This is a genomic window from Methylobacterium sp. 285MFTsu5.1 (assembly GCF_000383455.1).
In the GTDB taxonomy this organism is placed as follows: domain Bacteria; phylum Pseudomonadota; class Alphaproteobacteria; order Rhizobiales; family Beijerinckiaceae; genus Methylobacterium.
The window spans coordinates 1-57351 of the sequence record NZ_KB911298.1 but is presented as its reverse complement, the minus strand read 5'-3'; the positions used below and the strand labels follow the sequence as shown (position 1 = coordinate 57351).

Below are 57351 nucleotides of genomic sequence, written 5' to 3'. Positions count from 1 at the left end.
CAGCTTGCCGCCGCGGCCGTCCCACGCCGCGGCGTCGTCGGCCGGCTCGGTCCTCTCGGTGATGTTGGGCCAGAGATCGGCGTACTTGGCGTTGAAGGTCTTCCAGCCCGCCATCGCCGGTTCGGTGTCGGCCCTGATGGCATCGGCCGGGCATTCGGGCTCGCAGACGCCGCAATCGATGCACTCGTCCGGTTTGATCACCAGCATGGTCTCGCCGACGTAGAAGCAGTCGACCGGGCAGACCTCGACGCAGTCGGTGTACTTGCAGCGGATGCAGTTCTCGGTGACGACATAGGTCATGACTTCGCACCTCGGCGCAGGGGTCAGAGCAGCGCGGGGAGATCCTGGCCCTCGAGATCGATCGCCAGTCCCTTCATCGCCTCGGCGCTGACCTCGCCGCCCATCGCGCGCAGGCTCTCCTCGCGGATCAGCGACATCAGGCCCCGGCGCAGGCCCAGGAACTCGGACGACAGGGTCAGGGCCGGCTGGCGCGGGCGGGGCAGGGGCACCACGACCTCGGCCTTGATGCTCCCAGGTCGGGCGGTCATCACGTAGACGCGGTCGGAGAGGAAGATCGCCTCGTCGATGTCGTGGGTCACGAACAGCACCGAGATCTTCAGGCGCTGCCACATGTTGGTGAGGATCTGCTGCATGATCAGCCGCGTCTGCGCGTCCAGGGCGCCGAACGGCTCGTCGAGCAGCAGGATGCGCGGGCCGGTGGCGAGCGCGCGCACGATGCTGACACGCTGCTTCATCCCGCCGGACAATCGGTCCGGATAGTGGTTCTCGAACGCCGTGAGCCCGGCGAGGCCGAGCAGCGTCCGCGCCTGACGCTCGCGCTCGCTGCGCCGGACGCCCTTCATCTTCAGGCCGAACTCGACGTTCTCGCGCACCGTCTTCCAGGGAAACAGGGAGTATTGCTGGAAGATCATGCCGCGATCCGCGCTCGGTCCCGCGATCGCCTCGCCGTCGACGGTGACCCGCCCGGACGACGGCTTGAGGAAGCCGGCCAGCGCGTTGAGCAGCGTCGACTTCCCGCAGCCCGAGGGCCCGATGATCGACACGAACTCGCCGGGATGGACGGTGAGCGAGGCGTTCGAGACGGCCTCGACGGACCCCTCCATCGTCTCGTAGCGCAGGCAGAAGTCGCTGACCTCGATCAGGCCCCGGCTCGATTCGGCCATGGCAAGCTCCCGATTGGTGACGCGCGTGAAGGACCGGTCCCGCGAGGGCCGCGCCGGGCGGCCGGCCGAGGCCTAGCGGGCCGCGGCCCAGGGCATGACGAGGCGGCCCACGAGACGGATCGCGAAGCTGGAGCCGAGGCCGAGCAGCCCGATCGTGATCATGCCGAGGGCGATGTCCGGGTACTGGACCAGCGAGTAGGCTTCCCAGGTGAAGTAGCCGATGCCGAATTGGCCGGAGATCATCTCGGCGGCGATCAGCGAGACCCAGGCCACGCCCATGCCGACCGTCAGCCCGGTGAAGATCTGCGGCAGCGAGGCCGGCAGGTAGACTTCGCGGAACACCGCCGCCTCGCGGGCGCCGAGGCAGCGTGCGGCCCGCACCAGGACCGGGTCGACCTGGACCATGCCCTGGAGGGTGTTGATCAGGATCGGGAAGAACGAGCCCAGGAAGGTGATGAAGACGATCGAGCCCTCGTTGGTCGGCCAGAGCATGATCGCCATCGGCACCCAGGCGATCGCCGGGATCGGCCGCAGCACCTCGCAGATCGGGAAGGCGATCTCGCGCAGGAGGCGGTAGCGCCCCATGAGGAGCCCGAGCGGCACGGCGACGCCGCCGGCCAGGAGAAATCCGAAGAGGATCCGGCGGCAGGAGATGAGCACGTGGTCGCCGAAGTTCGGGCTGCGCAGGGCGATCGCCGCGCGGTCCACGACGTCCATCGGCGTCGGGATGTTCAGGAACCGCACGTAGAGGGTCACGCGGTTCGCGGTCAGATACTGCCAGAGCGCGACGAACAGGATCAGGGAGGTGAGCCCGATCAGCGCGGCTCGGAACGCGCCGTGATGCAGCCGCAGCCAGCGGCGGACGCGGCCGGTCGCGGGGCGGGCGGACGCGGCCGGCGGCGGGAGGGGCGCCGCCCGCGGCGGGCGCGACTCGGCGGCGGGCCGGCGAGCGACAGCTTCCATGCGGTTCTAGCCTCCCGTCACAGCGGCCTTCAGGGCCTCGTCGTAGGGCATCACCGTGCCGCCGCCCCGCGCCGCGGCCTCGGCGTCCTGCTTCAGCAGGAACGGCGCGATGCCGCCCTTGCCGTCGACGACGTAGAAGGCCTCCCGGGCGAACAGCTTGATGCCGCGGGCCGTGTCGAAGACGTAGGCGACGTCGACGGCCTGCCCCTTGGACTTCATCTCGTTCAGCGCGCCGAGCGTGCAGGCCGCGCTCGCGTAGGGCTGGATCGCCCCGCCCTTCACCCAGATCTCGCCGGCCTTGCGCGGCTCGGTGACGGGCCTCTTGCAGTACGTGTCCTCGCCGCGCACCTCGTAATTGGCGGTGCTCGCGCGCTGCTGCGCGTAGTCCAGGCCGCGCTCGGCGAAGACCTTGCGCAGCGGCCCGTCGTCGACCCACGGACCGACGTCGAACGTCTTGATCCGGTCGAGCCGCTGCAGGACCTTGACGTCCTCGCGGGCGGCCTCGACCAGCTGCGGCTTGATCGTGGGATCGACGGTCATGATCCCGCCGGGCCCGAGGAAGATGTAGACCACCTCCTTGTCGGTGCCGGTCCAGGCCGCGATCTGCTCGGCGGCGCGCTTCGGATCGGCCTTGACCCAGGCGTCGGCGTCGAGGACGGCCTTCAGGTAGGCCTCGACGATCTCGGGGTAGCGGTCGGCGAAGTCGGAGCGCACGACCACGCCGTGCCAGGTCGGGAGGTTGGTCTCGACGCCATCGAACACTTTGCGCGCGAAGCCGCGGAACGGCAGAAGCTCGGCGAAGGGGACGAAATCCGCGTGCGCGTCGATCTTCCGCTCCTGGAGATTGGTCGAGCCGACCTCCGGGCTCTGGCTGACCAGGCGGAAATAGGTGGCCGGGTAGCCCTTGTCCTGCAGCGCCTTCAGGACCATCCCGTGGGCCGCCGACCCGAAGGGCACGCTGACGACCTTGCCTTTCAGATCCTCGAAGGAGAAGTATTCGGAAGCCTTGTTGACCACGATCCCGTTGCCGGATCCGTGGAGATTGTAGGCGGCGACTGCGATCAGCCGCGATTGGCTCTCGGGATTGTTCTGGAACGTCGCGCCGTTGACGACGAGCGGGTAATCGCCCATCGCGCCGAACTGCAGCTTCCCGGCCATCATGCCGTTCGTGACCGGCGGCCCGGACGTGAAGTTCTGCCAGTCGAGCTGGATGGTCGTGCCGGCGTACTTGCCGGTCTTGGGCAGGTACTTCTCCAGCAGCTTGAGCTGGCGGATCACCACGCCGACCGTCGCGGTGTTGGTCGTCGTGTCCTGCGTGCCGATGCCGACGGTGAGGGTCTCGGCGCGGGCCGGTGCCCCGATCCCGGCGCCCGCCAGCGCGAGGAGCGCGAGAGCGGAGACCGATCTGAGCCCGGGAAATCGTCCAGTCATCGCCCGCTCCAACATTTCGGCCCGATGTCGCGAAGACATCGACGGCATGATCGGGCGCTGCGGCGCGTCCGATCAAATGCCGAGGACGCCTGCGGGTCGATTAGTTGCGCAAAAAAGTCGAGCGGCTCCGGATGTGCTGCAGTTTTGTGCGGGACGCTCGCGTTTTAGGCGCATTCCTCGCCGCCGCGCATCGCCGCCAGGATGTCCGGACGCAGGACGACGATCTGCGTGCGCCGCGTGACGAGGACGCCCTGCTCCGAGAGCCGCTTCAGGCTGATCGTCACCCATTGCCGGGTGGCGCCGACCATGTGGGCGAGGTCGGCGTGCGTGAAGGTCGCCGCGATCACCGTCCCGTCCTCCTCCGCGACGCCGTAGAGGTCGCACAGGTGCAGGAGCAGGTGGGCGAGGCGCTCGGTGATCGAGCGGGTCCCGAGCATCTGGGCCAGGGTCGAGTAGCAGCGGCCCTTGAAGGTCAGGCCGTCGATGACCCCGATCGCGAGGGCCGGGATCTGCGTCACGAGCTGCCGGAGCGCCTTGGCCGGCAGGTGCAGCACGCTGGAATTGCTCGCCGCCATGCCCGACCACTTGTGGAGGCCGGCGCCGAACACGTCGGGACCGCCGACGAAGTTGCCGGGGTACCAGTAGGCCAGCGTGATCTCGCGACCGGACGGCGCGGCGTAGAAGACCCGGATGCGGCCGCTCTCGATGATCCAGATCCCGTCGTTGGGCGTCTCCTGGGTGAACAGGGTCGCGCCGCGGTAGAGCACGCGGCGCCGGCCCTTCTCCAGCACGAGGGCGACCTCGCGCTCGGTCAGCCCGTCGAGGAGAGGGCGCTGCCCGGTTCCGGCCTTGGGCGCGGCCTCGGACAGCAGGAGGGCGCTCGCCTGGGTCTGGAGCCCCGCCGGGGCCTGAGACGGGCGTATCGGCGCCGTGGTCTGCATTGCCGCCTCCAGCAACCTACCTGCCGCGGCGCAGCAAACCCTGTACCAGCTCTAAACTGGCCGCCGGCACCGGCAGCGTCTGGATATCGCGGAGCCGAGCGGACGTGAAGCGGCGCCGCACCCGGAGGATGCGGCGCCGCGACGAGGCCGAGACGGCCGGATCGATCAGGGGCGTCCCTGACAGCGTCCGATCGCCCACTGGATGAGCTTGCGCACGTCGGGATCGGGATCGTTGGCGGCCGCCTCGAGGGCCGAGAGGCCTCGCGGGTCGGCGATCTCGCCGAGGGCTGCGGCCGCCTCCTTGCGCAGGTTGCTGACCTCCGAGGTCAGCGCCCGGCCCAGGATCTCGACGGCCGCCGGCGCCCGGATCCGGCCCAGGGCATTGGCCGCCTTGGTGCGGACCTGCCAGACGGGATCGTCCATCACGGCGATTAGGGGCGCCGTCGCCTCGGGCAGCCGGATCTTGGCGCAGGAGACGGCCGCCTCCTCGCGAACCTGCCAGTGCTCGTCGGACAGGCCGGCGATCAACGTGCCGATGCCCGGACCGCCGGGGCGCAGGAAGACCAGCGCCGCCATCGTGGCGCGCCGGACCGTCGGGTCGGGATCGCCCGCGGTGGCGATCAGCGCCGGCAGCGCTTCCTCGGCCTTGAGGTAGCCGATGACGCCGAGACCTTCGCGGCGCACCTCCGGGGACGGACTCTGGAGCGCCTTCAGTGCGGCCGACAGGGCGTCCGGCAGGACGAGCTCGCGCAGGGCCCGCAGGGCGGAGGCCTGCACGAACGGGTCGGTGTGCGCGGCGCGCTCGATCAGGAGCGGCCCGCAGGCCGGCTCCTTCTTCTCGGCCAGGGTATCGGCGGCGGTGCGGCGCACGGCCTCGTCGTCGTCCTCCAGGGACCGCACGAGGCCCTCGACGACGTCCGCGCCGTCGTGCTCGTCCAGCGCCTTGGCCGCCGCGGCGCGGACGGCCGCGTCCGGATCGCCGAGGCCCTTGAGGAGCAGGACCTTCGCCGCGGGGCCGACGGCCTCGGCGAGCTCCATCATCGCGACGCGCCGGACGCCGGCGTCGGCACTCGCGCAGCGCTCGGCCACGTCGTCGAGATCGTCGTCGAAGGAATCGAACACGGGGCTCATGGTCGGCCTCAGCGCAGCAGGTAGGGAATATTGACCTTGACCGCGTTCGTCGGGCAGTCGACCTCGCAGGGCATGCAGTACCAGCACTCGTCGTACTTCATGTAGGCCTTCTGCCGGGTCTCATCGATCGCGAGGATGTCGAGCGGGCAGACGTCGACGCAGACGCGGCAGCCCTTCTCGGCGATGCACTTGGCGTCGTCGATGACGACCGCGGCGCTGCTGGCCTGATTGATGATCGGCATGGATCGATCTCCGGTACGGGGCGGGATTACTCGGCGGCGGCCGGCGTCTTGATGCGGAGCTGGTGGTAGGCGCCCATCTCCTCGGCGGCGACCGGCACGATGAACGGGTCGACGGCGCGCTTCGCGTGGGCCATCCGGCCCTGGCCGTCCTTGAACAGGACCGTGTGGCAGGCCCACTCGGCGTCGTTCGTCTCGGGATAGTCGACGCGCAGGTGGTAGAAGCCCCAACGGCTCTCGGTGCGGTAGAGCGAGGCGGCCGCCGCCATGTCGGCGCAGTCGAGGATCGTCTGCATCTCGAGCGCCCGGTGCAGCTCGTGCGGGTCGCGGGCGCAGAGCAGGTCGAGGTCCTCGCGGATCTCGGCGAAGCGGCGCTGGCCGAGCTCCATCTTCGCCGTCACCTTCGGCGGCTCGAGATAGTCGTTCACCAAGCGGCGGGTCTTGAACTCCATCTCGTGCGGGGTGAGCCCGTCGACGCGCCGGGTCGGCGCCAGGACCCGTTCGCGCTCGACGGCGATGTCCGCCGGGTCATGGTCGGCGAGGGCGTTGGCCGTGCAGTAGGCGGCGGCGTCGGCCCCGGCGATGCCGCCGTTCACGAAGGCGCCCAGCATGTAGTTGTGCGGCACGCTCGCCATGTCGCCGACCGCGTAGAGGCCGGGGACCGTCGTGCGCGCGAACTCGTCGACGAAGACGCCCGAGGCCGAGTGGCCCGAGCAGAAGCCGATCTCGGAGATGTGCATCTCCACGGGACGCTGGCGGTAATTGGTGCCGCGCCGCTCGTGGAAGCGTCCGCGGGAGGGGCGCTCGTTCGAGTGCAGGATCGTCTCGATCTCGGAGATCGTCTCCTCGCGCAGATGGTCCATCTTGAGGAAGACCGGGCCGTTGCCGCCCTGCAGCTCGCGCCAGAACTCGAGCATCATCTGTCCGGACCAGTAATCGCACTCGATGAAGCGCTCGCCGCGATTGTTGGCCGTGTATCCGCCGAACGGGCCGGTGACGTAGGCGCAGGAGGGGCCGTTATAGTCCTTGATCAGCGGGTTGATCTGGTAGCACTCGAGGTTCGCGAGCTGCGCGCCCGCGTGGTAGGCCATCGCGTAGCCGTCGCCGCAATTCGCCGCGTTCTCGTAGGTCCCGAACAGGTACCCGGAGGCCGGCAGGCCGAGGCGGCCGGCGGCCCCGCAGGCGAGGATCACCGCCTTGGCCTTCACCACCAGGAACTCGGAGGTGCGGGTGTTGACGCCGATCGCTCCGGCGATGCGCCCGTCCGCGCCCTTGAGCAGGCGCGTCGCCATGTACCGGTTGGTCACGCCGACCTGGAGGCGGCGGAGCTGCCGGTAGAGGACCTTCTTGACGTTGTGCCCTTCCGGCATCGGCAGCACGTAGGTCCCCATGTGGTGGACCTTGCGCATGTTGTACTCGCCCGAGCCGTCCTTCTCGAATTTGACCCCGAGCTTGTCGAGGTACTGGATCATCGGGAACGACCCCTGCGCGTAGGCCATCACCGCCTTCTGATTGACGATGCCGTCGTTGGCGACGGTGATCTCCTTCACGTACTGCTCGGGGGTGGCGTAGCCCGGCACGACGGCGTTGTTCAGCCCGTCCATGCCCATGCTGATCGCGCCCGAGCGCTTGACGTTGGCCTTCTCCATCAGGACGACCCGGAGCTTCGGATCGGCCTCCTTGGCCTTGATCGCGGCCATCGGACCGCCGGTGCCGCCGCCGATCACCAGGATGTCGGTCTCGATAATCTCGGTCTTCGTCGCGGATTCGAACGCGTTCATGGCAAGATCTCGCGTCAGGTCAGGGGCGGGGCGTGTGGGATCGCCGGAGGATCGGATCGCGCGGTCAGGCGGCCTGCGCGGCGTCGGGCGGGTCGTCGACGGCCTCGGCGACGAGGGCGCGCAGGTAGGACCAGGGGAAGATCCCGCGGGCGTGGCCGTCGGAGAACGCGATGTGGACGGCGTAGCCGCCCATCGGTTCGACCCGCGCGACGGCGATGTCGGCGGCGGCCTGAGGTAAGCGTCGCTCGACCCGGTCACGGGTGCACCACGCGCAGCGGCAGCGCAGCCGCAGCCGCTCCGCCGACAGCGTCGCGGTCAGCCCGTCGCGCCATTGCAACCGGAGGCCGGTCCCGCCGCGCGCGAGGGTGGCGGCCTCCGGGATCGCCTCGGGATCGAACGGGGGCGGGTTCGGAACCCCGGTCGCGTGGTGTGCCATCCGCTCCTCCTCTGTGCCGGCGTCACAGAAGCCGAGGGGCGGGCGATCCGACAGCAATTAGTTGCTCAGAATCTCAGTCAGGCTGCCGGCCGTGGCGACACCGACCGGCTCGGAGACCGGAGCCGGGCCATCCGCCGCGGCCGCCCGCGGACAGCGACCGCCCGGTGATCCGGACCTACGGCTCGGTCGTCTTCGTCTCGGGCCCGCAGATGCCCCTGAGTGCCGTCCAGGCGGCGCCGGACAGGATCTGGCGTTCGGCCGCCCCAGAGCCCGCCTGGGCGCGGATCGCGGCGGCGCGCTCGCGCGTGAAGGGATGGCTGCGCAGCAGGTCCAGCACGTCACTCTTCCCGTCGTGCTTGTCCTTGGCGATGCGCTCGAGGATGTCGGCGAGCGCCGCGCCGTTGCCGCCCGCGCGGGTCATGAGGTCGACCGCGTAGGCGTCCGCCGCCCGCTCGGCGTCGCGGCTGTAGCCGGCCGAGAGCACCGCGTCGCCCAGCGCGATGATGATGGTCGAGCCGGTCAGGTCCCCCAGGACGAGGCTCAACAGGAACGAGGTGCCCGACGCCCGGATGAGGGAGCGGGTCGGATCGCGTCGGCGGACGTGGCCGAGCTCGTGCGCCAGGACCGCCGCGGCCTCGTCGGCCGAGCGCGCCCGCGCGATGAGGCTCGAGAGCACGATCACGCGGGCGCCCGGCAGGGCGAAGGCGTTGGCCGTGCCGTGCCGGCGCACGCTCACGGCCACCTCGGGAGGCAGCGAGCCCTCCGCCCGACCGGCCGCGACGAGGCGGGCCACGAGCGTGTCGAGCGCGGCGCGGCCGGCCGGTTCCGCGCAGGCCGGCGGGTCGCCGAGGAAGCGCAGGACCTGCGGTTCCGCCACCGCCCCGAGCCGCGACTCGGCCGCGTCCGGCACCAGCGGGGCCAGCAGCCCGGCAATCTGCGGGACGCCGAAGACCGCCACGAGCAGGACCGAGAGACCGGCCGCGAGAGACCAGAGCACGAGCCGCACCGTGCCGCCCGAGCGCTCCCGGCGATGGAGGTCCGGGCAGCGCGCCGCGAGCGCGGCGGCGAGCGTCGCGTCCGAGAACTCCACGCGGACCGGCTCGCCGGCCGGACCGATCCGCATCAGCGGCGGCAGGGAGACGGCGGCGCGCAGGTCGAGCAGGTTCCAGTCCTGGGCGATCCCGGGCCCGGAGACGCGGAAGCGGTCGTCGAGGCGCAGCGCGACGGGATGTGCCCGCGCGCTGACGCCGTCGAAGTAGCGGCCCTCGACCTCGATCGGCGTCGCGTCGATCGCCTGGGAAGCGCGGGTCAAGCGTCAGAAGCCGATCTGGAGCGCGCCTCCGACGTCGAGCGCGTCGGCGAGGCCCTCCTGCAGACCGCTGCCGGCACCGCGGGACGAGGCGAGGACGGCATCCAGGGCTTCGGGATCCGTCACGGTCGTGCTCGTCGCGACCGCCGCCCACAGGCGGGCCTGCACCACGCGCACGTAGAGCACCGCGAAGAGCGGCGCGCCGACCAGGTAGATGACGACGACGAGCCAGTGGAGCATGCTGAGATCGCCCGCCGCCCGTGCGGCGAAGATCAGCAGAGCCGCGACGAGGCCCAGCACGACGAGGAAGCCCAGGAGCGACAGCATGTAGACGATGTACGGCCAGTAGAACTGCCGCGCCTTCAGGCTCGAGATGAGGCGGGCGTGACCGAGGCTGGCGGCCCCCATGAACGCCCTCGTCTCGCGGGCGCGGTAGTACGGGAGCAGGAGCAGTGCCGCGGGCACGCAGATGGCGGCCACGAAGCCCATCGCCTGGAGGAGAATGCCGATCTTCGAGGCCGCGTAGGCGGGGTTGAGGATCGTCTGGCCGGCCTTGCCGCCGGGCTTCGGTACCAGGAGGTCCGTGGGCAGCGAGAAATCCGTCGCGACCAGGAGGGCGATGCCGAGCCCGATCAGCGGCCCCAGCCCGATTACGTACAGCAACAGCCAGGGGCCGAGCACGCTGCGTCCCCGCGCCGTCGAGTGCATCCGGCTGGTCCCGACCAGGGTGTGGTCGATGCGGTAGCGTTCCAGGCTCGCCCGCATGAACGGGAAGGCCAGGCCGAAGGTGACGAGCGTGAGCAGCCACCAGCCGCCCGCGCGGGCTGCGTAGGCGAGGCCCGAGCCGTCCTGCCCGAGGCGGATGCCGCGCCAGAGCGTCCGCATCGCGCGGTAGCGGCGCCCGCGGTAGATCGCGAATTGTCCCAGCAGGAACAGGAACACGAAGGAGATCACCACCGAGAACGGGGCGAGCGCGGGCGCGACGAGCGAGAGCGCGAACAGCGCGACGTAGATCGGCACGAGGATCGCGAGCGCGACGAGGAAGCCGAGGAACAGTTCCTTGCCCGTGCCGGTATACTCGGCGGGCGAGCCGTCGAGCGCGGTGCGCTCCCAGAAGAAGCGGCGCAGATTGGTGACGTACCAGAATCTGTAGATGCCGAAGGTCACGATCGAGAGCAGAAAGCCCTTCAGCGCCAGCCAGGTGAGACCTTTCACCCGCGGGTCGAAGGTCACGGCGGCAACGCGCGTGCCCGGAGCGCCGCTCCGCGTGTCGAACTGGGTGCCGGTTGCCAAATTCATGGATCCGTCGATCGTCCCGCCGCGTTTCGCGGCCAGACACTAGGAAGGAAGGCCTGCGCTGACCAGTTCCGCGCGACCCCAATTCTGTCCCGTCCCCCCAATGTCGTGCAGCGACCGCTCGAAATGCGGGGCGTCGTTAACGCGCGGTCTCCGGTTGCCGGACACGCGTTGCCGGGCGATGCGACCGAGCCGCCTCGACGGCGTGCGCACCGCGCCCGGCCGCAATTGGGCGCGTCCCTAGCCCAGGACGGACAGAGCGGCCGCGAGGTCGGCGACCAGATCGTCCGGGTGCTCGATCCCGATCGACACCCGGATGGTCGCGTCCGTGATCCCGAGCCGGTCGCGCACCGCCTTCGGCACGCCGGAATGGGTCGTGGAGGCCGGGTGGCTGGCGAGCGACTCGGTTCCGCCCAGGCTGACGGCGAGCTTGAACAGCTGGAGGCCGTTGAGAACCCGGAACGCCTCGGCCTCGCCGCCGACGATGTCGAACGAGAACGTCGAGCCCGGCGCCGCGCACTGCTTGGCGTAGACCTGCGCCTGCCGCGATCCCGGCTCGAGATGCGCGAGGTGGTGGAGGCGCGCCACCTTCGGGTGCGCCGCCAGCATCCGGCCGACGATCTCGCCGTTGCGGTTGGCGGCGCTCATCCGCAGCGACAGGGTCTCGAGCGAGCGCCCGAGCATCCAGCAGGAATGCGGGTCGAGACCGGTCCCGATCGCCGAGCGCAGAAGCCGCACCGGCTTCATCCGCGCCGCCGAGCCGAGGGCGGCGCCGGCGATCAGGTCGGAGTGGCCGCCGACATACTTCGTCAGGGAGTAGACCGAGATGTCGGCGCCTTCGCGCAGCGGGTGCTGGAAGAGGGGCCCGAGCAGGGTGTTGTCGCAGACGACGACCGGCGCCTCGCCGCCCTGCCGGGCGCCGATCTCCTCGGCGACCGCCCGGACGAGGCCGAGGTCGACGAGGGTGTTGAGCGGGTTCGAGGGGGTCTCGACCATGACGACGCTGACGCGTCCCGCGCCCGCCGCGCGGTCGGCCGCGGCGCGCACGCTCGCCGGATCGGTGCCGTCGGAGAACCCGAACGGCGCGATGCCGAACCCGGCCAGGGTCTTGGCAATCAGGGTCTCGGTGCCGCCGTACAGGGGTTGCGAGTGCAGGATCGCGTCGCCGGGCCGCGCGAAGGCCAGGATCGTGGTGGCGATCGCCGACATGCCGGAGGAGAAGACCAGCGCGGCCTCGGCCTCCTCGAAGACGGCCAGCCGGTCCTCGACGATCTCGCTGTTCGGGTGATTGAAGCGCGAGTAGACCAACCCCGCCGCCTCGCCGACCGGCGGTTCGCGCCGTCCCGAGACGTAGTCGAAGAAGGCTTTGCCGTGCTCGGCCGAGGTGAACACGAAGGTCGATGTCAGGAAGACCGGCGGCTTCACCGCGCCCTCGGACAGGGCCGGGTCGTAGCCGTAGCCGAGCATCAGCGTCTCGGGACGGAGCGGGCGGTCGCCGAGCGCCTTCCGGTGGTAGCGGTCGTCGGACATGCTGGCCTCGCTCCGACAGGCCCCCAGCCCGGGGCTGGGCAGCCCGGTTGCGCTCTGACTCCGGGGTTCCGGACGCGGGAGCATGGCACAGGCAGGGCCGCTACGGAACGCCGCCGCGGTCCCGACGCGCCGCGGCGGAGGGCGCTGCAAGTCTCAGCCGGACCGCGCCGCGCCGCCCGAATCCAGGCGCTCCAGGACGCGGGCGACGTCGGCCGTCGTCATCTCCCACTCGTTCTGGAAGTTGGCCACGACGCCGCGCATGAAGCGCGGTTGCAGGCGCTCCGCCTCCGCCGCGTCGCCGAGATGATCCACCAGGATCGCGTAGGCGAGCTGCGAGGGCTCGGGACCCTCGTAGCTCCACTCGAAGCCGTTCCGGGAGTAGCACTTGGCCTCGGCCCGATCCGGCAGCGGCGCCCCGTTCACCGTGACGACGATCCCGTCGATCGTCCGGTCCCCGGCATAGACCTTGTCCATCACCGCGCCTCCCGGATCCGGTGGCGCGGGGTGCGGCCGTCGGAGCGGTTGCGCATCACCTCGGGGAAGATCCAGAGGCTGACCACCATGAACGGGCCGAGGAAGGCCACGGCCCAGCGCGGCCCGGTCTGGCCGAGATGGCCCATGTAGAACCAGCCGGCGAGCGCCGCGAGCGCGACGGCGACCGACAGGCCGAACTTGATCGGAAACGGCATGGGATCCCTCCCGGATCGCGCGTGCGGGTCAGAGGACGAAGACGGTGCCGACCTGCTGCAGCAGGCCGAGGGCGCCGCAGAGGGCGGCGAGCACGATCGCCAGGCCCGCGACGCCGTCGCGCCAGCGCTGGGGCCAGACGTTGAACAGGCCGGGCGCGAACAGGATGGCGAAGCCGCCCACGATCACGAGGCTCGACCAGCGGAGTTCGGCGGCTCCGTAGGCGAGCATCCCGCCGGTCAGCGCCGCGAGCAGGAGGACGTTGGCCGCGATCAGCGCGAGGCCGAGGGGGCGCGCCCTCAGGTCGGGGCGGGTCTCCAGCGGGAACATCCCGGCCAGCACGTAGAAGCCGGTGCAGGCGACCCCGGCGAAGAGGGCGAACCACGCGAGCGCGGCGACGTTCGGTTCGATCATGTCCATGGCGGCGTTCCGAGCTGCTCGTCAGTCTAGGCGGCGGGTTGCGCGGCGGGTCACTCGGCGGCCTGCATGGCCCGGGGCTCGGGGGCACCGGGCGTGCGCGCGGTCTTGCGCATGTCGTTCTTCACGTGGCGCGTGTCGTAGCCGTTGAAGAGCGTCCCGATGAGACCGCGGTTCAGGTCCGAGGTGCCGAACAGCCAGTCCATGATCGGGAAGGTCAGGTTCATGTTCCGCTCCATCATGATCGATTGGTCGTGATGGGCCGTGTGGTGCCGCCGGTTCGTGTTGATGAACGGCATGTTGCGGACGAACCAGTTCTCCTCGACGTGGCAGCAGAAGTGCATGAACTCGTAGATCATGTAGATGCTGGTCGTCGTGGTGATGAACAGCCACCCGACATTGGGCGTGAAGATGTTGCCGAGCACGACGGCGCCGGGGATCGACATCAGCGTGAACGTCGCCAGCGCGTAGGGCGGGAAGAACGTCACCCGGTAGTCCCGGTGGTCGGCGAAGCGCATCTCGTGGTCGGTGAAGAACTGGTGATGCTGCAGCGTGTGCCGATTGTAGACGGCCCGCCCGATCGGATTGCTCTGCGGCCGGTGCATCACGTAGCGGTGGAGCCACCACTCGAAGAAATTGCAGAACAGGAACACGACCGGGACCGTCGCGAGCTCGATCCAGCTCGGCGCGTGGATGTTCGAGACGTAGATGTACAGGGCCGTGAGGCCGATCGTGTAGATGATCGCGATGTGCAGGAAGCCGTTGTACCAGCCGGCCACGCGCTGGCGGTAATTGGCGCGGTAGTTCCGCTGCCGCTCGCTCATGCGGGTGTTGGCGAGTTCCATGATGCGCCTCCTCGCTGGGATGGGGGTGACGCCGCGCCCCCACCGAGATCTGCTAGATTAGAGATACCGTTGATATATCAGTTGTCAACCTGACCGGGCGGCGACGTCGCCACCGTCCGGTCGGGGCCGGTCCGGTCAGTGCGAGATGGCTTCCAGGGACTTGCCCTTGGTCTCGATGCCGAGGAACCCGACGCTCGCGGCGGCGATGACGAACGAGCCGGCGCCCAGGGCGAAGACGCCGCCGTGGCCGAGCACCGGCAAGATCAGGCCGATGGCGAAGGGTCCGATGAGCGAGCCCACGCGGCCGATGGCCGAGGCGCAGCCGGCCCCGGTGGCGCGCGCCCGCGTCGGGTAGAGTTCGGGCGTGTAGGCGTAGAGCACCGACCACATGCCGAACAGGAAGAACTGCATCATCAGCCCGTAGGCGATGAGCCAGCCGAACGACGGCGAGTGACCGTACAGGTAGGCGGCGACGGCGCTGCCCAGGAGCATAAGGACCGCGGTGGGCTTGCGGCCCCAGCGCTCGACGAGGATCGCCGAGGCGATGAAGCCCGGCACGCCCGCGAGCGAGATCAGGATCGTGTAGGTGACCGACTTGGCGACGCTGTAGCCGGCCTCCTGCAGGAGCGCGCCGAGCCAGGTGGTGAGGCCGTAGAAGCCCAGCAGGGCGAAGAACCACGTCAGCCAGATCATCACCGTCCGGCTGGCGTAGCCGGGGCTCCAGAGTTCGAGGAACGAGAAGCGCCGCTCACCCCGCGCCGGCTCGGGCAGGACGGTCGGCTCCGGAAGCGGACGCCCGTCGAGGCGCAGGGCGACCTGCCGCTCGATCTGCGCCATCACCCGGTCCGCCTCCGCGTGCCGGCCGCGGTCGGCGAGCCAGCGGGGCGATTCCGGCACGAGGAAGCGGATCACGAACAGGAACAGCGCCGGCACGGCCTGCGCGAGGAAGACAGCGCGCCAGTCGAAATAGCTGAGCAGCACGTAGCTGAGGCAGCCGGCCGCGATGAAGCCGAGCGGCCAGAACCCTTCCATGATGGCGAGGTAGCGGCCGCGCTTGGCGGTCGGCAGGAACTCCGAGACGATGGCGAGCGCCACCGGGAACTCCATGCCCATGCCGAAGCCGAGCAGCAGGCGGGCATAGCCCAGCATCGTCGCGTCCGGGGCGTAGGCGCACCAGAGGCTGCCGAGCCCCCAGAACACCATGCTGATCTGGAAGACCACCTTCCGCCCGAACCGGTCGGCGAGCATGCCCGACAGGGCCGCGCCCGCGAACATGCCGATGAAGCTCATGCTCGAGAGCAGTCCCGCCTGGGCGGTCGTCAGGCCGAACTCGGTCTTGATCGATCCGAGGAGGAAGGTGAGCGAGCCGAGATCGATCGAATCGAAGAACCACGCCGTGGCGATGATGAGGAAGATGTTGCGCTGGAAGGCGGTCATCGGCAGCCGCTCGAGGCGCGCCGCGATCAGCGCGCCCGACCCGACCGCGGCGCGAGCGGTGGCGTCCGCGGTCACCCGGTCCGGCAGCACGTCGCCGGCGGAAATCGCTACAGGCCCTGCCATGGCTCAACCTCCCTCGCAGTTATATGCGGCGAGTCGTCATGCAGGATATTACTAAGATGCGCAAGATATATCAGACGTATGCCCTTGCGCGGTGCGCGGGCCCGCCCCATGCACGCGGATCGCGGCGTGGTGTGCGGGCCCGGCCGTGGCGGGGGTGTCGTCCATGAACTTCGTGACCGGGAAGACGACGTCCGTCCGCGCCGCCGAGCCGGGCCGCAAGCGGGCGCGGAAGGCCGTGAAAGGGGCGTCCCAGGAGGCCCCACAGGAGGCCTCCCAGGGGGCCTCTTATGCCGCGGGCGGCAACGACGATCTGCCCGACCTGACGCTGACCGACCGGGCCTACCAGCAGCTGGAAGAGATGATCACGACCCTGGTGCTCCCGCCCGGCCTCGTGCTCGGCGAGCAGAACCTGGTCCAACGGCTCGGGATCGGGCGGACCCCGATCCGGGAAGCCCTTCAGCGCCTCGCGCGCGACGGGCTCGTCGTGGTCATGCCGCGGCGCGGCATCCTGGTGTCGGACATCAACGTGCGCTCGCAGCTGCGGCTCCTTGAGACGCGGCGCGTCTTGGAGCGCCTGATCGCCCGCCTCGCCGCGGAGCGATCCACCCGCGAGGAGCGCGAGGTCTTCGCGGGGCTCGCGCAGGACATGCGCGACGCGGCCGCGGCGTCGGACGATCTGGCGTTCATGCGCCTCGACCGGCAGTTCAACGAGCTGATCGCGACGGCCTCGCGCAACGAGTTCGCCGTGCGCTCGCTGGAGAGCATGGCGGGCCTGTCGCGGCGGTTCTGGTACCAGCACTACAAGCAGGCGGCCGATCTGCCGCTGACCGCCAACCTCCACGCGGACGTCTGCGAGGCGGTCGCGCGTCGCGACGTCGAGGCTGCCGGCGCCGCGTCGGACAGGCTCGTCGACTACATCGAGAGCTTCGCCCGCAAGACGTTGGATCTCTGAGGTCGCGCGACGGGACCCGTGTCGGGCGGTCGGCGCGGCGGTCAGTCAGGGGAGGGGCGGGCGGCGGCCGGCGATCCAGTCCCGGCCGCCCCTCTGTCGTGACCCCTACGACGCGACGCGCGCGGAGTCTCCGAGGCGGGGTGCTCCCGGCGAGCCGGTCACGCGGGGGCTCCCAGAGCGACCGGCTGGGTCGCGCGGCGGTAGATCAGGAGCGTGGCGACGAGGCCGCACGCCCCGCCGAAGGCCATCCACAGCCCGGGGGCCGCGCGGTTGCCCGTGGCCTCGATGAGCCACGTGGAGACGAGGGGCGTGAAGCCGCCGAGGAGTGCCGTCGCCAGCGAGTAGGCGAGGGAGAAGCCGGCCGTGCGCACGCTCGCCGGGATCACCTCGGTCAGCGCGACCACCATCGCGCCGTTGTAGCTGCCGTACAGGAAGGACAGCCACAGGAGAGCGATCAGCATGTTCCCGAAGCTCGGGTTGGCCACGAGCCAGCCCAGCACCGGGTAGGCGGTGAGCAGGGTCAGCGCCGAGAACACCAGCAGGAGCGGCTTGCGCCCGATCCGGTCGGACAGGGCCCCCATGACCGGCAGCCAGAACAGGTTCGACAGCGCGGTGCAGAAGGTCACGAGAAGGCTGTCGGTGTCGGACAGCTTGAGCACGGCCTTGCCGAAGGTCGGGGTGTAGACGGTGATCGTGTAGAACGAGATCGTGGTCATGCCGACGAGCAGCATGCCGAGCAGCACGATCTGCCAGTTGCTGGCGAGCGAGCCGAACACCTCCTTCATGGAGGGGCGGTGCTTGCGCTTCAGGAACTCCTCCGTCTCCTCCAGCGACCGCCGGATGTAGAACAGGAACGGCACGATCGCGCAGCCGATGAAGAACGGGATCCGCCAGCCCCAGTCGTTCATGTCGGCGAGCGAGAGGGCGTGGTTGAGGATGTAGCCGATCACGGCGGCGAACATGACCGCGACCTGCTGGCTGCCGGATTGCCAGGACACGTAGAAGCCCTTGTTGCCGGGGGTGGCCATCTCCGACAGGTAGACGGAGACGCCGCCGAGCTCGACGCCGGCCGAGAAGCCCTGCAGCAGGCGCCCGACGAGGACCAGGAAGGGCGCGAACAGGCCGATCGTGCCGTAGCCGGGGACGAAGGCGATCAGGATCGTGCCGGCCGCCATGATGCCGAGCGTGACGATCAGCCCCTTCCGGCGGCCGATACTGTCCACGTAGGCGCCGAGGAAGATCGCGCCGAGGGGCCGCATCAGGAAGCCGGCGCCGAACGTCACGAAGGTCAGCATCAGCGAGGCGAACTCGTTGCCGACCGGGAAGAAGGTCTTGGAGATGTAGGTGGCGTAGAAGCCGAACAGGAAGAAGTCGAACATCTCCAGGAAGTTGCCGCTGGTCACGCGCAGGACCGTGGCGACTTTGGAACTCGACGGATGGGCCTGTATCATTGCTGTCTCCCTCAGGCGCCGGAGCGGTCGCAACCGCACGAGGGAAGCGTCGGTTCTGAACGGCTGACGATCGCTCGTGGCGATCGGGCTGCAGCCGCAAACCAATCCTCCCATGTATTCGCGCCGACTTCGCAGCGCTTGACGCCGCTATACGCCGGTCAACCTGTCACGAAGCTGTCGCGGGACCCGGTCTCAGCGGCCTTCCATGGCGCGCCGCCAGCGCCGCAGCATGCGGGCGTGCCGGATCTGGTCGAGATTGGCCAGCAGCTCCGGCCCGACCGGGACCGGCCGCAGGGCCGTGGCGGACGCGACCGGGTCGTCGGCCCGGCGGGCATCCGTCCGGGCCGGCGTGAGCGACCGGGCGGCGAGCCGCGCCTGCCCCTCGCGGGAGAGCATGTAGTCGAGGAACATGCGGGCTGCGACGGGATGCGGCGCGTCCTTCGCGATGAAGGCGATCCGCGAGACGAGGAGCGTGTAGTCCGTGGGCAGCACGAGGCCGATCGCCGGATCGTGCCGGGCCCGCTCGAGGGCGTAGGCGCCGAACACGCCGTAGGCGAGGACGGCCTCGCCCGCGGCGATGCGGTCGAGCATGGTCTCCGTCCGGGTGTAGAGCTTCACGCCGGCCTGCCCGAGGGCTGAGACGAGGTCCCACGTCCGGGGCGTCACGTCCGCGTCCTGCGCGAGGATGAGCGAGCCGACGCCGCTCCGCTCCGGATCGTAGGCGGCGACCTTCCCCTGCCACGTCTCGGGGTGGTCCGTCAGGGCTCGGATCAGGTCGGCGCGGGTCTGGGGAACCTGCTCCGGCGGGAGGAGCGTCCTGTTGTAGGCGATGGCGATCGGCTCGGCCGTGACGCCGAACGCCTCGTTGCGCCACACGGCCCAGGCCGGCAGGGAGGCCGCCTCGGGGGACGCGTAGTGGGCGGCGTAGCCGTCGTTCACCAGCTTGATCTGGCGATCCATGGCGGAACTCCACACGATGTCCGCCTCGACCGCGCCGGCCGCGGCCTCCTCCACGAAGCCGTCGTACAGGGTCGCGGAATTCATCTTGGTGTAGGAGACCGCCACGCCGGGATGGGCCTCGCGGAAGCCCGCGAGGAGGTCGGCGACCTCGGCCTCGTCGGTCGTCGCCCGCACGACCACGACGGTCGCGCCGCGGGCCGCGGCGGACCCGGTCCCCTCGGCCGTCGGAGATGGTTCGACCTGTGCCGAGGCCGGGCCCGGACCGGCCATCAGCAGCAGGACGAGGCCGACGACAGCGGGAGCGCGCACCAGGGTCTGCCCTTCGAGAGCCGCGGGAGTCCCCGCAGCTTCGCCGTGCAGAGACCGGGCGGGAATGCTAAACTCGGAGGACCGCTTCGGCCAACACGATCGATGACGGGAGGAGCATGCGCGTTCTGGTCGTCGAGGACGATGCCGCCCTGGCGCGCGGCCTCGTCGCCGCCCTCCGGCACGGCGGATACGCCGTCGACCACGAGGCGGACGGAGCGGACGCGGTGCAGCTCGCGCTGAGCGAACCCTACAGCCTCATCGTCCTGGACCTCGGCCTGCCGGGTCTGCCGGGCTTCGAGGTCCTCAAGGCCGTCCGGGCGGCCGGCTCGACCGTTCCGGTCATGATCCTGACCGCGCGCGACGCCATCAGCGACCGCGTCCGCGGGCTCGATCTCGGGGCGGACGATTACCTGCTCAAGCCGTTCGACCTCGCCGAGTTCGAGGCGCGGGTGCGGGCGCTCGTCCGCCGCGGGCAGGCGGTGCCGAACCCGGTCCTGCGCTGCGGCGCGCTGGAGCTCGACCGGGCCGCGGGCACCGTGACCCTCGGCGGGGCGCCCGTCGCGCTGCGCCGCCGGGAACTCGCCGTCCTGACCATCCTGATGACGCGCGCCGGGAAACCCGTCCCGAAGGAACGGCTCAGCGCCGAGATCTTCGGCTTCGACGAGGCGGTCGCGCCGAACGCCCTCGAACTCTACGTCGCCCGCCTGCGGAAGAAGCTGCAGCCGGACGGTCCCGAGATCCGCACGATCCGCGGCCTCGGCTACCTGCTGATGCCGGTGTGACCCGGCCGCGCGCGCCCTCGATCCGGCGGCGCCTGCTCGTCCGCATGCTGCTCCCGGCCCTGGCGCTCGCGCTGCTGCTGGGCTTCGTCGGCGCGCTCGTGATCCGGAACGTCGTGGAGACGACGCACGACCGCCTGCTCGACGGGTCCGTCCTGGCGATCGCCGAGCGGCTGACCGTGGAGGACGGCGAGGTGTCGGTCGACCTGCCCCGCGTCGCCCTCGGGATGCTGGAGAGCCAGGCGCAGGACCGGATCTACTACAGCGTCACCTACGGCGGGGCGCTGGTGACCGGCTATCGCGACCTCCCGGGCCTGGACGTCGATACGCTCCCGCTCGGGGTGACGAACCATCGCGACGGCATCGTCCGCGGGGCGGCCGTGCGGATCGCCGCCCAGGCCCGGCGGGTCTACGGGAAGCCGGACCCGGTCCTCGTGCAGGTCGCCGAGACGCGCGAGGCCCGCCAGGGCCTAGAGCGACGCCTGCTCGCCGGGCTCGCACTGGCCGAGCTGGGGCTGATGGGCCTGATCGGGGCCCTGTCGTGGTACAGCATCGACAGCAGCCTGAGGCCGCTGACCCGGCTGAGCGACGCGATCGACCGGCGGGCGGTCCCGGGCGCGATCAACCTGCAGCCGCTGGACGTGGCCGGGGTGCCCCGCGAGGCGCTGGCCCCGGTGCTCGCCCTCAACACGCTGCTCGAGCGCCTGGAGCAGGCGATCGCGGGGGAGCGCACCTTCACGTCGGACGCCTCGCACCAGCTGCGGACGCCGCTCGCCGTGCTCAGGATGCACGTGGAATTGCTCCGCAGGCTCACGCCCGGGGAACCGGCCCACGCCGCGGCGATCGACGATATCGACGGAGCCGCGCGGCGCCTGGAACGCCTCCTCGCGCAACTGATCGCGCTCGCCCGCGCCGATGCGGGCGCGGCCGCCACGGACGCCGCCGCGGCGATCACCGACCTGAACGACATCGCGGCCCGCGTGGTCACGGAGCAGGTGCCCCACGCCCTCGCGCGCGGGGGCGAGATCGTGCTCGATCGCCCCGACGGCGCGGTACCGGTCGTGGGCGATGCGTTCATCGTCGGCGAGATCCTCACCAATCTCGTGGACAACGCGATCCGCTACAACCGTCCCGAAGGCACCACCGTCGTCCGTGTCCGGCGCACGGAGACGGGCGCCTGCCTGGACGTCGAGGACGAGGGCCCGGGCATACCGCCGGAGGTGCGCGAGAAGGTCTTCGAGCGATTCTACCGTGTCGCGACGCGAGACGGTCCTGACGGCAGCGGCCTCGGGCTCGCGATCGTCCGAGCCCTCGCGGACCGGATCGGCGGGGCGGTCACGCTCGGTTCCCGCGCAGGCGGATCGGGACTGCTCGCGCGGGCGAGCTTCCGCGCGCCGTAGTCGCTGCGCGGGACGACGGTCCGGTGCGTTCGGCCTTGTCCGGCCGCCCGACCCGGGTCGCCTTCGCCGTGGTTGCCGGCTCGGATCTGCACCGGCCTGCTCTCGTGCCCGGTCGGAACAGGCCGACGCCCTCCGGTAAGCCGAAGCCGGCGGGGAGCTGCGCACCTGCGCGCCGGCGTCTCGGACACGTCATCCGATCACGGCACTTGAAAGATACCGCACGGTAGGTATCTTCGAGGCGGGGACGATTCCCGTCACTCCTGGGAAGGGGCCATGGCGACCGCCTATCATCGCAAGAAGCGGCCCGAGCTCGTCCGGCGCGCGCTGCTCGATTGCGCAGCCAAGCTCGCCCTGGAACAGGGCCTGTCCGCCGTCACCGTGCAGGCGGTCTGCCACGCCGCCGGGGTGACCAAAGGGGCCCTGTTCCACCACTTCCCGAGCAAGCAGGCCCTGGTCGAGGGCGTCGTCGCCGACCTGATCGCGCAGCTCGACGCGGAGATCGACGCGGCGATGGCGAAGGATCCCCGGCCGTACGGCCGGTACACCCGCGCCTACGTCGACATCACGCTGCACGACCCGATGATGACCGAGGGCAGCCAGTGGGCCGCTCTCCACATCTCGATCCTCGCCGAGCCGCCCCTGCGCCGCATGGTGTCGGCCTGGTTCGCGGAACGCCTGCACCGCCACCGCGACACCGACGGGAGTGCCGACCTCGAGTTCGTCCGGCTCGCCGCCGACGGCGCGTGGCTCGCCTACCTCGTGCGCGAGAAGCCGAGCGACCCGGTCCCTGCCCTCGACGCGCTCCGCGACCGCCTCGTCGCGATGACATTGGCTGAACCGTCCGCGCACCCGGGCGGCGACCGGGACTGAGCCATGGGATCGACCTCGATGGATGGGTTCGCCCCCGCCCGCGGCGCGGACGGGCCGGGCGATGCCGCGGAATACGGCGACCTGGCCGCGCGGCACGTCTCCGTCGCCCGGATCCTCACCCTGTTCCGCCCCTACGCGAGCCGGATCGCGCTCGTCATCGGGCTGATCGCGCTCGCCTCCGCCGTGGGGCTCGCCGCCCCGTTCCTGCTCCGCGAGATCGTCGACGTCGCGCTGCCGCGCGCCGACCTCGGACTGCTCGGCCGGCTCGCCGCCGGCATGGTGGGCCTCGCCGCGCTCGGGGCGGGCATCGGCGTGCTGCAGGCCCTCGTCACCGCGAAGGTCGGGCAGGCCCTCATGCACGACCTCCGGGTCCGCGTGTACGCGCACCTGCAGTCGCTTCCGCTCGGGTTCTTCACGGCGACCCGCTCCGGCGACATCCAGTCCCGCATCGCGAGCGACATCGGCGCCCTCCAGGCGCTGGTCACCCACACGGCGGGTGAGGCCACGCGCAACGCCAGCGCGGTGGTGATGACCGCCGCGGCCATGCTGCTGCTGGAATGGCGGCTCGCCCTGTTCTCGTTCCTGGTCCTGCCGCCGGCGACCTGGATCAGTGTCCGCGTCGGCCGGCTGCGCGAGGAGACAACCTACGCGCAGCAGGAACGCATCGCCGAGATGACGTCCGCGGTGCAGGAATCCCTCTCGGTCTCCGGCATCGTCCTCGCCCGCACGATGGGCCGCGTCCCCCATCTCGCGGAGCGCTTCGCGCGGGCCTCGCGCGCGGTGGCGAACCTGGAGGTCCGGTCCCACACGGCCGGGCAGTGGCAGTGGTCGGTCATCGACCTCGTGCTGCAAGCCCTGCCGGCCCTGACCCTGTTCCTCGGCGGCTGGATGGCGGGCGCCGGGACGACCATGACCATCGGCACTCTCGTCGCGATGATCGCGCTGCAGGAGCAGATGCTGTTCCCGCTCGAGGAGGTCCTGCGCACGGGCGTCGAGGCCCGGAAGACGCGGGCCCTGTTCGCGCGCATCTTCGAGTACCTCGACAAGCCGGTCGGCATCACCGAGCGGCCCGACCCCGTCACCCTCGACCCCGCCGAGGTCGCCGGCCACGTGCGCCTCGACGGCGTGACGTTCTCCTACGACCGAGCCGGCCCCGCGACGATCGCCAGCGTCACGCTCGATATCCCCGCCGGGTCGCACACCGCCATCGTCGGCGCGACCGGCTCGGGCAAGTCCACCCTCGGCCATCTCCTGGCCCGGCTCTACGACGTCGATGGCGGCGCCGTGCTCTACGACGGCGTCGACGTGCGCGACCTGAGTCTCGCCTCCCTCTCCGAGGTGCTCGGGGTCGTGACGCAGGACCCGTTCCTCCTCCATGCCAGCGTGGCCGAGAACCTGCTCTTCGCCCGGCCGGATGCGACGGTCGCGGAGATGGTCGCGGCGGCCCGGACGGCCCAGTTGCACGACATGGTCGCCGCCCTGCCGGACGGGTACGACACGCTGGTGGGCGAGCGCGGGCACCGCTTCTCGGGCGGCGAGCGGCAGCGCCTCTCGCTGGCACGGACCATCCTGCGCGACCCGCGCGTGCTGCTGCTCGACGAGGCGACGAGCGCCCTCGACACGGCGACGGAGCGGGCGATGGTCGAGGCCCTTGCCCGTCCGGGCAAGCCCCGCACGACCATCACCGTCGCCCACCGCCTCTCGACCGTCCGCCGGGCCGACCAGATCGTCGTGCTCGATCGGGGGCGCGTGGTCGAATGCGGCACGCACGAAGCCCTGCTCGCCCGCGGAGGCGCCTACGCGCGCCTCGTGCGCAAGGCGGCCTGACGACCACGATTCCAGGACGGATCTCCATGCCTTCACACGCACCGGCCCGGCGGTCGCCGACCCTCGCCGCCCTCGGCCTCGTCGCGGCGCTCGCCCTGCAGGGCTGCAAGCCCGGGGCGGACGGTCAGGCACCGGGCGGTCCCGGATCGGCGGGCTCGCCGCCCGACGTCTCGACCGCTCGAGCCGAGCCCGGGACGGTGCCCCGCACCCTCGACCTGCCGGGTCGCCTCACCTCCACGCGGGTCGCCGAGGTCCGGGCCCAGGTCGCCGGCATCATCCAGGAGCGCGCTTTCGAGGAAGGCAGCCTCGTCCGGAAGGGCGATGTCCTCTTCCGCATCGACCCCGCTGTCTACCGGGCCGAGGTCGATGCCAAGTCCGCGGCGCTCGACCGGGCCGAGGCCACGCGGGTGCAGGCGCTGAAGCAATCCGAGCGCACCGAGACCCTTCTGGAGCGTCAGGCCGCCAGCACCGCCCAGCACGACCTCACGATCGCCGCCCTGCGCCAAGCCGAAGCCGACGTCGCGAGCGCGAAGGCGCAGCTCGCCCGCGCCCGGATCGACCTCGACTACGCGACCGTGCGGGCGCCCATCGCCGGCCGCATCGGCCGGGCCCTCGTCACGGAGGGCGCCCTCGTGGGCCAGGGCGAGGCGACCAAGCTCGCGCTGATCCAGCAGGTCGATCCGATCTTCGCCGATTTCAACGCCCCCGCGGCCGATCCGGGCCGGCTGGCGGAGCGGGCCACGGGCAAGGAGGAGACGGCGGTCCGCCTCGTCCTGCCCGACGGCGCGCTCCACGCCGATGCCGGGCGTCTGCTGTTCACGGATGTGAGCGTCGACCCCGGCACCGGGCAGGTGTCGCTCAGGGCCACGTTCCCGAACCCGAAGGTCGTCCTGCTGCCGGGCACCTATGTCCGTATCCGCCTCGCGCAGGGAATTTTGCCGGGCGCGGTCGTCGTCCCGGCCCAGGCCATCCAGCGGTCGAGCGCCGGCGTCGCGCAGGTCTTCGTGGTCGGGGAGGACAGGATTGTCGCGCTGCGCCCCGTGCGTGCGGGGGCGCTGACGGATGCGGGCTGGATCGTCGAGGACGGGCTCAAGGCCGGCGAGACCGTCGTGGTCGAGGGTTTCCAGCGGATACAGCCCGGCATGGCGGTGAACCCGGCGCCCTGGCAGGGCGCCCGGACGTCCTCCGCCTCCGCGAAGCCCTGACCGCGCCGGGACCGCACCATGACCCGCTTCTTCATCGCGCGCCCGATCTTCGCCTGGGCGATCTCCATCTTCATCGTGCTGGTGGGGGCGATCTCCCTCGCGTTCCTGCCGGTGTCGCAATACCCGGACGTGGCGCCCGTCACGATCCAGGTGAGCGCGACCTATCCCGGTTCTCCGCCCGAGCGGCTCTACGACGGGGTCACGCGCATCATCGAGGAGGAGCTGAACGGCATCCCCGGGCTGATGTACTTCGAGAGCACCAGCGACACGTCCGGCATGGCGCAGATCATGGCGTCCTTCGCGCCGGGCTCGGACCCGTCGAAGGCGACGGTGGCGGTGCAGAACCGGATCAAGCGCATCGAGGCGCGCCTGCCCCGGGCGGTCACGCAGCAGGGCGTCATCGTCGAGGAGGCCAGCACCAGCTTCCTGCAGTTCGTCACCGTCTCCTCGAAGGACGGCTCCTTGAGCGAGACCGACCTCGGCGACATCGCCGCCCGCCGCCTCCTCGGCGAGTTGCGGCGGGTGCCGGGCGTCGGCCGGGCCACCCTGTTCTCATCCGAGAAGGCGCTGCGCATCTGGATCGACCCGGTCAAGCTCGTCGGGTTCGGGATGACGCCGGGCGACGTCACGGCCGCGGTCGGTGCGCAGAACGCGCAGATCGCTTCAGGGACCGTCGGCGCGCAGCCCGCGGCCGAGGGCCAGCGCATCGCCGCGAACGTGCTGGTGAAGGGGCAGCTGACCACGCCCGCCGAGTTCGCCGAGATCGTGCTGCGCGCCAACCCCGACGGGTCGCTCGTGCGCCTGCGCGACGTGGCCGAGGTCGAGCTCGGCGGCCAGTCCTACACGATGCAGACCCGCCTCGACGGGCGCCCGGCCGCCGGCATCGGCATCCAGCTCGCCCCGGGCGCGAACGCGCTCGCGGCCGCCGGCGGCGTCAAGGCGAAGCTCGCCCAGCTCCAGCGCACGCTGCCCGCCAACATCCGGGTGACGGTGCCCTACGACACCACGCCCTTCGTCGAGGTGTCGATCCGGAAGGTGCTGATGACGCTCGCCGAGGCGATGGCCCTCGTCTTCGCGGTGATGTTCCTGTTCCTGCAGAACGTCCGCTACACCCTCATCCCGACCATCGTGGTGCCGGTGGCGCTGCTCGGCACCTGCGGCGCGCTGCTGCTCGCCGGCTTCTCGATCAACGTGCTGACCATGTTCGGCATGGTGCTGGCCATCGGCATCCTCGTCGACGACGCCATCGTGGTGGTCGAGAACGTCGAGCGCATCATGGGCGAGGAGGGGCTCCCGCCGAGGGAGGCCACCGCCAAGGCGATGGGCCAGATCACCGGCGCCATCGTCGGCATCACCTCGGTGCTGGTCGCGGTGTTCGTGCCGCTCGCCTTCTTCCCCGGCTCGGTCGGGGTGATCTACCGGCAGTTCGCCGTCAGCATGGCGACCTCGATCGCCTTCTCGGCCTTCCTGGCCCTCTCGCTGACGCCCGCGCTCTGCGCCACGCTGCTGAAGCCGGTCGAGAAGGGCCACCATCATGCCAAGGGCGGCTTCTTCGGCTGGTTCAACCGCCGCTTCCACGCCGGCACGGGGGCCTACCGGTCCGGCGTGGCGGGCCTGCTGCGCCGGCCCGTTCGGGCGCTCCTGGTGTACGGCCTCCTCGTGGCCGCGCTCGGCTGGGGCTACTGGCGCATGCCGTCGAGCTTCCTGCCCATCGAGGACCAGGGCTACGTCATCGTCGACGCGCAGACCCCGCCGGAATCCGCCACCGGCCGCACGCTCGACGTGGCCAAGCGCATTGAGGAGCACTTCGCCAAGGAGCCCGGCATCGACAGCCAGACGCTGCTCCTCGGGTTCGGCTTCTCGGGCCAGGGGCAGAACGCGGCCATCAACTTCGTCGGGCTGAAGCCCTGGGGCGAGCGCGGGCCGCAGGACAGCGCCGACGCCATCACGGCCCGCGCCAACGCCGCCCTCGGCGGCCTGCCCGACGCCATCGCCATGTCGCTCTCGCCGCCGGCCATCGACTCGCTCGGCAATTCGAGCGGCTTCGCCTTCCGCCTCCAGGACAAGGCGCAGCAGGGCCACGCGGCGCTGGCGGCCGCGCGCGACCAGCTCGTCAAGGCGGCGTCCCAGAGCCCGATCCTGCAGGGCGTCTACGTCGAGGGCCTGCCGACCGCGCCGCAGATCGAGCTCGTCCTCGACCGGCAGAAGGCCAGCGCGCTGGGTGTCACCTTCGCCGACATCAACGACGCCCTCTCCACGAGCCTGGGTTCGGCCTACGTCAACGACTTCCCGAACCAGGCGCGGATGCAGCGGGTGATCGTCCAGGCCGAGGCGGCCCGGCGCATGAAGGCGGAGGATCTGCTCGACCTGAACGTCCGCAACGCCAAGGGGCAGATGGTGCCGTTCCAGTCCTTCGCCCGGGTGCAATGGACGATGGGCCCGTCGCAGGTCGTGGGCTTCAACGGCTACCCGAGCATCAAGATCTCCGGCAGCGCCGCCCCCGGCTACGCCAGCGGCGACGCCATGGCCGAGATGGAGCGCCTGGCGGGGCAGTTGCCGCCGGGCTTCGACTTCGCCTGGACCGGGCAATCGCTGCAGGAGAAGCTGTCGGGCTCCCTGGCTGTCTATCTGCTGGCGCTGGCGCTGTTCTGCGTCTTCCTCTGCCTCGCCGCGCTCTACGAGAGCTGGTCGATCCCCCTCGCCGTGCTGCTCGTGGTGCCGACCGGCGTGGTCGGCGCGGTCTTCGCGATGCTGATGCGGGACATGCCGAACGACGTCTACTTCAAGGTCGGCCTGATCACGGTGATCGGCCTGACCGCGAAGAACGCCATCCTGATCATCGAGGTGGCCAAGGACTTCGTGGCCAGGGGCGTGCCCGTCCGGGAGGCGGCGCTGGAGGCGTGCGAGCTGCGCTTCCGGCCCATCGTCATGACCTCGTTCGCCTTCATCCTCGGCGTCGTGCCGCTCGCCGTCGCGACGGGGGCCAGCATGAACAGCCAGCGGGCCATCGGCACGGGCGTGCTCGGCGGCATGGTCACCGCGACGGTGCTCGCCGTCTTCGTCACGCCGCTCTTCTACGTCCTGATCGCGCGGGTCTTCGGTTCCGCGGCGGCCGGCCAGCCGGAGGCCGGTCCCGTCCGGCGCGGCATCCCGGTGCCCTGAGGGTGCTCGTCCTTGCCAGGGGCGCGGCGGGACATCCCTCCGCTGACGCGAGCCGCGCAGCCGCAGGTGACCGACGGGGTCGGGTGGGCTTCCGCGGGTCCGCTTCGGGAACGGCACTCCGGAAAAGATGCCCTTCGCCGCTTGCAGATTTCCCGACCGAGAGCCGGAGGGCTTTCAGGGCGCTTGATCTATCGGCGACCATGTTGTACCGAACGGTACAACATGGTCCTGAGAGGTGATCCCGATGTCCCGACCCCCGCTTCCCCCGTTCACCGAGGAATCCGCGATCCAGAAGGTGCGTCTTGCCGAAGATGGCTGGAACACGCGCGATGCGGCCAAGGTCGCGCAGGCCTATACGCCCGACACGCGCTGGCGGAACCGCGTCGAGTTCGCGACCAATCGCGAGGAGGCGCAAGCTTTCCTCACTCGGAAGTGGAACAAGGAGCACGAATACAGACTGATCAAGCAGTTGTGGGCCTTCACCGGCAACCGTATCGCGGTGCGCTATGCCTACGAGTATCGCGACGACGGCGGGCACTGGTTCCGCGCCTACGGCAATGAGAACTGGGAGTTCGCCGAAGACGGATTGATGGCGCACAGGCATGCCAGCATCAACGAGATGCCGATCACCGAGGCGGAACGGAAGTTCCGTTGGCCGCTCGGGCGCAGACCCGACGATCACCCCTCGCTGAGTGACCTGGGCCTTTGAGCACGAAGCGCGTCCTCACCGAACGTGCCGGTGCCGTGCCGGCACTCGCGGAAGCGTTCCGCGAGCACGGGTTCGAGGGCGCGAGCCTGTCGGTGCTGTCGAAGGCGACTGGCCTCGGCAAGGGCAGCCTCTACAACTTCTTTCCCGGCGGGAAGGAAGAGATGATGGAGGCGGTTCTCGCCGACATAGACGCTTGGTTCGAGAAGGTCATCTTCTCGACGTTGGAGCATGCGCGCGATCCGACAGCGGCCGTCACGTCCATGATCGACGATGTGACGGAATACTTCCGATCCGGCAGGAGAGTCTGTCTCGTCGGCTGCATTGGCCTGAATGCCTCCGGAGCCGTTTTCGCGGAGCGGATAAGGAGCTACTTCGCGCGCTGGATATCGGCTCTGGCCCGGTGCCTGAGAGCCGGCGGCGTTCACGAACCGCAAGCCTCGCAACTCGCTGAGGAGGCGGTTTCGGGGATACAGGGCGCGATCGTGCTGGCGCGAGCCTTAGAGGACGATGCCGTCTTTCTCCGGGTGGTTCATCGACAGCGTTCCGTCTTGATCGATGCATTCGCCAATTCTAGTGCGGAATGATAGAGGTCTGATCATTCGCAGTGGCCTGCCATGACAATTACACATTCAACGATCAGTCGAAATTTGTAACATTTGACGCTCGCGACGAATTGTTCGCCCGATCGAGTGTGCCCGGCGACGATCCGTCTCCACCGCGATCAAGTCCGCATTTCTCGTCGTGAACTGCACTCGGCATATGAGACGGTGACACCGCTGCTTGCATCCGAATGTCCGGTTCGGGGATGCCGCTGAACAGGCCGGAATGGCTGGGTTGGGTCGCGAGGCGTCCGTCCTCTCTTCCGGCAGCCGGCCTTCCGTGCCGATCACCCGGCGTCCGCCAGCATCGGCCGCCGCAGACCGCCCGCACGAGCGTCTCCGACGGGTGAATCTCTGCCGTTCCGTTTCCGAGCTGCAGGGGCATCGGAGCGGACGACTTCGTTCCGCAGGCGCCCCGATCTTCCGTAATCTCGGGGATGGCCGCGGTCGCCATCTGCCTGGCTCGATCGGGCCGACGTCCAGGCCGCACCGAGCCGTGTCGCGGCTCGCAAGCTGAACCAAACTGTCTCGGGAAATCCGGCGTGGTACAGCGATCGCGGCCGCCGGGTGCCGGTCCCTCGATCGACCCGACAGCCGACCGATATTTACCAAGCCGTTCGATGTCCTGGGAAGCTCCGGGGTCAGGTTGCGTAGTTGTCTTGAGACTCAACCACAGGCTGCATAATCTGCGGCTATGCGCGTCACATCCGCCATTGGCCTCGCCTCCGTGTTGCTCTCTGCGGGGTCCGCCGTCGCCTTCGCCCCCGCGCTGTTCGCGGCGGGACCGGCCGCCGTAGCCCAGCTGTGTACGGAGAGTGCAGGGACCGTCTCTTGTGCGAACGGTTATGCGGGCTTCCGAGGCCCCTCGGGGAAGCTCTGGATTGGCAAAGATCGCCGGGGGACCGTGATCGTCAGCATCGATGATCGTCGGAACGATCAGGAGCCATCCCGGCGCGAGCAGGATCACGGACGCTTCGTCCTCGAGCAGGCGTGGTGAGGCTCGGATCTTTCGCCCGTCGCCGCTGCCGTGCAGTTGAGACCCGGGTCGTGGCGTGACGGGCGGTGGCTCTCTCGGAGCGCCGCCAGTGACGAGGCCGCGAACCGGAAACTTGGTCAGGCCGTGGGCGCCTCACGCCTTATCGGAGGCCGATCCAGCAGATCGCGCATCCTGCGGGTCGATGGGGTCATCGATGGGTCAGGGCTGACCGGCCGGCTCCGGACGGGACCGATCGAGAGGATGGGTTGGCGACCCGTCGCAGACGGTCGAGACGTTCCGGCCTGACAGCCAGCCGCGGCCGTGCGGGGTCAGGTTTCCCCACGCTCCAACAGCAGGCGGTAATCGGCCAGGGTCATTGTCCCGGTGTCGCGCGGGTCGATCGCTCGCCGATCGCGGTCGGGCAGAACATCCGCGAACAGATCGATCCTCTTCCAGGCCGGGACCTCGCCCGCTCGTGCCCGCCCCGGCACGAAGCCTGACGCAGCCTCCCGACGGTAACGGTGGATGTAGCGCGGGCAGTTCACGAACACCTCGGCGATATCGATCTTGAGCACCAGCTCGGCGCCAGGATGACGTTCCAGGTCCCTCGCGTCGCGGGCGATCCGCGCCGTGCCGTGGAGGCGCAGGCGGTGCGGCGTCTCGAAGTCGATGAACAGCAGGCCGAGCTTCGGGTTGGTCTTCCGTGAAGGTCCGCGAGAAAAGCGGACGGCCCCCTATCGACCCAACCCAGTCGCCCCGGGGCCGTCGAGCGCTTCCGATTAGCGGACGATCCGAGGTCGACCCATAGCCAAGCTTTTGGCGATCCTGGACCGTTCGGCCCCGTAGGCAGGGGCCACCATCGGGTAGTCGCTTGGCAGGCACCACTTAGCTCGGTACGTTTCCAGCGTCAGGCCACACGCCGTCAGATGCCGCTTGATCGTCTTGTACGGCTTGCCGTCCTCGAAGCTGATTTACGCCTCGTGCCTAATCGACGCTCGGATCTGGGCCGGTGTAACCCTTCTGCTTCCCGACACGGCCGACTGATCGGAAGTTTGAAGGCCGGTGAAGGCCGCAGCCATCGCCGTAATCAGTGCAGGCACCTCCAAGGCTGCGACGCGATTGTGCGACACATACGCCGCCACTAAGTTAGCGTTCATCTCGCCGCAATCGAGGTGGCTGTTTCCTGCAAAGACTGCGTCAGTATCCATCGGTATGTTCACTCCCATACGTTCGCGTCGTGAATTGACTATACGCGCGGGAGAAGCGATTCGAATGTTAAACTTCATCCATGAATAGTGAGATTATTCAAAATACAATCATTTAAGATGAGGTCATGATCTTTCACACATACTATTGCTTGAAATTGCAGACGAAAGAGTGCTGAGGGCCACGAAGATTGTCGCTTGGATGACATTGCGATGATTGCTGTCCAACGCAGGGTGCCGTAGCGCGCATGTCGCGAGCGCGGGGGGGGGCTTCGAGTGCTTTCTGGGGCGTCATGGGTCGCACCAGCTTTATCCCGGCCGACTGCCGGGAAGCGGCGGCGCGCGAGATCGATCTGTCATATCCGGATGATTTCCCACCCGAGTCCGGAGCGTGAATATGCCCGACGTTCTTCGAAAATGTTCGAGACCCGACGCGCGCACGGATTCAAATGCACTCAATATAAGATCGACTCCGAATAAATCATTCCTAGAAGTCGTCAATCTTAAAATTTGAAAACGTTAGATTTTTAGTAATATGCGGCGGATCATATGATCTGATCGGGATTAGTCGGTCTAGGGCATATCCATGCTGCGCAGTTCGAAAATCATCATCAAGGCCATCGTGCCGCTCGCCTTAATGGCGTTCATTGCCGCGGGATTGATGGTCTATGCGATTACATGCCTCGACGCACTTGCCAAGCAAACCCGCACGATCGTCGACCTGCAAGCTGTTCGGCTCGAAAGGATCCTGAGCCTGCGATCCCATGTCAACGAACTCGCCATTCAGTCACGCAATCTCATCCTTGAGACCCGTGAGGCGGAGATGGCCGCCTACAAGGCTCGCTACGACGCCACGTTGAAGGCTACTAAAGAGGCCACCGAAACCCTGATCTCCTTGGCCGACACACCAGAGCGTAAAGCCGCCAATCAGACGCTCAAGACCATCCTGGAGGAGTTCTATGCCGCGCAGGATCGGGCAACCGCTCTCGGCCTGAAGAACGACAACGACGGCGCGACCAAGGCTCTCCTGATCGACGCTGCGGCTTCGCGCAAAAAGATGCGCGAGTTCGTGCAGGAACGGGTCGATGTCCTCAACGCCGAGCTGCGGCAGGCGCGCGACGATGCCGAGCAGGCGGTGAGCACCGCCAGGATCGTGCTGATCGGTGCCTCCGCGGCCGGCCTCGTCGGCGCCGCCCTGCTCTCCGCCCTGATCGTGATCTTCGGCATCACCCGCCCGCTGGGCAGCCTGGTGGGGGTGCTGCAGCGGATGGCCCACGGCGAGGTCGATGCCGAGATCCGCGAGGCCACCCGCGGCGACGAGATCGGCGCCGTCGGTCAGGCGGTCGAGGGCATCAAGGCCATGGTCGCCCGCAAGGCCGCCGAGGAGGCCGAGGTCCGGCGCCGCGCCGACGCGGCCGCGGCTGCCGAGCGCAAGCGCACCATGATCGAGCTCGCCGACGGCTTCGAGCGCGCCGTCGGCTTCGAGCGCGCCGTCGGCGGCATCGTCGGCCTGGTCTCGTCCTCGGCCACCGAGCTCCAGGCCACCGCCCAGCAGATGACCGCCACCGCCGAGGAGACCGCTGCGCAATCGACCAGCGTGGCCGCGGCCGCCGAGGAGGCCTCGACCAACGTCAACACGGTCGCGGCCGCGGCCGAGGAACTCGGCTCCTCCGTGCAGGAGATCGGCCGGCAGGTGACCGGCTCGGCCCACCTTGCCCAGGCCGCGGTCGGCGAAGCCGACCAGACCGCCCACCTCGTCCAGGCGCTCAGCCAGAACGCCGCGCGGATCGGCGACATGGTCGGGATGATCTCGGGGATCGCCGCCCAGACCAACCTGCTGGCGCTCAACGCCACGATCGAGGCGGCGCGGGCGGGTGCCGCGGGTCGGGGTTTCGCGGTCGTGGCCACCGAGGTGAAGGCGCTCGCCGACCAGACTGCCAAGACGACGGAGGAGATCAGCCGTCAGATCGGCGAGGTCCAGGGGGTGACCGCGCAGGCGGTGACGGCGATCGGCGGGATCACCGGGCGGATCCGGGAGATCGACAGCGTGGCGACCTCGATCGCGGCCGCCGTCGAGGAGCAGGGGGCGGCGACACAGGAGATCGTGCGCAACGTGGCGCAGGCCTCGGCGGGGACGAACGAAGTGACGGGCAACATCGCCGGCGTGGCGCAGGCGTCGGAGGAGACGGGGGCGGCGGCCTCGCAGGTCCTGTCGGCGGCCTCGGAGCTGTCGCGGCAATCCGAGCATCTCGGTGCCGAGGTCGCCCGCTTCCTCGCCACCGTCCGCGCCGCCTGAGATGGCTATGGTCGAGATCCTCGCCCTCCCGGTCCGGCCTCACGGCACGCACCAGTTCGACCGACTGCACGCGGACTTAGCCGCCGCGCACGAACGTGGCGCGGATCTCGGCCCCCGAGCCCCTCACATCCAAGCAGGTGGCGACAGGCTGCTCGAACTGACTTGCGCCTTGGAACGCGCGATCGAGGATCTGGATCTCACGTTGATCAAGCTCGGTCTCCGGGATCCGGACATGCGTGAAGCCCTGCGAGACTTCGTCATCAAGACCGAGAGCCTCGCCAACACGGCGCAGAGCTTCGCTCACACCGTGCACGGCCTCGCCGGCCTAGCGCAGCGGTACCCAGCGACCCTCTGACTGCGCTCACGACTTCGGGCCGGACGTAAGACCGGCCCCAGCATCAGATGGAGGCCGGCTTGGGCAGGCTGTTGTTAATCTCCGACGACCTGGCCCGGACCGGTCGCCTTGCGCGTTCCCTCGGCCCGACCCGGCGCTGTACCGTCCAGGACCTGTATGATGACAGCCTGCCGTCGGTGCAGCCGGATCTGATCGTCGGCGACGTCGCTCAGCTTACCTCCGAGGCGATCGCGCGCCTGCAGCGGATGCTAGAGCCGCTGCGCGGGGCCGGCGCCCCGTTCCTGTTCCTGACCCACGGTAACGCCGCTCGCGCTGAGGCCCAGGTGCGACTCCTCGCTCCCACCGACATCCTCCCGGCCCTGACCATGCTTGAGCGCCTGCTGGCTCGGATCGACCGGCTTCTGGAAGTCGGTGGCTCCGCCGTCGCTGCTCGGATGGCGGACGAGGCGCGGCAATTCTTTGACCAGACCTTCTTCTCGAGCCAGCTAATCACGCCCGAGCTCGCGAGCACCGGCACCGGCCTGATCGCCCGAGCCGTGCAGCATTGTGGCCTCCGCGAGTGGATCGGGGCGGTACAGCGCTTCGACGAGGCCACGCACCGGCACTGCCTGATCGTTACAGGTCTCGCTGCCGCGTTCGCGGCGAAGCTCGGGTTTGCCGATCTGGACAGCTACCGCCTGACCAAGGCGGCGCTGCTGCACGACGTCGGCAAAACCCGGATCTCGACCGCGATCCTGAACAAACCCGGGCGGCTCACCGACGAAGAGATGACGGTGATGCGGACGCACGCGGCGCTGGGCTACGACATGCTGGTGGATAGCGGCTTCTCGCGGGAGATGCTGCAGGTGGTCCGCTCGCATCACGAGATGCTCGATGGCTCCGGCTACCCGGACGGGCTGCGGGCACCTGAGATCTCGGACCTCGTCCGGCTGGTAACGATCTGCGACATTTACGGCGCGCTGATCGAGCGGCGGCCGTACCGGGCACCGATGCCGGGAAGGCAGGCCTACGGGATCGTGCAGTCTATGACAGGCCGGCTCGACCCTGATCTGGTCACGGCGTTCCGCCCAGTGATGACCACGTTTGATCCGGCCGGCACTGCTGCGGCTTAGGGTCGGAATTGGGTGGGACCGCGACGTCCGCTCCGATGCGCTTGCTGTTCCAGAGCGGACCGCCGGAAATCCACCCTTTCCGGTCATTCCGCGACCGACCCACTCGGGCCGTACAGATCTGCATTGACGCTTCCCGAAAGCCGCCATTCATCGACGGCCCGGCGACGTCAGTTCGGGGAAGGCGGCCTTGCCAGGGTACGCCCGTAGGTGACGAGCCGCCACAAACCACGGTCATCGCCCTGGGCGAATAAATAGCGCATAAGGGATCATCACTGGCTTCGGACCCGGCCGTCAGTGCCTGAGAGCGGTGAGCGCTCCCGGCCTGATCATACGGAGCACGGTTTTGGCTAACAGCAGGCCTTTAGCCATCCTCATCGCGGAGGCTGATGAGGTCGTCCGTATGGTCACGGCCGACATGCTGGAAGACGTCGGCTTCCAGACTATAGAGGTCCGCACAGCCGCCGAGGCGCTGGCGGTTCTCGAAGGACCGATGCCTGTGAGCATGCTGATCACTGGACGCGGCATCGTGGGCGATGGTGTTGCCCTTGCCCACCTCGTTCATCACCGTTGGCCCACTGTCGGCATTATCGTCACCTCGGGAGCCGGATCAGATCTCCGAGAGGAGTTGCCGCCGGGCACGCGACTGCTCAGCAAGCCCTACGACTTTGCAGACCTCATCCATGAGGTGGAAGCTGGCCTCGCACAGGTACAGGACGAGCCCTCAGGCGCTCCCGTGCTCCCGAGCGGCGTGCCGCCCCATACCGGGACGGAGATGGGCAGCGGGATGGGCGTTGTCGCAGCTCCCACGACCGAGCCGGACAAAACGTAGCCCCGGCCGTCAGGCCGGCTAAGTCTGAACACATTCGGCTTGGCTGCCACAATGTCGGTGCGGGCGGCGAGTGGGCGGGAGGGCGATATCCTCTTTGACGACTTTCAGAACCTGAGCTGACTGAAATCTACCCAGAGGGGTCCTCCCGCGACCGACCCATTGCTGTCGTCCGAACCACAAGCGGCGGCTCTGCGAAGCAGCCGTGCGCCAGTCCTTCGACAGGGGTGTCAGGTTACCGTCAATTCGCGATCAAATCGCGGATGCGCGATGCCAGCGCATCGACGGCGAACGGCTTGGTCAGGACGGCCATCCCCGGTTCCATCTGGCCGTCCGTCAGCAGCGTGCTCTCGGCGTAGCCGGTGATGAACAGAACCTTGAGGCCGGGCCGCGAGACCCGAGCGGCGTCGGCCATCTGACGGCCGTTCAAGCCATTGGGCAGGCCCACATCGGTGACGAGCAAGTCAATACGGGCGTCGGACTGGAGCACCTTAAGACCGCCCGCCCCATCCGCAGCCTCCACGGCGGTGTAGCCGAGGTCGCTCAGCACGTCCGTCACCAGCATGCGCACGCTGGGCTCGTCGTCCACCACAAGGACGGTCTCGCCGGCCTGTGCCAATGCCGGGGATCCTTCCTCCGGCAGGGCCTCGTCACGCTCAGCCTCGCCCCTGTGGCGCGGGAGGTAAACCGTGACCGTTGTGCCCTGCCCCACGTTCGAGTGGATGCGGACCTGCCCGCCGGACTGCTTGACGAAGCCGTAGATCATCGAAAGGCCGAGGCCGGTCCCCTGGCCGAGCGGCTTGGTCGTGAAGAATGGGTCGAACGCCTTCGCCACCACTTCCGGGGGCATGCCGGTGCCGGTGTCCGAGACGCTCAGCGACAGGTACTCACCGGCCGGCATATCCTGTCGCTCGGCGACTCGGGGAGTGATCCGACGGTTGCCGGTCTCGATGACGATGCGCCCCCCGTCCGGCATCGCGTCGCGGCCGTTGATGCAGAGGTTCAGCAGCGCGTTCTCGAGCTGGGACGGGTCGACCAGAGTCGGCCATAGGTCCGTGGGTCCGGCCGTCTCAAGCTGAACGCTCGGCCCGACCGTCCGCCGGATCAGGTCGAGCATGCCATCGACCAGGGCGTTCACGTCGGTGCCTTTCGGCGCGAGCGTCTGCCGACGCGAGAAGGCCAGCAGGCGGTGGGTCAGCGCCGCCGCCCGCTTCGTCGCCCCCTGCGCGGCGGCCATATACTTGTCGACGTCCTTGAGGCGCCCCTGCTCGATACGGGTGCCCATCAACTCCAAGCTGCCGGAGATGCCGGCCAGCAGGTTGTTGAAGTCGTGGGCAAGCCCTCCCGTGAGTTGTCCGACCGCCTCCATCTTCTGCGATTGGCGGAGCTGCTCCTCAGCGTTCATCAGCTCGGCCGTGCGCTCGCCGACGCGCTGCTCGAGAGTTTCGGTGAGGGCGCGCAACTGGGTGATGGCCCGGTCCCGCTCCTGTTCGACAACACGACGCTCCTCGACGTCGAGGAGCACGCCGGGAAAGCTCAGGGGCGTGCCGTCCGGCGCGTGGTCGACCCGGCCATTGGCTTCGATCCAGTAGTAGCGCCCGTTCAACCGGCGCACCCGGTACTGGTGCGCATAGGCGCCGCCCCGGCCGACGGCCTCGTTGATCGCTTCCGCCAAACCCGCTTGGTCGTCAGGATGTACGGTGGCTACGATCTGCGCCAGCGGGATGCCCTCGCGGCCGAGCGCTGGATCGAGCCCGAAGCTTCGGGCGAAGGCTTCGTCGACCGTGAACCGGTCGGACGGTAGGTCCCAGTGCCACGTGCCGATGATCGCGCCAGCGGCCAGGGCGAGTTGCACGCGCTCGATGTTAGCCCGTGCGAGCGCCTCGCTGGCGCGCAGGCGCTCTTCGGCCTCGCGTCGGGCGGTCACGTTGTTGAAGATGATGGCAATCTGCCGGTCCGCAGGGTCACCGACGGGAACAGCGCGCACGTCGAACCAGCGCGAGAACGCCTCAGCATAGCTCTCGAAGTTCGCGGGTTCCCGGGCCTTGGCGACCCGCCCGTAAGTCTCGAACCAGAAGGGCTCCAGGTCAGGGGCGAACTCGGTTACCCACTTGCCGCGAAGGTTGACGCCCGACTCGCGCTCGAAGGCAGGGTTGGCCTCTACGAAGCGGTAGTCGACCGGCCGGTCCTCGGCGTCGAACTTGACCTCGACGATGGCGAAGGCCGCATCGACCGTCTCCAGGATCGTCCGGAAACGCTCCTCCCTCTGACGGATGGCGGCCTCGGACCCGCGCAGACGCAGGATCTCGGCCTCGAGCTCCCCACGGGAGAGGGTCTTCAGTTCGTCCCCCGACACGAAGGATGCTTCTCTTCCGTTTACCGCGGCCGCGGCGCCTCTCGTGGCTAATCCAAGTGCGTTTACCCCGAGGAAGGTTCCTGACCAGCCTTGCACACCGCCGGGGCTGCAATCCGTGAAGCGCCACCCCAAACTATTTGTCGACCAGCGCCCTAGGGACCGCGTCGCCGACCTCATCGAGGAGGGCATTGACGTGGCGGTCCGCGTGGGCGAACTGCCCGGCTCCCGCTTGCTCTCCCGGCGTCTCGCGCCGCATCGGCTCTGCGCTTTCGCGTCCCAAATCTACCTAGAGCAGCGCGGGACACCGCAGCATCCGGACGACCACATCCACCACGACCGCTTGAATTTCCGCTTCCAGAGTGCGGGCCAGGCTTTGCGCTGGCCGTTCCGGATCGGCGGCCGCGCGGTTGATCTCACGCCGAACGCCGGCGGCGTCGCAGACTTCAGCGATGCGGTCGCGGCCATCCTCGTGGTCGGCGGCATCGGCATCTCGCTGTCGTATGTCGTCGCGTTCCACGTCGAGCGAGGTGCGCTGGTGCCTGTCCTGCGGAAGTTTTCTGTCGAGCGTTCCGTCGTCACCGCGTTGCGGCCGGAGAGCCGACACGGCAACCAGAATATGAACGCCTTCCCGGCTTTCCTCGGAGGTATGTTTCATTCCCCAACACCTCGGGACAAGCTGCTCAAAAGTCCAGCGGGGAAGTAAATGGTCGCCGTGGGTAGGTCTGCTTCTATACATCGACCATTCGGAAGCGGATGGTCGGGAAACCACCCCGAGCTGGTGTACCGCACCCGACCCGACTCGGAAGCGCGGACAGCCTTCTGAGCTGCCCGAAAGCGGTCATGGGTCGGACGCTGCACGGTATCGGCTTTGGCCCCGGTCGACCGGCCCGAACCGCTTGTACGAGGACCGGTGTCCTGTGGGCCGCTCAGCCCTCGCGCAATCGTCTCATGCGCAATCGAAGCTCCTGTGGTAAAGGGCATGTCACTCGACACCGCCTGTCGCCGATGCCCCTCCACAACCCTCAGAAAATCTCCCCATTCCCGAACGCACACTTCCTACCGCTACACAGGCTGACAGTGAGTTCGGGCACGCGGATCGGCAGCGACCTCGTTCATGATTGAACCAGTAAAGTCGCCCGTGGCTGTCGCTGGCCTCGACGCCGAGGACGCCCGCTTGGCGGCCCTTCACCGCTACCAGATCCTCGACACGCCGCGTGAACCGGGGTTCGACGAGATCGCCGCACTCGCTTCGGCGGTCTGCGGCACGCCCATCGCGGTCGTGAACCTGATCGGCGAGGGCCGCCAGTTCTTCAAGGCGGAAGTCGGCCTCGGCGTGCGCGAGACGCCGCTCGACAGCTCGTTCTGCGCCTGCGCGATCCTGGAAGAGGAGTTCCTCCTCGTCCCGGACGCCACCCGCGACACGCGCTTCGCGTGCAATCCGCTGGTCGCCGGCGAGCCCCATCTGAAGTTCTACGCCGGGGCGCTCCTGAAGACCGCCGAGGGCCATGCCATCGGCACCGTTTGCGTGCTCGACTACGAGCCGCGCGATCTCACCGCCGTCCAGCAGCAGACCCTGCGCGTCCTCGCGCATCAGGTGATGACGCAGCTCGAACTGCGGCGCGCCCTCAGGGAGAGGCGTGAGGAGGCCGCGTTCATGCGCAGCGTGCTCGCCTCGTCCGCCGACTGCATCAAGGTCCTCGACCTGGATACGCGCCTCACGTTCATGAGCGAGGGTGGCAAGCGCGTGATGGAGGTCGGCGACTTCAACGCCATCCGCGGCTGCCCTTGGCCGGACTTCTGGCAGGGCCAGGGCAACGCGGACGCCAAGGCTGCCGTCGTGGCGGCCAAGGCAGGAGGCGTCGGCCGCTTCCAGGGCGGGGCTAGCACCATGGCCGGTAACCCGCGCTGGTGGGATGTCCAGGTCACGCCGATCCTCGACGCGCAAGGCGTCCCCGAGAAGCTGCTCTCGGTCTCACGGGACATCACGGTCCAGAAGGATGCCGAGCGCGCCGCCACGGCGAGCGAGGACCGCTGGCGGAGTCTGTTCACCAGCATGCACGAGGGGTTCTTCTCCGCCGAGATCCTGCGGGACGACGAGGGTCACGCGGTCGATGTGCGCTTCCTGGAGGTCAATCCCGCCTTCGAGATCCAGTCGAGCCTACCGGCGAACCAAACCGTGGGCAGGACCATCCGCGAAGTGATCCCGACCATCCCGCAATGGCTGATCGACATCTACGCGGGCGTGGTCGACACCGGCGAGCCCGCGACGTTCGAGGTCGCCGTGCCCGCCCTGAACCGCACCTTCGAGGCACACGGCCATAAGGAGGCGGATCAGCGCCTCGCCGTGATGTTCATCGACATCACCGAGCGCAAGCAAGCCGAGGAACGCCGCAACGCCCTGATCGAACTCGGCGACCGGCTGCGCCACGTCACCGCCAAGGCGGATGTCGCGCCGGTCGCGGCGGACATCCTGGCGCGGACGCTAGGGCTCAGCCACGTGGGGTACGGCGATGTCGACCATGTGCGCGACACCGTCACCATCGCCGACGACCACGTCGCGGAGGGCGTCGATCGCCTGAACGGCGTGTACCCTTTCCGGAGCTACGGGTCTTACGTCGACGACCTCAAGGCGGGCCGGGCCGTGTTCATCGCCGACGCGACGGACGATCCGCGCACGGCCGGCGGCAGCGACGCCCTGGCAGCCGTCGGCGTCCGGTCCATCGCCAATATCCCGCTGATGGAGCACGGGCAGTTCGTCACCCTTTTCTTCGCCTTGAAGGCCGAACCGCACGCTTGGACGGCTGAGGAGCAGGCTTTCCTGCGCAACGTCGCCGACCGCACCCGGGCCGCCATCGGTCGCCTGGAGGCGGAGGAGCAGCAGAGAGTGCTCAACGAGGAACTGAGCCACCGCATGAAGAACATGCTGGCCATGGTCCTCTCCATCGCGACCCAGACCCTGAAGACGGTGCCCGACCGAGAACCAGTCGAGGCGTTCGAGCAGCGCATCCACGCGCTCTCGGCGGCGCACGACGTCCTGCTGCAGCAGGAATGGACGGCGGCCCCCCTGGACGCGGTCGCCAGCGCGGTTCTGCGCACCTTCGCCCAAACCACACGGCTCAAGGTTTCTGGGCCGCAGGTCTCGCTTGGGCCGCGCGCGACCCTATCTGTCTCTCTTCTGCTGCACGAACTCGCGACTAACGCGACGAAGTACGGGGCTCTCTCCAACGACGAGGGCCACGTCGGGGTCAGTTGGCGCGTCGATGGCGATAGCGATGAAGGTGACCTAGTGCTCGACTGGGAGGAGAGCGGTGGGCCGCCCGTTAAGGAACCCGCCAGACGCGGCTTCGGCTCGCGACTGATCCGTCTCGGATTGGTCGGAACGGGCGACGTCGACCTACGCTACCAGCCCACCGGTTTCCGGGCCGAGATGCGCGCGCCGCTCGCGCAGATCCATCAGTCCTAGGAAGCCGTCATGGGACAAGCGATGCCAGCGGCCTCCGCCGTGATCCTCGTGGTCGAGGACGAGCCCCTTCAGCGCATGATGGCGGTCGATCTCGTCGAGATGGCGGGGTTCGACGTGGTCGAGGCTCGCAGCGCCGACGAGGCGGTGCGCATCCTGGAGAACCGCCTCGACATCCGGGTGGTGTTCACGGACATCGACATGCCCGGCGGCGTCGACGGGATGAAGCTCGCGGCCATGATCCGTGACCGCTGGCCGCCCATCGAACTAATCATCATCTCGGGTAAGCACCGTCCCACGCCCGAGGATCTCCCGGTGCGCGGCGTGTTCTTCTCCAAGCCGTACAAGCGGGACGAGGTGACCCGGGCGCTGCGGCAGTTCGCGGCCTGATTGATCCGAACGGCAGACCTTCCAGTTCGCAGGGAAAGGACGGCCAAGCGCGCGATGGCGATGGCCGCTTCTCTGTTCTGATCCTCCGGAACCAGACTGCCCGCTTTCCACCCTGAGTAGACGGTATCAGGCCGGCGCAGATGGACGGGAGGACAGGGCACGGATCTGCAGTCTACTCCGACTCCTCGACGCGGCCGAACAGCGGCGCCTCCTCAACACGACAGAGGGGCCATTGCGGGCGCAGTGTCCGTCGTAGCGGGCACCTCGGATGAGGCGTTTGGTACGAGGGTTCAGATCTACTGAACCGACTTGCTCGGGTCGTCAGCGGGATTGATGTAGTTCAGCCCGAAGGGCCCAAAGCCATTCACCTGAAGCTCTACCGGCTGCTCGCTGGTCCAGAGCGAATGCGGCATGTCCTTGGGCAGGAACACGAACCCGCCCGCGCGCAGCTCCTTGCCTCTCGCCTTGTCGATGGTCGTGCCGTGCTCGTGATAGATCGAGCCCGAGAGGATCGTCAGCGTCTCGGCTTCGGAATGAGTATGGGGCGCGATGACCGTGTTGGCGGGAAACTTCACCCGCAGGACAAAGGGGCCGGGCTTGCTCGGATCGCCTGAGACCATGCTGATCTGCGTGCCCTTCGGTAGGTTCGGCGGTCCCGGTTGGTAGGTCGCGCTCGCGGCATCCGGCAGCGCAACCGCGCCGTGCGTCCCATGGTCCTGCGCGAGGCCCGCGCCCGTGCTGGCGATCAAGGCCGCGAAACCGGTGGCGATGGTCCGAAGGCGTTTGGTCATGGATCGTCCCCCGCCCGTTGGCGACAGGCTCGACGACGAGTTAGCGCACAATCGAGTCTCGGCCACCCTGGCGGTGTCGAGGGCCATCGTCTCGCTCCCCGCAATGCGCGCAAAGGACGCGTCGGCTGGATCGTTGATCAAGCCTCAGGTAAAATTCTTCCCGTAAGACTGCCATCCAGTTGTTGGTAATCGTATGTTGTGCGGCCGTTGCTTGCAAATATGCCGTAAAGTACAGATAATTTCGGTAAAAGGCGCCATCCGAAGGCGCAAGCCACGTAGCTGGTCCCGCCTCCGTCGTGCCGAGGCCGAAGCCCCTCCTGAAACCGTCGAGGCTTTCAGCGTCCCTCAGGTTGATGGGACTGCTGTCGGTCCATTCGGGACGCTGAAGGAGGCGGCCTCAGGCCGGAATGCTCTCCGGCGATGCGGTGTTCTCGGCGGTGACGCCGTTCTCCCGGTGGCGGAAATCGCTCAGCGCCCGGTAGACCTGAAGCCGCGCCCGCATCACCGAACCGAGCGGCTGGTGCGCCGTGAGGCTGTGCGCGGGGCGGAAGGTCATCACCTCGTCGAAGTAGTGAACCCGCTTAGGGGAGTAGGCATCCTGCTGGGGCAGGCGGAGCGTCGCCACCGTGCGGTACGAGCTGATCGCGACCGGCCAGTCGACCGAGGCATCCTCGATGGGCTGGCGCTCGGAATCCGCCCAAAGCTGCGCCTTTAACTCGTAGACCACCTCGTTGTCGCGGAAGAAGGCCGCGGCCGCGTGACGGAAACCGTCCTCGTCCCAGTGTGGATCAAGGCGCCATTCGGCGAGGTTACGTTGGGCGGGCGAAGCCGGGACCGCCCCGATCTTGGCGACGTAGTCGCCGAACCGCATCGGGGCCTGACTGAAGTAGCTGTCGGCGAGCGGGTGGCTGTAGGGATGGCCGAGGAAATCGGCCATGGCGCTCTCCGTGCCGAACGCGTGCAGAACCCGGTTGAGGTTGCGCGCCGTGGCCGCGACGACGCTCTTCACGCCCTCCGGCAGGCCCGTCGATTTCCCGATGACCGTGCCGTCGCGCAGGAAGCCCGCCGCCGTGCCCGACGGGAAGGTCGTACCGGTGGCCAGCACGAAGTCCTGGGTGTCGACGTCGTGCCCAGGCAGCTTCTCGCCCGGCACCCCGAAGACCTTGATCGACATGCCGCGGTGCGTGGACACCCGGTCACCGAGGGTCTCGCCTGGGCCCTGCGCGAAGCGCACGGCCATCTTGTACGTTCCAGGCTTGGCGAACAGGCCCTGCGCGAGTTCCGGGGGCAGGTTCTCCGGAACGACCAGATCCCCGACGACGCAGGCGGAGCTCTTGGCGTGGCTCGCGCGTACCGCGTGGTGCTCGCGCTTCTCCACCACCTGCGACTGCTGCGTCATCCCCTGGATGATGCCGTCGATGGACTTCTGCTCGTCCGGAGCGGGCGTCTCGACGTCGGGGGCGTAGCGAAGGAATGTCATCGGCGTATCCTCGACGTGTCGTCCGCCTGCAGGATGGTTTGACGAAGGCTGGGATCGGGACGCGGGGTCCGAAGGCCGCCGGATCGCGGCCGTGCCTAGGCGGAGAGAAAGACCGCACTGCCGACAAGCCGCGCCGGCCTCCTGCCGTTCCACACCTCGTTCATGGGCGATTGAATGTCGCACAACCCGGAACGTGGCCGGGGGAGCGGGTGTTCTGTCCTGGCCGCCAGCGGGAGACAGACCTTGCGATCACCGGTGCGATACGCTCCTGACGTCGAGGCGGTGACGCCGGACGAAGGGCAGACCATCAAGCAGCAACAAGGCTCTGCATGCGGTGGGCATCGACAGCCCCACCATCGGTTCGCTGGGCGGCGCGCCCAATGTCGATCCGCTCGGCGAGACCTACTACAGCCTGACCCCGTTCCGGTACGGCGACTACATCGCCAAGTTCTCGCTGGCCCCCGTCGCTCCGGCTTTGACCGCCCTCACCGGCACTGAGATCGATGCCTCCGGCCGCCCGAACGCCATTCGCGAGACGGTGCAGTCTGAAATGATCGGCATTACCGGCGAATGGGAGTTCCGGGTCCAACTCTGCCGCGACCTCGAACGCCAGCCGGTCGAGGACCCGACGATGGAGTGGAAGGAGGACGAGACACCGTTCCAGCGGGTTGGGGTTGTCCGGGTTCAGCCGCAGGACAGTTGGGACCCCGCCCGGGTGCAGGCGGTAGACGAGGAGATGCGCTTCAGCGTCTGGACCGGCCTTGCAGCTCACCGCCCCCTCGGTAACATCAACCGCGCCCGCAACGCCCCCTACAGGCATTCGGCCGGGTTCCGCGAGCGGTTCAACCGCTGCCCGATCCACGAGCCGGGTGCGGCGCGCTGAAGCGATATCCTGAAGTTCCAACTGCCGTAGGTATCGTGGGTCGAGCTCGACGGCGATGTCTGCTTCACCGCTAATCCGCTCGAAACCAGACAGGCAGAAACCCACCCTGAGCGGTCCTTCTGCTTGCGACCCGACCCAGCCGTCCGGAAAGTAGGCGGTGCTTCCCGAAAGCGGTCACTCCTCGGCCGACTGGCAACTTCGGGTCGGAAAGGGACGGCAGTCGCTCGCCCCAAACATGCCGAGCGGCATAGCCCCTCTTCAATGGGTTCTGAGCCTTTGCTCGGTCAGAGGCCCATTTGCGACAAAAAGCACAACTCACGGCAATTCAACTTTGATTTTAATCTGGCAGGTGACAGTCAACCCAAGATATGACCAATCTCTGCTGAAATCCGGAAATTCTCTTATATGGCGAACTGAGTATAAATGCACAATTACTAGATGATTTTGCCTTATCACGCATCGCTTTTGATTGACGCTATACTGATGTTAGAATTTACCAAGGAGCAGGTCGGCCATCCTTAATCGCTAATTTAATATTGTACGCAATCTTCATGTCAACAAAATATTCATTCTCGGTCGACGCTTTCTAAGCAAAGCGTTCTTCGACGTACATCGCTACAAAAATTATAATCCGCTTCGGGGGAAGTCATGTTCGGTATTGGGGGCGCACGTAGGGATATTTCATTCACATTCGACGCCCTCGACCGGTCTCAGGCCGTCATCGAGTTCGAGCCGGACGGCACCATCATCACGGCCAACGCCAATTTCCTGACGATGATGGGCTACGCCCTGCCCGACATCCGGGGCCAGCGCCACGCCCTGTTCGTGGAGGCGGCGCATCGGGAGACACCCGCGTACCACGCCTTCTGGGACGCCCTGCGGCAGGGCACCCATCAGGTCGCCGAGTTCAAGCGGATCGCCCAGGGCGGCCGGTACGTCTGGGTCCAGGCGAGCTACAACCCGGTGCTCGACCGCTCCGGCCGCGTCGTGAAGGTGGTCAAAGTCGCGTCCGACGTCACGGCGCAGAAGCTGCAGATGCTCGACTATGCCGGTCAGATCGCGGCGCTGCACCGGTCGCAGGCGGTGATCGCCTTCGATCCGACCGGCACGATCCTGTAGGCCAACGGCAACTTCCTCGATACGACTTCCGATCCGGCCTTCCAGCTTGAGCCAGTTTGGGCGCCTGAGTGCCGATCTGGCAGCCGCACACGCGCGCGGGGAGCATCTCGGCTCGCGGGTGCCGTACATCCATGCAGGCAGTGAGAGGCTTCTGGAGCTGAGCCGTGCGTTCCAGGGTGCCCTCGACGGGCTGGATCGATCGCTGACCGAGGTCGGCCTGTTGGATCCGGCAACGTGTGAAGCGCTGCGGTGCCTCGTCGGTGCGGTCGAGAGGCTCGCCGGTACGGCGCAGCGGTTTCCGGCCAACGCCTGACAATCCCAGCGTTTGCGAGGGGGAAGCACAGGGGCGCAGTGTTGTTGATCTCCGACGATCTGTCCCGGTCCGGGCGCCTCGCCCGCGACCTCGGTTCGACACGACACTGCTCGATCCACGACCTCTACGCCGAAGTGGAACCGGCAGTTGTGCCCGACCTGATCATAGGCGACGTGGCACAGCTCACCTCGGACGCGATCGTGCGCTTCAAACGGCTTCTGAAGCCGGTACGCGCAGCGGGCGCGCCGTTCCTGTTCCTGATCCACGGCAACGCCGCTCGTGCCGAGGCACAGGCGCGGCTGCTCAGTGCCGACGATACTCTCTCAGCCACATCGGCGATCGAGCTGATGCGAGAGACGATCGAGCAGCTTCAGGATCAGGGTGGCTCTGCTATCGCGACGGAGCTGGCGGCCGCAGCACGGCTCTTCTTCGTTCAGACCTTCTTCTCCGGCCGGGCGGTCACGCCGGAGCTAGCGAGCACCGGCGCCGAACTGGTCATGCGCGCGGTACAGCAATGCGGCATCCGCGATTGGATCAGCGCCGTACGGCGCTTCGACGAGGCAACGCAGCAGCACTGCCTGATCGTCGCCGGCCTCTCTGCCGCGTTCGCGATCGAGTTGGGGCTCCATGATTTTGACAGCTCCAGGCTGACAAAGGCGGCTCTGGTGCACGATGTCGGGAAGACGAAGATTCCCCTGTCGATCCTCAACAAGCCGGGTCGACTGACCGAGCCGGAGATGACGGTGATGCGCATGCACGCGGCCATCGGCTACGAGATGTTGGTGGACAGCGGCTTCTCGCAGGAGGTGTTGCAGGTCGTGCGGTCGCATCACGAGATGCTCGACGGCTCAGGCTACCCGGACGGCCTGAGGGCGCCGGAGATCCCCGACCTGGTGCGGCTGGTGACGATCTGCGACATCTACGGTGCGCTCATCGAGCGGCGCCCGTACCGGCCGGCGATGACGGGTCGAGAGGCTTACAGCATCGTGCAATCGATGACCGGCCGGTTAGACGCCGATCTCGTCAACGCGTTCCGCCCGGTGATAATTGCCTTCGATCCGGACGGCGCCTAGCACGGCGGCTTCGGTATTGACCTTCTCAGCGGGGGCCGCGCCGTTCCCGCCCATTTAGGCCTTTGCGGTCTCGATGATGACCGCACGGCTCACCAGACGTGCTTCGGAAGACCTGTTCTCGACAGCGCCGCGTGCGGCTGCGGCCGGCTCAGGAGGTAGCCCTGGACCTGCCCGACGCCCTCGGCCCGGGCGAGTTCCAGCTGCTGCGCCGTCTCGATGCCCTCGACCACCGTGGTGATGCCCAGGCTGACGCCCAGGCCGGCCACGGCCCGGATGATGGCGCGCGCGTCGGGGCTTGTCTCGGCCTCGCTCATGAACGAGCGGTCGATCTTGATCTTGTCGATCGGGAACCGGCGCAGGTAGCTCAGAGACGAGTAGCCGGTGCCGAAATCGTCCATGGCGATCCGGATGCCGGCGCCGTTGAGCGCGGCGAGATTGTCCCGGGTCGCCTCGCTCTCCTCCAGCAGCGCGGTCTCGGTGATCTCGATCTCCAACCGCGCGGGGGCCAGGCCGGTCTCCGCCAACAACGCAAGCACCTCCGCGCCGAAACCCTTCTGACGCATCTGGACGCTGGAGACGTTGACGGCGACATCGACGGTCTCGGGCCACGCCAAGGCATCCAGGCAGGCCCGCTTCAGGATCCAGCGGCCGAGGGGCAGGATGAGGCCGGATTCCTCCGCCAGGGGAATGAAGGACAGCGGTGGGAGCAGGCCGCGTGTCGGATGGCACCAGCGCACCAGCGCCTCGACGCAGGCGACGTGTCCGTCTCGGGCATCGACGAGGGTCTGGTAGTGCAACTCGAACTGCTCCGCCGTCAGCGCGGCCTGGAGGTCGGCTTCGATCTGCCGACGCGCCTCGAAGGCCTCCGACATGCTGGCTTCGAAGACGCTGACGATGCCGCGCCCCTCGGTCTTCGAATGGCGCAGGGCGAGGTCGGCATCATGCAGCAGCGGGTCCATGTCCAGGTCCTGGACCGCGCGGATCGCGAGGCCGATGCTGGCGCCGGTATGGACGCGGCCGCACGCGAGATCGAACGGCTCCGACAGGACGTTGACGAGGCGCTGGGCGGTCGATGTCGCAGCGGCATCGACACTCACGCGCTGCACGAGCGCGAACTCGTCGCCGCCGAGGCGGGCCACGACGTCGCCCCGCCGCGTGTTCCTCCGCAGCCGCGCGGCGACCTCCTGCAGGAGCTCGTCGCCGGCCGCGTGCCCGTAGGTGTCGTTGACGAATTTGAAGCGGTCGAGGTCGATGTAGAACATCGCCAGCAGCGGCTGTTCGTCGTCCCGCGCCTCGACCAGGTCGCGGTAGCCCTGGCGCATCGACCGGATGTTGGCAAGGTCGGTCAGGGCGTCGTGGTGGGCCAAGTAGGCGATGCGCTCCGCGCTCCGCCGCTGCTCGGTGATATCCTCGAAGGTCGAGACCCAGCCGCCGCCGTTCATGACGCGATAGTTGATCGCCAACGTGCGTCCGTTGGTGAGTTCGCGCGTGATCGGCGCGGGCTCGATCGATTGCAGCGCGTCCTGAGTGCTGCGCTCGATCTCCTCGAGACTGAGTCCCGGCGAGTAGAGGCCCCGCGCAACCAAAGAGGCACAGATATCGCGCTGGGTCATGCCCGTGAGGATCATGTCCTGCGGGATGCCGAAGATGTCGCGATAGCGCCTGTTCGACACGACGAGGCGGCCCTGCGCATCGAACATGCACAGGCCCTGGATCATGTTCTGCAAAGCGGCTTCGAACAGAAGACTCTGTTCAGTCGCGACCATGCCTGGGAAGGCGATGCCGGCATTATTGCCGAGCTCTGCATGCGAAGCTACGGCGTTGTCCCGAACAGAAATCGACGTGTTTGCATGTCGTAGGAGCGCCTCATCTCCCGGACTATCAACAGCCTCGACAAGCCTCAGATCGGGATGGGACACAGGGGCTCCCTTAGCTATGGATTGCCTTTCCTACAGCAAAATCGCACCTTTTCCAAATTAACAGATAAGATCGCGCAATTATATCACGAGGCAAATCCGGCCGGTATTCGAACGCAGATAAGATCTTGCAATATTATTTTCGCAATCACGCCTGCTCGAAATCATGAAAAATACAAGGATTGTTTTATATTGAAGAGGTGCCCTTGCGTAAGTGGCCGCGGAGGATGGCGAAGGGACCTCGGCCCTTGAGCCGGAAGTGATCGATCCGCAATCGACCCAACACAGACATTCAAGTCGCCGTCCGCGCAACCCAAAAGCGGCCACTTCTTGGTGGTGTAGGGCGCAGCTTGATGGCGTGGCTCGCCCAAGAACAAAGACGAAGCCGTCGTCAGCGTCAGGCTACTGTGCGGGCTGTCCCGCACGCGCGCCCTGGCCTTCATCATATCGGACCCGGGCGCGTTGGATGCTGCCCTGGTTGGTGTTCGCCCAAGTTACGAGAGCCATAACTGGAGCGAACAGGGTCCGCCCCATATCCGTCAACTCATAATCGACGCGCGGCGGAATAGTCGCGAATAGTGTCCGTTTGACCAAGCCGTCGCGTTCCAGTCCGCGCAAGGTGATCGTCAGCATCCGTTGCGAGATCCCGTCGATCCGACGCCGCAGCTCATTGAACCGAACTGGTCCATCCTTGAGCGTGGCGATGACATACAGGCTCCATTTGTCGGCGACGAGATCGAGGATTTCGCGCACCACCCGGCAATCGTCACCTTCGCCGGGGGTAGGAAAATCGATGTCACTAAGTGTCATAGGAATGCCTTCTTGCGAGGGTCGGAGCAGGCACTTTAATAGGGTCGGTAACAATAAATTACCGTCCTGGTCGTGTCGGAGCAACGATGGCCTCCATACTCCTTGTCACGTCGAGCCCCCGTGGCGCCGATAGCCTCTCCACCCGCTTCGCGACCGAGATCGCCGAAGGCTTGATGGTTCGCACAGGCGGCACCCTCTCGATCCGCGATCTCGCGGCCGCCCCGCTGCCGCATATCGGACAGGCCTACATCCAAGGCCGCGTCGCGCCCCCCGAGGAGCGCACGCCCGAGCAGGCCGAGGCGGTCCGCCTTGCCCAGGAGCTTGTCGATGAGGTGAAGGCCGCCGACTCGATCGTCCTGGGCTCTGGCATGATCAATTTCGGCCCGCCGTCGCAGCTCAAGGCCTGGTTCGATCACATCACTTGGCCGGGCGTGACCTTCGGTTACGGCGAAGGCGGCAGGCCGCGAGGCTTCCTGACCGGCAAGAAGGTCTATCTCGTTGCCGCCGCAGGCGGCGTCTTCTCCGAAGGCGAATGGGCCCCTTTCGATTTCCAGACCGGATATCTGCACCACCTGCTGGGCTTTATCGGACTGACCGACGTCGAACTCGTCCGGGTGGAAGGCACCGTCTTCGGGCCGGAGGCGGCTCGGGCCGCCATCGACGTCACCACAGGCCGGGTCCGCTCGGTCCTGGAAACGCTGCATGCGTGATCTGAGTGGTCCCCAGTCCCGTCCGCCCGATCAGGGTGATGCCATGACGCTGCCAATCGACCTTTACACCGAGGTCACTTGTCCCTGGTGCATCATCGGACACCATCGTCTCGACAAGGTCCTGGCGGAGCGTTTCCCCGAGCTCGACGTAGACATCCGTCAGCATCCGGTCCTCCTGCTTCCCGATGCGCCCGCGGAGGGCCTGCACATTCCCGACCTTCTCCGCTCGCGCTATGGCGTGACCGACCCGAAGGTGTCGTCCGCCCGGCCCGAGGCGGAGGCGCGGGCGTCCGGCCTCGACCTAGACCTGAGCCGCCAAGCCTGGACCTACAGGACGCAGGCGGCGCACGGGCTGATCCTCGCGGCGCGGGAACGCGGTACGCAGCACCGGCTCGCAGTCGCGATTACCGGTGCCCATTTCCTCGAAGCCAAGAACATCTCGGACGCCGATATCCTCGCCGATATCGCCGTGGCCTACGGGTTCGAGCGTCAGGAAGCCCGCGCGCTGGCGTTCGATCCCGCGCAGCACCGACGCGTCGAGCAGGAGGCGGCCCGGTCGGCAGCCGCCGGGGTCAGGTCGGTCCCTCACTTTGTCTTCGGAGGCCGCTTCGCCGTTAGCGGGGGACGCAGTGAGGAGGAGATAGCCTTGGCCATCCAACAGGCCACGGGTGGGGCTACGACCAACCATTAGGGATCGTAAGCACGCTGATAGCCCGTGAGCAAATGGATCGAGCGTCGTTCGACTGAATGAGCAAGATCTGCGCCGGTCGACGGTCGGAAGCGGCAGAAGATACAAGGTCCGCTTCTGTCCGTTGCTGCTCGGAAGCGGACCGGCGGAAGCCTACCCCAAGCGGCTGTTCCGCACCCGACCCAACCCAGACGCAGAACGGGCTCTGGGCTCTTCTCCGAAGCGGACGTGCAGGATGCACAGCGAGGGCAACTCAGCGCACCCACCCCGCCTTGATGGCTGAGGCGACTTCATCGACGAACAGGCGCGTCTTCGCAGGCACCAAGCGGCCCGGAGGCATCACAGCGTAGACGCCGCCGTCCTCGCGTCCGCCCCAACCCGGCAGCACCGCGACCAGACTGCCATCGCGCAGGGCCGGTCCAGCCAGCCAGTCGGCCGTGAAGGTGATGCCGGCGCCCTCGACCGCCGCGGCCAGCAAGACCTCCGAGTGGTCCGCGACGAGCGTGCAGTCGGGGCGCACCGTCTGTCGCCGGCCGCCCTTCGTCAGCGGCCAGTCGGGCCAGGCGGCGTAGCCGGTGAAGCCCAGGCAGGCATGGCCGGCGAGGTCGGCGGGCGTAGCCGGGTTGCCCCGCTCGGCCAGGTAGCCCGGCGAGGCCACCAGCAGGTTCCGGTAGGTCGCGATCTTGCGAGTGGTCAGGCTGCTGTCGCGCGGCTTGCCCGCCGCGACCCGGATTGAGACGTCGATGCCTTCGGCGACGAGGTCGACGAAGCGGTCGGTGAACCGCAGGTCCAGTCGGATCAGGGGGTGACGTGCGAGGAAGCCGGGCAGCAGTGGCGAGACCCACTGGCGTCCGAAGGTCAGCGGCAGGGAGACCCGTACGAGTCCCTGCGGGCTGGCAGCATGGTCGCTGGCCTCCCGGCTCGCGCTCGCCAGCTCCTCAAGCAGCGCCTGGACGCGCCTACAGTAGGTCGCGCCGACCTCCGTGAGCGCCACGCGCCGCGTGGTGCGCGACAGCAGGCGGACCCCGAGGCGTTGCTCGACTTGGCTAACGCGCCGCGACAACACTGAGGCGTCCCGGCCGAGCGCCTCCGCGGCCATGGCGAAGCTGCCCGCCTCAGCGACCGCTACGAAGGCAGCCAACTCGTCCAAGCTGATTTGATTCGGCAATTCCTGCATGACCTGCACGAGTGAAATGCGAGGACGCCGGATTAATCCGACCAGGTGCAAGGCGTACATCGGGTGCATCGAAACGTCGAGGAGACACAAACGATGAGCACCTTCCTCAGCATCGGTTCCGGCCCAGGCATGGGTCTCGCGACCGCGGAGCGCTTCGCCCGCGAGGGCTTCCAGGTCGTCCTGAGCGCCCGCGACGAGGGCAAGGTGAGGGACCTCGCCGAGCAGCTCAAGGCCAAGGGCCACAAGGTTGACGTCCGCACCGTGGATGCCGCTGACCCCGCCAGCGTCGCGAAGCTCGTCGAGGGCGTCGAGCGCGACTTCGGCGGCATCGACGTGCTGCACTTCAACGCCGCCTCGATGCGCAACCAGACGCTGGCCGACCAGCCGCGCGACAGCTTCAACACCGACCTCGCCGTCAACATCGGCGGTGCCGCCGTCGCCGCCCAGGCCGCGGCGCCGAAGATGCTCCAGCGCGGATCGGGCTCCGTCCTGTTCACGGGCGGCGGCTTCGGGCTGCAGCCGCATCCCGAGTACCTCTCGCTCAGCATCGGCAAGGCCGGCATCCGCGCCCTGGCGCTGGGCATCTTCGAGCCGTTCAAGGAGAAGGGCGTACACGTCGCCACCGTGACGGTCGCGGGCTTCGTCACCACCGCCGAAGACGCCAACGCGGTCGCCGAGCACTTCTGGCAGCTCCACAGCCAGCCGAAGGGCGCCTGGGAAGTCGAGGCCATGTACACCCCGAAGGGCTGAGCCATTTCAGGGTGACCGACGACACGCAAGCCGATCCACGGAACGGGGGTACGTCGATGACGACGCAGACGCTGAAAGGCCAACGCTTCCTAATCGTCGGCGGGAGTTCCGGGATCGGCCTGGCCATCGCGGCAGTGGCCCTCGCGGCCGGCGCCGAGGTCACGATCGCCTCCCGCTCCAGGGAAAAGCTGAACGCCGCCATCGGCACGCTCGGGACCGGCGCCAGCGCCGCCGTGCTGGACACCGGCGAGGCCGAGGGTATCGAGCGCTTCTTCGCCGATCAGGCGCCCTGGGACCACATCGCGGTCTCGGCGGCCGAGACGGCGCGGGGCCCCGTCCGGCAGTTAGACCTCGATGCCGCGAAGGCGGCCGTGGAGAGCAAGTTCTGGGGAGCCTACCGGATCGCCCGGTTCATGCGGATCAGGGAGGGTGGCACGCTGACCTTCATCTCGGGCTTCATGAGCGAGCGGCCCCAGGCCGCCGCTCCGCTCCAGGGCGCGATCAACGCGGCGCTGGAGAGCCTCGCCCGCGGGCTGGCGCTCGAACTCGCGCCCACCCGGGTCAACACCGTCTCGCCCGGCCTGATCGAGACGCCGCTCTGGTCGCGCATGCCGGAGAAGGACCGGGCGGCCATGTATGCCGGCGCGGCCGAGAGGCTGCCTGCGCGGCGTGTGGGCCAGTCCGAGGACATCGCCAACGCGGTGATGTTCCTCGCAACCACTCCGTTCGCGACGGGGTCGAACGTACGCGTCGATGGCGGCGGCACCATCGCGTGATCGAATCCCCAGTCCTCGACGCCACCCAAACGTCAAAGACAGGGTCGACGGGCGGACGCCAAGCGACCGGTGGCAGCATAGCTTGGTTTCGCTGACGACTAGTCCGTTTATGGGGCGGCAAGCGCCCAGAGCCGACGCGCAGGAAACCACCCGCTGCAGTCAGAACTCGCCGTCGGTCATGCGGCCGGGATGCGGACATCTGCGCGGTCGGCAGAGGGTCGGGAGCGGGCTTGTCTCGAATATGAAACGCCGTCCATCCAATCAGCTAGGTGCCAAGATGGGCATGCCGTTCAGTCACGGTGTTGCTGCTTGAACGACGTCATCACGCCCGTTGGTAGAGAAGCCTTCCGCCTCAAGCGTTCTTGAGCGGTCCGCGCTCCCAGGTAAGATCCATCAGCCATAGGCACACGGGAACCTCGAGCTATGGGCCTATTGGCCCATTGAGGGGAAGGTGGCTAAGCTCGACATAGAGCCCGCTTTCGCACTGTGAGCCATCTCATGAATCGAGAAGAGGCAGACGGTGACGATTGGCGTTCGGTCAGCACGCGCCTTCCCGATGAGGAAACAATCAGGATAGCGAAAGAGCGGGCTCGTGAGCTTGGCCATGGCCGCTCTGCGGCTCAGCCATCTGAAATACCTCCCGCTGGATGGCGGGACATTCTCAAGAGGGTCTTCTGGGCGGTCCCTCGCGACCGTGTTCTGTCAACGGCTGGTGGCGTTGCCTTCTTCGCCCTTCTATCCACGTTCCCAGGCATCGCGACGATCGTATCACTCTACAGCTTGTTCGCAGATCCTGCTGTCATTGGCCAGCACTTGAGCGTGCTCATAGGGGTCCTACCCGACGGCGTTCTCGATCTGATTTCGGCTCAGCTTCAGCACGTTGCCCAACAGGGCACAGGGACCCTCAGCACGGCCTCACTGCTCAGCTTCCTCATCGCCTTTTGGAGCGCCAACTCAGGGGTTGTCGCCCTCTTCGACGCACTGAACGTCATCTATCGGGAGCGCGAGAAGCGAGCCTTAGTGCGTGTCTACGCGACCACCTTCCTGTTCACGACGACCGGAGCCATCGTCACAGTGGCCGCTATCGGCATCGTGGTGGGCGTTCCCATTCTGCTGAACGAGATCGGCTTTGGTGCACGAACGGACACAGTGATCCGGATCATGCGTTGGCCAGCTCTGATCTTCCTCGTTAGCCTCGGCCTTTCGCTTGTTTATCGATACGGCCCAAGCCGCCGTGAGGCAAAGTGGAGATGGGTCAGTTGGGGTAGTGCCGTTGCCGCGATTGGATGGGTAGGCGCCTCGGCCGCATTCTCTTGGTATGTCGTAACCTTCGATAGCTATAACCGTATTTATGGCTCTCTCGGAGCTGGCATTGGCTTTATGTCCTGGATCTGGATCTCGATAGTCATCGTCCTTCTTGGTGCTGAACTGAACTCCGAGATGGAACGACAGACGGCGCGGGATAGCACCATTGGCCAACCGAGGCCGTTGGGATCTCGAAAGGCATTTGCCGCCGACACGGTCGGGCCACCCTAAGGGTTTGAACTCACCAGCTTGGGCATTCGAAAGGCGTCTTCCGACCCATACCAGCCGCTTGGACCGCCGTCGGTGCGTCCCGGAAGCGTAGGGGTGGACGCCCCCTGACGGCATCGATGTGCCAGAGTGGAGGTGTTGCAACACCACTGCAGGAGGCGTCCATGGGTGAGGTTAGCACAGTCGGGATCGATCTGGCGAAATCAGTTTTCCAGGTTCACGGCGCGGATACGAGCGGTGTCGTCGTTTTCCGCAAGAAGCTGCGGCGTGATCAGGTGCTGACGTTCTTCTCGACACTTCCGCGTTGCGTGGTTGCTATGGAAGCATGCGCCAGCGCTCATTACTGGGCCCGTGAGATAGCTTTGGCAGGCCACGAAACGCGG

At 68.0% G+C, this 57351-nt stretch carries 49 protein-coding genes and 5 pseudogenes (1 of these 54 only partly in view); 26 read left to right on the top strand and 28 right to left on the bottom strand.

Going from position 1 to position 57351, the window contains the following annotated elements; genetic code table 11:
• From fdxA to H288_RS0127480, 17 genes are all read right to left on the bottom strand, one after another.
• Positions 1 to 300 carry the 5' portion of a ferredoxin FdxA gene (gene fdxA, locus H288_RS0127560; protein ID WP_020095802.1) on the bottom strand. 39 nt of this gene lie to the left of the window's left edge, so 300 of the gene's 339 nt are visible here — the first part of the coding sequence; its start codon is at positions 298 to 300; its stop codon lies off the left edge, out of view.
• A 23-nt stretch (positions 301 to 323) separates the two neighbouring features.
• Positions 324 to 1184 (bottom strand): ABC transporter ATP-binding protein, encoded by an 861-nt coding sequence (locus tag H288_RS0127555; protein WP_020095801.1) that lies wholly within the window; start codon positions 1182 to 1184, stop codon positions 324 to 326.
• Positions 1185 to 1256: 72 nt separating this feature from the next.
• Positions 1257 to 2147 carry an ABC transporter permease gene (locus H288_RS0127550; protein WP_020095800.1) on the bottom strand — a complete coding sequence of 297 codons (891 nt, stop codon included), beginning with the start codon at positions 2145 to 2147 and terminating at the stop codon, positions 1257 to 1259.
• 6 nt (positions 2148 to 2153) lie between these two features.
• On the bottom strand, positions 2154 to 3578 hold the full coding sequence (locus tag H288_RS0127545) for an ABC transporter substrate-binding protein (protein WP_026605340.1): 1425 nt from the start codon (positions 3576 to 3578) through the stop codon (positions 2154 to 2156).
• A 164-nt stretch (positions 3579 to 3742) separates the two neighbouring features.
• Positions 3743 to 4519: a Crp/Fnr family transcriptional regulator gene (locus H288_RS0127540; RefSeq protein WP_020095798.1), complete on the bottom strand. Its 777-nt coding sequence runs from the start codon at positions 4517 to 4519 to the stop codon at positions 3743 to 3745.
• A gap of 165 nt (positions 4520 to 4684) precedes the next feature.
• Positions 4685 to 5650, bottom strand: coding sequence for a HEAT repeat domain-containing protein (locus H288_RS0127535; RefSeq protein WP_020095797.1), 966 nt, complete (start codon positions 5648 to 5650; stop codon positions 4685 to 4687).
• A gap of 8 nt (positions 5651 to 5658) precedes the next feature.
• On the bottom strand, positions 5659 to 5892 hold the full coding sequence (locus H288_RS0127530; RefSeq protein ID WP_020095796.1) for a ferredoxin family protein: 234 nt from the start codon (positions 5890 to 5892) through the stop codon (positions 5659 to 5661).
• A gap of 26 nt (positions 5893 to 5918) precedes the next feature.
• Positions 5919 to 7670, bottom strand: coding sequence for a fumarate reductase/succinate dehydrogenase flavoprotein subunit (locus H288_RS0127525; protein ID WP_020095795.1), 1752 nt, complete (start codon positions 7668 to 7670; stop codon positions 5919 to 5921).
• 64 nt (positions 7671 to 7734) lie between these two features.
• Complete coding sequence (locus H288_RS0127520; RefSeq protein ID WP_020095794.1) at positions 7735 to 8106, bottom strand: DUF971 domain-containing protein; 372 nt, start codon at positions 8104 to 8106, stop codon at positions 7735 to 7737.
• A gap of 175 nt (positions 8107 to 8281) precedes the next feature.
• On the bottom strand, positions 8282 to 9418 hold the full coding sequence (locus tag H288_RS0127515) for a M48 family metallopeptidase (RefSeq protein WP_020095793.1): 1137 nt from the start codon (positions 9416 to 9418) through the stop codon (positions 8282 to 8284).
• Positions 9419 to 9421: 3 nt separating this feature from the next.
• Positions 9422 to 10714, bottom strand: coding sequence for a YjgN family protein (locus tag H288_RS0127510; RefSeq protein ID WP_020095792.1), 1293 nt, complete (start codon positions 10712 to 10714; stop codon positions 9422 to 9424).
• Between the two features lie 237 nt (positions 10715 to 10951).
• On the bottom strand, positions 10952 to 12241 hold the full coding sequence (locus tag H288_RS0127505; RefSeq protein ID WP_020095791.1) for a cystathionine gamma-synthase family protein: 1290 nt from the start codon (positions 12239 to 12241) through the stop codon (positions 10952 to 10954).
• Positions 12242 to 12394: 153 nt separating this feature from the next.
• Entirely contained in the window at positions 12395 to 12715 is a 321-nt protein-coding gene (locus H288_RS0127500) for a DUF6166 domain-containing protein (RefSeq protein ID WP_020095790.1), read from the bottom strand.
• Positions 12715 to 12930 (bottom strand): hypothetical protein, encoded by a 216-nt coding sequence (locus H288_RS0127495; RefSeq protein WP_020095789.1) that lies wholly within the window; start codon positions 12928 to 12930, stop codon positions 12715 to 12717. Before H288_RS0127495 ends, H288_RS0127500 begins: the two co-directional genes overlap by 1 nt.
• A 28-nt stretch (positions 12931 to 12958) precedes the next feature.
• Positions 12959 to 13348, bottom strand: coding sequence for a hypothetical protein (locus tag H288_RS0127490; protein ID WP_020095788.1), 390 nt, complete (start codon positions 13346 to 13348; stop codon positions 12959 to 12961).
• Positions 13349 to 13398: 50 nt separating this feature from the next.
• Positions 13399 to 14190 (bottom strand): sterol desaturase family protein, encoded by a 792-nt coding sequence (locus tag H288_RS0127485; RefSeq protein ID WP_020095787.1) that lies wholly within the window; start codon positions 14188 to 14190, stop codon positions 13399 to 13401.
• 135 nt (positions 14191 to 14325) lie between these two features.
• A complete protein-coding gene (locus H288_RS0127480; protein ID WP_026605338.1) occupies positions 14326 to 15750 on the bottom strand; it encodes an MFS transporter in 1425 nt (474 codons plus the stop codon).
• A 163-nt stretch (positions 15751 to 15913) separates the two neighbouring features.
• Between H288_RS0127480 and H288_RS0127475 the strand changes: the two genes are divergently transcribed.
• Positions 15914 to 16702, top strand: a complete 789-nt coding sequence (locus tag H288_RS0127475; RefSeq protein WP_026605337.1) for a GntR family transcriptional regulator — start codon at positions 15914 to 15916, stop codon at positions 16700 to 16702.
• Positions 16703 to 16860: 158 nt separating this feature from the next.
• Here the strand turns inward: H288_RS0127475 and H288_RS0127470 are convergent, their stop codons facing one another.
• Positions 16861 to 18153 carry an MFS transporter gene (locus H288_RS0127470; RefSeq protein WP_020095784.1) on the bottom strand — a complete coding sequence of 431 codons (1293 nt, stop codon included), beginning with the start codon at positions 18151 to 18153 and terminating at the stop codon, positions 16861 to 16863.
• Positions 18154 to 18345: 192 nt separating this feature from the next.
• Entirely contained in the window at positions 18346 to 19422 is a 1077-nt protein-coding gene (locus H288_RS0127465) for an ABC transporter substrate-binding protein (RefSeq protein WP_020095783.1), read from the bottom strand.
• Between the two features lie 116 nt (positions 19423 to 19538).
• Between H288_RS0127465 and H288_RS0127460 the strand changes: the two genes are divergently transcribed.
• From H288_RS0127460 to H288_RS0127425, 8 genes are all read left to right on the top strand, one after another.
• The gene (locus tag H288_RS0127460) at positions 19539 to 20204 is read left to right on the top strand and encodes a response regulator (RefSeq protein ID WP_020095782.1); all 666 of its coding nucleotides are present in this window, start codon (positions 19539 to 19541) and stop codon (positions 20202 to 20204) included.
• Positions 20201 to 21601 carry a sensor histidine kinase gene (locus H288_RS32940; protein ID WP_020095781.1) on the top strand — a complete coding sequence of 467 codons (1401 nt, stop codon included), beginning with the start codon at positions 20201 to 20203 and terminating at the stop codon, positions 21599 to 21601. The genes H288_RS0127460 and H288_RS32940 overlap by 4 nt, the downstream gene beginning before the upstream one ends.
• 273 nt (positions 21602 to 21874) lie before the next feature.
• A complete protein-coding gene (locus H288_RS0127450; protein WP_020095780.1) occupies positions 21875 to 22471 on the top strand; it encodes a TetR/AcrR family transcriptional regulator in 597 nt (198 codons plus the stop codon).
• Between the two features lie 18 nt (positions 22472 to 22489).
• On the top strand, positions 22490 to 24298 hold the full coding sequence (locus H288_RS0127445; protein WP_020095779.1) for an ABC transporter ATP-binding protein: 1809 nt from the start codon (positions 22490 to 22492) through the stop codon (positions 24296 to 24298).
• A 26-nt stretch (positions 24299 to 24324) separates the two neighbouring features.
• Entirely contained in the window at positions 24325 to 25503 is a 1179-nt protein-coding gene (locus tag H288_RS0127440) for an efflux RND transporter periplasmic adaptor subunit (protein ID WP_020095778.1), read from the top strand.
• A gap of 18 nt (positions 25504 to 25521) precedes the next feature.
• A complete protein-coding gene (locus H288_RS0127435) occupies positions 25522 to 28665 on the top strand; it encodes a multidrug efflux RND transporter permease subunit (RefSeq protein ID WP_020095777.1) in 3144 nt (1047 codons plus the stop codon).
• A gap of 244 nt (positions 28666 to 28909) precedes the next feature.
• On the top strand, positions 28910 to 29374 hold the full coding sequence (locus H288_RS0127430; RefSeq protein ID WP_020095776.1) for a DUF1348 family protein: 465 nt from the start codon (positions 28910 to 28912) through the stop codon (positions 29372 to 29374).
• Positions 29371 to 29958: a TetR/AcrR family transcriptional regulator gene (locus H288_RS0127425; protein WP_020095775.1), complete on the top strand. Its 588-nt coding sequence runs from the start codon at positions 29371 to 29373 to the stop codon at positions 29956 to 29958. Before H288_RS0127430 ends, H288_RS0127425 begins: the two co-directional genes overlap by 4 nt.
• 1320 nt (positions 29959 to 31278) lie before the next feature.
• Here the strand turns inward: H288_RS0127425 and H288_RS32935 are convergent.
• The 3 genes and pseudogenes from H288_RS32935 to H288_RS34290 form a co-directional block, all read right to left on the bottom strand.
• The gene (locus H288_RS32935) at positions 31279 to 31524 is read right to left on the bottom strand and encodes a hypothetical protein (protein ID WP_020095773.1); all 246 of its coding nucleotides are present in this window, start codon (positions 31522 to 31524) and stop codon (positions 31279 to 31281) included.
• Positions 31525 to 31572: 48 nt separating this feature from the next.
• A pseudogene (locus tag H288_RS36315) lies at positions 31573 to 31635 on the bottom strand (hypothetical protein); the annotation flags it as partial.
• A 93-nt stretch (positions 31636 to 31728) separates the two neighbouring features.
• Positions 31729 to 32106, bottom strand: a pseudogene (locus tag H288_RS34290) (MucR family transcriptional regulator).
• 628 nt (positions 32107 to 32734) lie between these two features.
• Between H288_RS34290 and H288_RS0127405 the strand changes: the two are divergent.
• The 4 genes from H288_RS0127405 to H288_RS0127390 all read left to right on the top strand — a co-directional run bounded on the left by H288_RS0127405 (position 32735) and on the right by H288_RS0127390 (position 36746).
• Entirely contained in the window at positions 32735 to 34450 is a 1716-nt protein-coding gene (locus H288_RS0127405; RefSeq protein ID WP_026605335.1) for a methyl-accepting chemotaxis protein, read from the top strand.
• Positions 34451 to 34457: 7 nt separating this feature from the next.
• A complete protein-coding gene (locus tag H288_RS0127400) occupies positions 34458 to 34805 on the top strand; it encodes a hypothetical protein (protein WP_020095770.1) in 348 nt (115 codons plus the stop codon).
• Between the two features lie 59 nt (positions 34806 to 34864).
• Positions 34865 to 35917: an HD domain-containing phosphohydrolase gene (locus H288_RS0127395; RefSeq protein WP_043713236.1), complete on the top strand. Its 1053-nt coding sequence runs from the start codon at positions 34865 to 34867 to the stop codon at positions 35915 to 35917.
• Between the two features lie 343 nt (positions 35918 to 36260).
• The gene (locus H288_RS0127390) at positions 36261 to 36746 is read left to right on the top strand and encodes a response regulator (protein WP_020095768.1); all 486 of its coding nucleotides are present in this window, start codon (positions 36261 to 36263) and stop codon (positions 36744 to 36746) included.
• Positions 36747 to 36984: 238 nt separating this feature from the next.
• On the opposite strand, the gene H288_RS0127385 is transcribed toward H288_RS0127390, so the two are convergent.
• Positions 36985 to 39039, bottom strand: coding sequence for an ATP-binding protein (locus H288_RS0127385; RefSeq protein ID WP_234083055.1), 2055 nt, complete (start codon positions 39037 to 39039; stop codon positions 36985 to 36987).
• A 175-nt stretch (positions 39040 to 39214) separates the two neighbouring features.
• Between H288_RS0127385 and H288_RS32930 the strand changes: the two genes are divergently transcribed.
• The 3 genes from H288_RS32930 to H288_RS0127370 all read left to right on the top strand — a co-directional run bounded on the left by H288_RS32930 (position 39215) and on the right by H288_RS0127370 (position 42949).
• Entirely contained in the window at positions 39215 to 39802 is a 588-nt protein-coding gene (locus tag H288_RS32930; protein WP_020095766.1) for a substrate binding domain-containing protein, read from the top strand.
• Positions 39803 to 40213: 411 nt separating this feature from the next.
• Complete coding sequence (locus tag H288_RS0127375) at positions 40214 to 42562, top strand: HWE histidine kinase domain-containing protein (RefSeq protein WP_267965771.1); 2349 nt, start codon at positions 40214 to 40216, stop codon at positions 42560 to 42562.
• A gap of 21 nt (positions 42563 to 42583) precedes the next feature.
• Positions 42584 to 42949: a response regulator gene (locus H288_RS0127370; protein ID WP_020095764.1), complete on the top strand. Its 366-nt coding sequence runs from the start codon at positions 42584 to 42586 to the stop codon at positions 42947 to 42949.
• A gap of 296 nt (positions 42950 to 43245) precedes the next feature.
• Here the strand turns inward: H288_RS0127370 and H288_RS0127365 are convergent, their stop codons facing one another.
• Entirely contained in the window at positions 43246 to 43827 is a 582-nt protein-coding gene (locus H288_RS0127365; RefSeq protein ID WP_234081159.1) for a cupin domain-containing protein, read from the bottom strand.
• Between the two features lie 310 nt (positions 43828 to 44137).
• Positions 44138 to 45220, bottom strand: a complete 1083-nt coding sequence (locus H288_RS0127360; RefSeq protein ID WP_020095762.1) for a catalase family protein — start codon at positions 45218 to 45220, stop codon at positions 44138 to 44140.
• A gap of 316 nt (positions 45221 to 45536) precedes the next feature.
• Here H288_RS0127360 and H288_RS32925 point away from each other — a divergent pair.
• From H288_RS32925 to H288_RS0127340, 4 genes and pseudogenes are all read left to right on the top strand, one after another.
• Positions 45537 to 46103, top strand: a pseudogene (locus H288_RS32925) (catalase); the annotation flags it as partial.
• A gap of 648 nt (positions 46104 to 46751) precedes the next feature.
• Positions 46752 to 47219: pseudogene (locus H288_RS0127350) on the top strand (PAS domain-containing protein); the annotation flags it as partial.
• Positions 47220 to 47268: 49 nt separating this feature from the next.
• On the top strand, positions 47269 to 47535 hold the full coding sequence (locus H288_RS0127345) for a hypothetical protein (protein WP_020095759.1): 267 nt from the start codon (positions 47269 to 47271) through the stop codon (positions 47533 to 47535).
• Positions 47536 to 47573: 38 nt separating this feature from the next.
• A complete protein-coding gene (locus H288_RS0127340) occupies positions 47574 to 48608 on the top strand; it encodes an HD domain-containing phosphohydrolase (RefSeq protein ID WP_020095758.1) in 1035 nt (344 codons plus the stop codon).
• An 89-nt stretch (positions 48609 to 48697) separates the two neighbouring features.
• Here the strand turns inward: H288_RS0127340 and H288_RS0127335 are convergent, their stop codons facing one another.
• Together H288_RS0127335 and H288_RS32920 are read right to left on the bottom strand one after the other, a co-directional pair.
• Entirely contained in the window at positions 48698 to 50326 is a 1629-nt protein-coding gene (locus tag H288_RS0127335; protein WP_245274578.1) for an EAL domain-containing protein, read from the bottom strand.
• Between the two features lie 600 nt (positions 50327 to 50926).
• On the bottom strand, positions 50927 to 51334 hold the full coding sequence (locus H288_RS32920) for a helix-turn-helix domain-containing protein (RefSeq protein WP_051123789.1): 408 nt from the start codon (positions 51332 to 51334) through the stop codon (positions 50927 to 50929).
• A gap of 86 nt (positions 51335 to 51420) precedes the next feature.
• Between H288_RS32920 and H288_RS0127325 the strand changes: the two genes are divergently transcribed.
• Both H288_RS0127325 and H288_RS0127320 read left to right on the top strand, forming a co-directional pair.
• Positions 51421 to 52044, top strand: coding sequence for an NAD(P)H-dependent oxidoreductase (locus tag H288_RS0127325; protein WP_020095755.1), 624 nt, complete (start codon positions 51421 to 51423; stop codon positions 52042 to 52044).
• A 43-nt stretch (positions 52045 to 52087) separates the two neighbouring features.
• Positions 52088 to 52735 (top strand): DsbA family protein, encoded by a 648-nt coding sequence (locus H288_RS0127320; RefSeq protein ID WP_020095754.1) that lies wholly within the window; start codon positions 52088 to 52090, stop codon positions 52733 to 52735.
• A gap of 250 nt (positions 52736 to 52985) precedes the next feature.
• Here the strand turns inward: H288_RS0127320 and H288_RS0127315 are convergent, their stop codons facing one another.
• Positions 52986 to 53969: a LysR family transcriptional regulator gene (locus H288_RS0127315; protein WP_199778782.1), complete on the bottom strand. Its 984-nt coding sequence runs from the start codon at positions 53967 to 53969 to the stop codon at positions 52986 to 52988.
• A gap of 33 nt (positions 53970 to 54002) precedes the next feature.
• On the opposite strand from H288_RS0127315, the gene H288_RS0127310 reads away from it, so the two are divergent.
• The 4 genes and pseudogenes from H288_RS0127310 to H288_RS34285 all read left to right on the top strand — a co-directional run.
• On the top strand, positions 54003 to 54659 hold the full coding sequence (locus H288_RS0127310; protein WP_020095752.1) for an SDR family NAD(P)-dependent oxidoreductase: 657 nt from the start codon (positions 54003 to 54005) through the stop codon (positions 54657 to 54659).
• Positions 54660 to 54715: 56 nt separating this feature from the next.
• On the top strand, positions 54716 to 55435 hold the full coding sequence (locus H288_RS0127305; protein ID WP_020095751.1) for an SDR family oxidoreductase: 720 nt from the start codon (positions 54716 to 54718) through the stop codon (positions 55433 to 55435).
• A gap of 498 nt (positions 55436 to 55933) precedes the next feature.
• Positions 55934 to 56971: a YihY/virulence factor BrkB family protein gene (locus tag H288_RS0127300; RefSeq protein WP_026605331.1), complete on the top strand. Its 1038-nt coding sequence runs from the start codon at positions 55934 to 55936 to the stop codon at positions 56969 to 56971.
• A gap of 161 nt (positions 56972 to 57132) precedes the next feature.
• Positions 57133 to 57351 (top strand): annotated as a pseudogene (locus H288_RS34285) (IS110 family transposase); the annotation flags it as partial.

What these genes read in the sequence shown, in the direction of transcription:
- H288_RS0127325 (WP_020095755.1), top strand. Translation starts at nt 51,421, where the DNA reads ATGGCCTCCATACTCCTTGTCACGTCGAGCCCCCGTGGCGCCGATAGC.
- H288_RS0127365 (WP_234081159.1), bottom strand. Translation starts at nt 43,827, where the DNA reads ATGGCCCTCGACACCGCCAGGGTGGCCGAGACTCGATTGTGCGCTAAC.
- H288_RS0127375 (WP_267965771.1), top strand. Translation starts at nt 40,214, where the DNA reads ATGATTGAACCAGTAAAGTCGCCCGTGGCTGTCGCTGGCCTCGACGCC.
- H288_RS0127370 (WP_020095764.1), top strand. Translation starts at nt 42,584, where the DNA reads ATGCCAGCGGCCTCCGCCGTGATCCTCGTGGTCGAGGACGAGCCCCTT.
- H288_RS0127545 (WP_026605340.1), bottom strand. Translation starts at nt 3,578, where the DNA reads ATGACTGGACGATTTCCCGGGCTCAGATCGGTCTCCGCTCTCGCGCTC.
- H288_RS0127435 (WP_020095777.1), top strand. Translation starts at nt 25,522, where the DNA reads ATGACCCGCTTCTTCATCGCGCGCCCGATCTTCGCCTGGGCGATCTCC.
- H288_RS0127490 (WP_020095788.1), bottom strand. Translation starts at nt 13,348, where the DNA reads ATGGACATGATCGAACCGAACGTCGCCGCGCTCGCGTGGTTCGCCCTC.
- H288_RS0127335 (WP_245274578.1), bottom strand. Translation starts at nt 50,326, where the DNA reads ATGATCCAGGGCCTGTGCATGTTCGATGCGCAGGGCCGCCTCGTCGTG.
- H288_RS0127530 (WP_020095796.1), bottom strand. Translation starts at nt 5,892, where the DNA reads ATGCCGATCATCAATCAGGCCAGCAGCGCCGCGGTCGTCATCGACGAC.
- H288_RS0127485 (WP_020095787.1), bottom strand. Translation starts at nt 14,190, where the DNA reads ATGGAACTCGCCAACACCCGCATGAGCGAGCGGCAGCGGAACTACCGC.
- H288_RS0127480 (WP_026605338.1), bottom strand. Translation starts at nt 15,750, where the DNA reads ATGGCAGGGCCTGTAGCGATTTCCGCCGGCGACGTGCTGCCGGACCGG.
- H288_RS0127460 (WP_020095782.1), top strand. Translation starts at nt 19,539, where the DNA reads ATGCGCGTTCTGGTCGTCGAGGACGATGCCGCCCTGGCGCGCGGCCTC.
- H288_RS0127400 (WP_020095770.1), top strand. Translation starts at nt 34,458, where the DNA reads ATGGTCGAGATCCTCGCCCTCCCGGTCCGGCCTCACGGCACGCACCAG.
- H288_RS0127305 (WP_020095751.1), top strand. Translation starts at nt 54,716, where the DNA reads ATGACGACGCAGACGCTGAAAGGCCAACGCTTCCTAATCGTCGGCGGG.
- H288_RS0127440 (WP_020095778.1), top strand. Translation starts at nt 24,325, where the DNA reads ATGCCTTCACACGCACCGGCCCGGCGGTCGCCGACCCTCGCCGCCCTC.
- H288_RS0127475 (WP_026605337.1), top strand. Translation starts at nt 15,914, where the DNA reads ATGAACTTCGTGACCGGGAAGACGACGTCCGTCCGCGCCGCCGAGCCG.
- H288_RS0127445 (WP_020095779.1), top strand. Translation starts at nt 22,490, where the DNA reads ATGGATGGGTTCGCCCCCGCCCGCGGCGCGGACGGGCCGGGCGATGCC.
- H288_RS0127310 (WP_020095752.1), top strand. Translation starts at nt 54,003, where the DNA reads ATGAGCACCTTCCTCAGCATCGGTTCCGGCCCAGGCATGGGTCTCGCG.
- H288_RS0127520 (WP_020095794.1), bottom strand. Translation starts at nt 8,106, where the DNA reads ATGGCACACCACGCGACCGGGGTTCCGAACCCGCCCCCGTTCGATCCC.
- H288_RS0127320 (WP_020095754.1), top strand. Translation starts at nt 52,088, where the DNA reads ATGACGCTGCCAATCGACCTTTACACCGAGGTCACTTGTCCCTGGTGC.
- H288_RS0127535 (WP_020095797.1), bottom strand. Translation starts at nt 5,650, where the DNA reads ATGAGCCCCGTGTTCGATTCCTTCGACGACGATCTCGACGACGTGGCC.
- H288_RS0127555 (WP_020095801.1), bottom strand. Translation starts at nt 1,184, where the DNA reads ATGGCCGAATCGAGCCGGGGCCTGATCGAGGTCAGCGACTTCTGCCTG.
- H288_RS0127360 (WP_020095762.1), bottom strand. Translation starts at nt 45,220, where the DNA reads ATGACATTCCTTCGCTACGCCCCCGACGTCGAGACGCCCGCTCCGGAC.
- H288_RS0127540 (WP_020095798.1), bottom strand. Translation starts at nt 4,519, where the DNA reads ATGCAGACCACGGCGCCGATACGCCCGTCTCAGGCCCCGGCGGGGCTC.
- H288_RS0127470 (WP_020095784.1), bottom strand. Translation starts at nt 18,153, where the DNA reads ATGATACAGGCCCATCCGTCGAGTTCCAAAGTCGCCACGGTCCTGCGC.
- H288_RS0127510 (WP_020095792.1), bottom strand. Translation starts at nt 10,714, where the DNA reads ATGAATTTGGCAACCGGCACCCAGTTCGACACGCGGAGCGGCGCTCCG.
- H288_RS0127450 (WP_020095780.1), top strand. Translation starts at nt 21,875, where the DNA reads ATGGCGACCGCCTATCATCGCAAGAAGCGGCCCGAGCTCGTCCGGCGC.
- H288_RS0127495 (WP_020095789.1), bottom strand. Translation starts at nt 12,930, where the DNA reads ATGCCGTTTCCGATCAAGTTCGGCCTGTCGGTCGCCGTCGCGCTCGCG.
- H288_RS0127525 (WP_020095795.1), bottom strand. Translation starts at nt 7,670, where the DNA reads ATGAACGCGTTCGAATCCGCGACGAAGACCGAGATTATCGAGACCGAC.
- H288_RS0127505 (WP_020095791.1), bottom strand. Translation starts at nt 12,241, where the DNA reads ATGTCCGACGACCGCTACCACCGGAAGGCGCTCGGCGACCGCCCGCTC.
- H288_RS0127300 (WP_026605331.1), top strand. Translation starts at nt 55,934, where the DNA reads ATGAATCGAGAAGAGGCAGACGGTGACGATTGGCGTTCGGTCAGCACG.
- H288_RS0127430 (WP_020095776.1), top strand. Translation starts at nt 28,910, where the DNA reads ATGTCCCGACCCCCGCTTCCCCCGTTCACCGAGGAATCCGCGATCCAG.
- H288_RS32920 (WP_051123789.1), bottom strand. Translation starts at nt 51,334, where the DNA reads ATGACACTTAGTGACATCGATTTTCCTACCCCCGGCGAAGGTGACGAT.
- H288_RS0127315 (WP_199778782.1), bottom strand. Translation starts at nt 53,969, where the DNA reads ATGTACGCCTTGCACCTGGTCGGATTAATCCGGCGTCCTCGCATTTCA.
- H288_RS0127550 (WP_020095800.1), bottom strand. Translation starts at nt 2,147, where the DNA reads ATGGAAGCTGTCGCTCGCCGGCCCGCCGCCGAGTCGCGCCCGCCGCGG.
- H288_RS0127500 (WP_020095790.1), bottom strand. Translation starts at nt 12,715, where the DNA reads ATGGACAAGGTCTATGCCGGGGACCGGACGATCGACGGGATCGTCGTC.